Source organism: Clostridioides sp. ZZV15-6388, assembly GCF_020657755.1.
Taxonomy (GTDB): domain Bacteria; phylum Bacillota; class Clostridia; order Peptostreptococcales; family Peptostreptococcaceae; genus Clostridioides.
The window spans coordinates 173,015-230,685 of record NZ_JAGWCU010000001.1 but is presented as its reverse complement, the minus strand read 5'-3'; the positions used below and the strand labels follow the sequence as shown (position 1 = coordinate 230,685).

Annotated in this window: 56 protein-coding genes and 1 other annotated feature (2 of these 57 running past the window's edge); of the genes, 17 read left to right on the top strand and 39 right to left on the bottom strand. The window is 27.0% G+C overall.

The window, feature by feature from the left end:
• The 3 genes from KGF48_RS01060 to KGF48_RS01050 form a co-directional block, all read right to left on the bottom strand.
• On the bottom strand, positions 1 to 1,169 hold the 5' portion of the coding sequence (locus tag KGF48_RS01060) for a sensor histidine kinase (protein WP_227840148.1). Its footprint begins 82 nt before the window's first position; 1,169 of the gene's 1,251 nt are visible here — the first part of the coding sequence; its start codon is at positions 1,167 to 1,169; its stop codon lies off the left edge, out of view.
• Positions 1,156 to 1,860, bottom strand: a complete 705-nt coding sequence (locus tag KGF48_RS01055; protein ID WP_227840147.1) for a response regulator transcription factor — start codon at positions 1,858 to 1,860, stop codon at positions 1,156 to 1,158. Before KGF48_RS01055 ends, KGF48_RS01060 begins: the two co-directional genes overlap by 14 nt.
• A 268-nt stretch (positions 1,861 to 2,128) precedes the next feature.
• Entirely contained in the window at positions 2,129 to 2,584 is a 456-nt protein-coding gene (locus tag KGF48_RS01050) for a hypothetical protein (RefSeq protein ID WP_227432827.1), read from the bottom strand.
• A 205-nt stretch (positions 2,585 to 2,789) separates the two neighbouring features.
• On the opposite strand from KGF48_RS01050, the gene KGF48_RS01045 reads away from it, so the two are divergent.
• The 3 genes from KGF48_RS01045 (at position 2,790) to KGF48_RS01035 (ending at position 4,864) form a co-directional block, all read left to right on the top strand.
• Positions 2,790 to 3,179 carry a GntR family transcriptional regulator gene (locus KGF48_RS01045; RefSeq protein WP_227827326.1) on the top strand — a complete coding sequence of 130 codons (390 nt, stop codon included), beginning with the start codon at positions 2,790 to 2,792 and terminating at the stop codon, positions 3,177 to 3,179.
• Complete coding sequence (locus KGF48_RS01040) at positions 3,172 to 4,269, top strand: DUF5808 domain-containing protein (protein WP_227840146.1); 1,098 nt, start codon at positions 3,172 to 3,174, stop codon at positions 4,267 to 4,269. Before KGF48_RS01045 ends, KGF48_RS01040 begins: the two co-directional genes overlap by 8 nt.
• 118 nt (positions 4,270 to 4,387) lie before the next feature.
• Positions 4,388 to 4,864 carry an HD domain-containing protein gene (locus KGF48_RS01035; protein ID WP_227840145.1) on the top strand — a complete coding sequence of 159 codons (477 nt, stop codon included), beginning with the start codon at positions 4,388 to 4,390 and terminating at the stop codon, positions 4,862 to 4,864.
• Positions 4,865 to 4,982: 118 nt separating this feature from the next.
• On the opposite strand, the gene KGF48_RS01030 is transcribed toward KGF48_RS01035, so the two are convergent.
• A complete protein-coding gene (locus KGF48_RS01030; protein WP_227840144.1) occupies positions 4,983 to 5,534 on the bottom strand; it encodes a tryptophan transporter in 552 nt (183 codons plus the stop codon).
• A gap of 170 nt (positions 5,535 to 5,704) precedes the next feature.
• Positions 5,705 to 5,971: a binding site (T-box leader), on the bottom strand.
• 146 nt (positions 5,972 to 6,117) lie between these two features.
• On the opposite strand from KGF48_RS01030, the gene KGF48_RS01025 reads away from it, so the two are divergent.
• Positions 6,118 to 6,585, top strand: coding sequence for a pyridoxamine 5'-phosphate oxidase family protein (locus KGF48_RS01025; protein ID WP_227827322.1), 468 nt, complete (start codon positions 6,118 to 6,120; stop codon positions 6,583 to 6,585).
• Between the two features lie 152 nt (positions 6,586 to 6,737).
• On the top strand, positions 6,738 to 7,451 hold the full coding sequence (locus KGF48_RS01020; RefSeq protein ID WP_227840143.1) for a hypothetical protein: 714 nt from the start codon (positions 6,738 to 6,740) through the stop codon (positions 7,449 to 7,451).
• 101 nt (positions 7,452 to 7,552) lie between these two features.
• Here the strand turns inward: KGF48_RS01020 and KGF48_RS01015 are convergent, their stop codons facing one another.
• The 26 genes from KGF48_RS01015 to KGF48_RS00890 form a co-directional block, all read right to left on the bottom strand.
• Positions 7,553 to 8,074: a GNAT family N-acetyltransferase gene (locus KGF48_RS01015; RefSeq protein ID WP_227840142.1), complete on the bottom strand. Its 522-nt coding sequence runs from the start codon at positions 8,072 to 8,074 to the stop codon at positions 7,553 to 7,555.
• Positions 8,075 to 8,228: 154 nt separating this feature from the next.
• A complete protein-coding gene (locus KGF48_RS01010; RefSeq protein WP_227840141.1) occupies positions 8,229 to 8,810 on the bottom strand; it encodes an NAD(P)H-dependent oxidoreductase in 582 nt (193 codons plus the stop codon).
• A 62-nt stretch (positions 8,811 to 8,872) separates the two neighbouring features.
• Entirely contained in the window at positions 8,873 to 9,970 is a 1,098-nt protein-coding gene (locus KGF48_RS01005; RefSeq protein ID WP_227867665.1) for a Nif3-like dinuclear metal center hexameric protein, read from the bottom strand.
• A gap of 13 nt (positions 9,971 to 9,983) precedes the next feature.
• Positions 9,984 to 10,673: a tRNA (adenine(22)-N(1))-methyltransferase gene (locus KGF48_RS01000; protein ID WP_227827317.1), complete on the bottom strand. Its 690-nt coding sequence runs from the start codon at positions 10,671 to 10,673 to the stop codon at positions 9,984 to 9,986.
• 148 nt (positions 10,674 to 10,821) lie between these two features.
• Entirely contained in the window at positions 10,822 to 11,988 is a 1,167-nt protein-coding gene (rpoD, locus tag KGF48_RS00995; protein WP_227432810.1) for an RNA polymerase sigma factor RpoD, read from the bottom strand.
• Positions 11,989 to 12,005: 17 nt separating this feature from the next.
• On the bottom strand, positions 12,006 to 13,796 hold the full coding sequence (gene dnaG, locus KGF48_RS00990) for a DNA primase (RefSeq protein WP_227867664.1): 1,791 nt from the start codon (positions 13,794 to 13,796) through the stop codon (positions 12,006 to 12,008).
• Between the two features lie 264 nt (positions 13,797 to 14,060).
• Positions 14,061 to 14,846 carry a 3-deoxy-7-phosphoheptulonate synthase gene (gene aroF / locus KGF48_RS00985; protein ID WP_227840138.1) on the bottom strand — a complete coding sequence of 262 codons (786 nt, stop codon included), beginning with the start codon at positions 14,844 to 14,846 and terminating at the stop codon, positions 14,061 to 14,063.
• Complete coding sequence (folK, locus tag KGF48_RS00980; protein ID WP_227827314.1) at positions 14,827 to 15,333, bottom strand: 2-amino-4-hydroxy-6-hydroxymethyldihydropteridine diphosphokinase; 507 nt, start codon at positions 15,331 to 15,333, stop codon at positions 14,827 to 14,829. Before folK ends, aroF begins: the two co-directional genes overlap by 20 nt.
• Positions 15,326 to 15,691, bottom strand: a complete 366-nt coding sequence (gene folB, locus KGF48_RS00975) for a dihydroneopterin aldolase (protein ID WP_227432804.1) — start codon at positions 15,689 to 15,691, stop codon at positions 15,326 to 15,328. The genes folK and folB overlap by 8 nt, the downstream gene beginning before the upstream one ends.
• 10 nt (positions 15,692 to 15,701) lie before the next feature.
• Positions 15,702 to 16,493 (bottom strand): dihydropteroate synthase, encoded by a 792-nt coding sequence (gene folP / locus KGF48_RS00970; RefSeq protein ID WP_227867663.1) that lies wholly within the window; start codon positions 16,491 to 16,493, stop codon positions 15,702 to 15,704.
• 66 nt (positions 16,494 to 16,559) lie between these two features.
• Positions 16,560 to 17,132 (bottom strand): GTP cyclohydrolase I FolE, encoded by a 573-nt coding sequence (gene folE, locus KGF48_RS00965; protein ID WP_003429416.1) that lies wholly within the window; start codon positions 17,130 to 17,132, stop codon positions 16,560 to 16,562.
• Between the two features lie 25 nt (positions 17,133 to 17,157).
• On the bottom strand, positions 17,158 to 17,859 hold the full coding sequence (locus tag KGF48_RS00960) for a hypothetical protein (RefSeq protein ID WP_227840136.1): 702 nt from the start codon (positions 17,857 to 17,859) through the stop codon (positions 17,158 to 17,160).
• Positions 17,860 to 17,895: 36 nt separating this feature from the next.
• On the bottom strand, positions 17,896 to 18,636 hold the full coding sequence (locus tag KGF48_RS00955) for an aminotransferase class IV (protein ID WP_227867662.1): 741 nt from the start codon (positions 18,634 to 18,636) through the stop codon (positions 17,896 to 17,898).
• Positions 18,626 to 19,975: an aminodeoxychorismate synthase component I gene (gene pabB, locus KGF48_RS00950; protein WP_227867661.1), complete on the bottom strand. Its 1,350-nt coding sequence runs from the start codon at positions 19,973 to 19,975 to the stop codon at positions 18,626 to 18,628. Before pabB ends, KGF48_RS00955 begins: the two co-directional genes overlap by 11 nt.
• A 1-nt stretch (position 19,976) precedes the next feature.
• A complete protein-coding gene (locus KGF48_RS00945) occupies positions 19,977 to 20,561 on the bottom strand; it encodes an aminodeoxychorismate/anthranilate synthase component II (RefSeq protein ID WP_227840133.1) in 585 nt (194 codons plus the stop codon).
• 24 nt (positions 20,562 to 20,585) lie between these two features.
• Positions 20,586 to 21,305, bottom strand: coding sequence for a polysaccharide deacetylase family protein (locus KGF48_RS00940; RefSeq protein ID WP_227840132.1), 720 nt, complete (start codon positions 21,303 to 21,305; stop codon positions 20,586 to 20,588).
• A 27-nt stretch (positions 21,306 to 21,332) separates the two neighbouring features.
• Positions 21,333 to 22,397, bottom strand: coding sequence for a CAP-associated domain-containing protein (locus KGF48_RS00935; RefSeq protein ID WP_227840131.1), 1,065 nt, complete (start codon positions 22,395 to 22,397; stop codon positions 21,333 to 21,335).
• Between the two features lie 159 nt (positions 22,398 to 22,556).
• Entirely contained in the window at positions 22,557 to 23,366 is an 810-nt protein-coding gene (locus tag KGF48_RS00930; RefSeq protein WP_227827306.1) for an MORN repeat-containing protein, read from the bottom strand.
• A gap of 246 nt (positions 23,367 to 23,612) precedes the next feature.
• Positions 23,613 to 24,479 (bottom strand): YitT family protein, encoded by an 867-nt coding sequence (locus tag KGF48_RS00925; protein ID WP_227827305.1) that lies wholly within the window; start codon positions 24,477 to 24,479, stop codon positions 23,613 to 23,615.
• 511 nt (positions 24,480 to 24,990) lie between these two features.
• Complete coding sequence (locus tag KGF48_RS00920) at positions 24,991 to 25,680, bottom strand: LrgB family protein (RefSeq protein ID WP_227827304.1); 690 nt, start codon at positions 25,678 to 25,680, stop codon at positions 24,991 to 24,993.
• On the bottom strand, positions 25,673 to 26,044 hold the full coding sequence (locus tag KGF48_RS00915) for a CidA/LrgA family protein (protein WP_227841475.1): 372 nt from the start codon (positions 26,042 to 26,044) through the stop codon (positions 25,673 to 25,675). Before KGF48_RS00915 ends, KGF48_RS00920 begins: the two co-directional genes overlap by 8 nt.
• A 180-nt stretch (positions 26,045 to 26,224) precedes the next feature.
• Positions 26,225 to 27,574, bottom strand: a complete 1,350-nt coding sequence (locus KGF48_RS00910; RefSeq protein ID WP_255287774.1) for a tetratricopeptide repeat protein — start codon at positions 27,572 to 27,574, stop codon at positions 26,225 to 26,227.
• A gap of 178 nt (positions 27,575 to 27,752) precedes the next feature.
• Positions 27,753 to 28,349 (bottom strand): GAF domain-containing protein, encoded by a 597-nt coding sequence (locus KGF48_RS00905; protein WP_227841285.1) that lies wholly within the window; start codon positions 28,347 to 28,349, stop codon positions 27,753 to 27,755.
• Positions 28,350 to 28,413: 64 nt separating this feature from the next.
• Complete coding sequence (locus KGF48_RS00900; protein ID WP_227827301.1) at positions 28,414 to 29,883, bottom strand: VanW family protein; 1,470 nt, start codon at positions 29,881 to 29,883, stop codon at positions 28,414 to 28,416.
• A 123-nt stretch (positions 29,884 to 30,006) separates the two neighbouring features.
• The gene (locus KGF48_RS00895; protein ID WP_227841286.1) at positions 30,007 to 31,398 is read right to left on the bottom strand and encodes a UbiD family decarboxylase; all 1,392 of its coding nucleotides are present in this window, start codon (positions 31,396 to 31,398) and stop codon (positions 30,007 to 30,009) included.
• 164 nt (positions 31,399 to 31,562) lie between these two features.
• Positions 31,563 to 31,811 carry a hypothetical protein gene (locus KGF48_RS00890; protein WP_255612780.1) on the bottom strand — a complete coding sequence of 83 codons (249 nt, stop codon included), beginning with the start codon at positions 31,809 to 31,811 and terminating at the stop codon, positions 31,563 to 31,565.
• A gap of 264 nt (positions 31,812 to 32,075) precedes the next feature.
• On the opposite strand from KGF48_RS00890, the gene KGF48_RS00885 reads away from it, so the two are divergent.
• Positions 32,076 to 34,199, top strand: a complete 2,124-nt coding sequence (locus tag KGF48_RS00885) for a peroxiredoxin (RefSeq protein ID WP_227841287.1) — start codon at positions 32,076 to 32,078, stop codon at positions 34,197 to 34,199.
• Between the two features lie 181 nt (positions 34,200 to 34,380).
• Here the strand turns inward: KGF48_RS00885 and KGF48_RS00880 are convergent, their stop codons facing one another.
• Both KGF48_RS00880 and KGF48_RS00875 read right to left on the bottom strand, forming a co-directional pair.
• Positions 34,381 to 34,980, bottom strand: coding sequence for a ribonuclease H family protein (locus tag KGF48_RS00880; protein WP_227841288.1), 600 nt, complete (start codon positions 34,978 to 34,980; stop codon positions 34,381 to 34,383).
• A 17-nt stretch (positions 34,981 to 34,997) separates the two neighbouring features.
• Positions 34,998 to 38,117 (bottom strand): helicase C-terminal domain-containing protein, encoded by a 3,120-nt coding sequence (locus tag KGF48_RS00875; protein ID WP_227867660.1) that lies wholly within the window; start codon positions 38,115 to 38,117, stop codon positions 34,998 to 35,000.
• A 223-nt stretch (positions 38,118 to 38,340) separates the two neighbouring features.
• On the opposite strand from KGF48_RS00875, the gene pdaA reads away from it, so the two are divergent.
• Positions 38,341 to 39,165, top strand: coding sequence for a delta-lactam-biosynthetic de-N-acetylase (pdaA, locus tag KGF48_RS00870; RefSeq protein ID WP_227827295.1), 825 nt, complete (start codon positions 38,341 to 38,343; stop codon positions 39,163 to 39,165).
• A 95-nt stretch (positions 39,166 to 39,260) separates the two neighbouring features.
• On the opposite strand, the gene KGF48_RS00865 is transcribed toward pdaA, so the two are convergent.
• Both KGF48_RS00865 and KGF48_RS20215 read right to left on the bottom strand, forming a co-directional pair.
• Entirely contained in the window at positions 39,261 to 40,046 is a 786-nt protein-coding gene (locus KGF48_RS00865) for a GNAT family N-acetyltransferase (protein ID WP_227841447.1), read from the bottom strand.
• Positions 40,047 to 40,241: 195 nt separating this feature from the next.
• Positions 40,242 to 40,376 carry a hypothetical protein gene (locus tag KGF48_RS20215; protein WP_255611360.1) on the bottom strand — a complete coding sequence of 45 codons (135 nt, stop codon included), beginning with the start codon at positions 40,374 to 40,376 and terminating at the stop codon, positions 40,242 to 40,244.
• A gap of 225 nt (positions 40,377 to 40,601) precedes the next feature.
• On the opposite strand from KGF48_RS20215, the gene KGF48_RS00860 reads away from it, so the two are divergent.
• From KGF48_RS00860 to KGF48_RS00850, 3 genes are all read left to right on the top strand, one after another.
• Positions 40,602 to 40,967 carry a winged helix-turn-helix transcriptional regulator gene (locus KGF48_RS00860; protein ID WP_227839562.1) on the top strand — a complete coding sequence of 122 codons (366 nt, stop codon included), beginning with the start codon at positions 40,602 to 40,604 and terminating at the stop codon, positions 40,965 to 40,967.
• 78 nt (positions 40,968 to 41,045) lie between these two features.
• Positions 41,046 to 41,600 (top strand): cysteine hydrolase family protein, encoded by a 555-nt coding sequence (locus tag KGF48_RS00855; protein ID WP_227839561.1) that lies wholly within the window; start codon positions 41,046 to 41,048, stop codon positions 41,598 to 41,600.
• A gap of 220 nt (positions 41,601 to 41,820) precedes the next feature.
• Entirely contained in the window at positions 41,821 to 42,495 is a 675-nt protein-coding gene (locus KGF48_RS00850) for an MgtC/SapB family protein (protein WP_227432770.1), read from the top strand.
• 43 nt (positions 42,496 to 42,538) lie between these two features.
• Here the strand turns inward: KGF48_RS00850 and KGF48_RS00845 are convergent, their stop codons facing one another.
• Positions 42,539 to 43,225 (bottom strand): hypothetical protein, encoded by a 687-nt coding sequence (locus KGF48_RS00845; RefSeq protein WP_227839560.1) that lies wholly within the window; start codon positions 43,223 to 43,225, stop codon positions 42,539 to 42,541.
• A gap of 447 nt (positions 43,226 to 43,672) precedes the next feature.
• Entirely contained in the window at positions 43,673 to 44,482 is an 810-nt protein-coding gene (locus tag KGF48_RS00840) for a MerR family transcriptional regulator (RefSeq protein ID WP_227827291.1), read from the bottom strand.
• A 411-nt stretch (positions 44,483 to 44,893) separates the two neighbouring features.
• Here KGF48_RS00840 and KGF48_RS00835 point away from each other — a divergent pair, with 411 nt between their 5' ends.
• From KGF48_RS00835 to KGF48_RS00825, 3 genes are all read left to right on the top strand, one after another.
• Entirely contained in the window at positions 44,894 to 47,128 is a 2,235-nt protein-coding gene (locus KGF48_RS00835) for an EAL domain-containing protein (protein ID WP_227867659.1), read from the top strand.
• Positions 47,129 to 47,567: 439 nt separating this feature from the next.
• The gene (locus tag KGF48_RS00830) at positions 47,568 to 49,301 is read left to right on the top strand and encodes a sensor domain-containing diguanylate cyclase (RefSeq protein ID WP_227867658.1); all 1,734 of its coding nucleotides are present in this window, start codon (positions 47,568 to 47,570) and stop codon (positions 49,299 to 49,301) included.
• Positions 49,302 to 49,657: 356 nt separating this feature from the next.
• Complete coding sequence (locus tag KGF48_RS00825; protein ID WP_227839557.1) at positions 49,658 to 51,013, top strand: MATE family efflux transporter; 1,356 nt, start codon at positions 49,658 to 49,660, stop codon at positions 51,011 to 51,013.
• Positions 51,014 to 51,121: 108 nt separating this feature from the next.
• On the opposite strand, the gene KGF48_RS00820 is transcribed toward KGF48_RS00825, so the two are convergent.
• Both KGF48_RS00820 and KGF48_RS00815 read right to left on the bottom strand, forming a co-directional pair.
• Positions 51,122 to 51,772, bottom strand: a complete 651-nt coding sequence (locus KGF48_RS00820) for a diphthine--ammonia ligase (protein ID WP_227867657.1) — start codon at positions 51,770 to 51,772, stop codon at positions 51,122 to 51,124.
• A gap of 90 nt (positions 51,773 to 51,862) precedes the next feature.
• Positions 51,863 to 52,291: a DMT family transporter gene (locus KGF48_RS00815; protein ID WP_227827286.1), complete on the bottom strand. Its 429-nt coding sequence runs from the start codon at positions 52,289 to 52,291 to the stop codon at positions 51,863 to 51,865.
• Positions 52,292 to 52,443: 152 nt separating this feature from the next.
• Here KGF48_RS00815 and KGF48_RS00810 point away from each other — a divergent pair, with 152 nt between their 5' ends.
• Both KGF48_RS00810 and KGF48_RS00805 read left to right on the top strand, forming a co-directional pair.
• Complete coding sequence (locus tag KGF48_RS00810) at positions 52,444 to 52,992, top strand: DUF308 domain-containing protein (RefSeq protein ID WP_227827285.1); 549 nt, start codon at positions 52,444 to 52,446, stop codon at positions 52,990 to 52,992.
• Between the two features lie 118 nt (positions 52,993 to 53,110).
• Positions 53,111 to 54,052 carry a TIGR01212 family radical SAM protein gene (locus KGF48_RS00805; RefSeq protein ID WP_227827284.1) on the top strand — a complete coding sequence of 314 codons (942 nt, stop codon included), beginning with the start codon at positions 53,111 to 53,113 and terminating at the stop codon, positions 54,050 to 54,052.
• A gap of 188 nt (positions 54,053 to 54,240) precedes the next feature.
• Here KGF48_RS00805 and KGF48_RS00800 read toward each other — a convergent pair whose 3' ends face one another.
• Complete coding sequence (locus tag KGF48_RS00800) at positions 54,241 to 55,185, bottom strand: DMT family transporter (protein WP_227841936.1); 945 nt, start codon at positions 55,183 to 55,185, stop codon at positions 54,241 to 54,243.
• Between the two features lie 325 nt (positions 55,186 to 55,510).
• Between KGF48_RS00800 and KGF48_RS00795 the strand changes: the two genes are divergently transcribed.
• Positions 55,511 to 56,932 (top strand): sigma 54-interacting transcriptional regulator, encoded by a 1,422-nt coding sequence (locus KGF48_RS00795; RefSeq protein ID WP_227841937.1) that lies wholly within the window; start codon positions 55,511 to 55,513, stop codon positions 56,930 to 56,932.
• A gap of 199 nt (positions 56,933 to 57,131) precedes the next feature.
• Positions 57,132 to 57,671, top strand: partial view of a zinc dependent phospholipase C family protein gene (locus KGF48_RS00790; RefSeq protein ID WP_227827281.1) — the 5' portion only. 45 nt of this gene lie beyond the right edge of the window; 540 of the gene's 585 nt are visible here — the first part of the coding sequence; it begins with the start codon at positions 57,132 to 57,134; its stop codon lies beyond the right edge, outside the window.

The following is a 57,671-nucleotide window of genomic DNA, read 5'->3' as shown; positions in this document are numbered from 1 at the left end:
TCTCCATTTTGGCTTTCTATTATGGATTTTGCCATTGCAAGCCCTATGCCTACACTATCCTCTTTTGAACTACTTTTCCCTCTATAGAAACGTTTAAAAATATGTTGTATATCTTTTTTATCTATGCCTTCACCATCGTCTTTTATTATTAACTCTGAAAATAATGGATTTTCTTTGTAAATTATAATTATATTTCCAAAATCAGGAGTATGTTCTATACAGTTTTTTATTATATTTACTAAAGCCTCCACTGACCAATCAATATCACCAACATAAGATACATTATCATTTCCTTCTATACTTAACTTTTGTTTTTTAATCTCCATAGGTATTTTCATTGGTTGCATTGCTTTATGTATAAGTTCACTAAATTTTATTTTTTCTTTCTTAAACTTTATAACTTTAGCTTCCACTTTTGATAATTTAAGCATACTTTTAATCAACCAGTCCATACGATTCAGTTGATTTTTTATCTTGTCTAAAAAGTCTATTTTTACTTCATATGGTACATCATTATATAATAAATCGCTTAGTATAATTAAGGAAGTCATAGGAGTTTTCAACTGATGTGATATATCTGAAATTGTATTATTTAAAAATATTTTTTCTGATTTTAAAAGTTCAACTTTTTCATTAAGAATTGTTGTCATCTTCAATAACTCTGTTTTTAAAAGACCTATCTGCCCTTCTTGATTTCTATTTTTCATATCAAATTCTTTTCCCTCTGAACTGTAGTAAACATACTTAGTCATATCTGATAAATCATTATACATAGTTTTAAAGTATTTAAATATCAACATAAATATCAACATAAAAATTATACAAACCAAGATTATATTTATTTTTATAGTATTTGAAAGTAATTTAGAAGTAAGAGGCTCAGAATTTATTTTAATAGTTTCATCATAGTTATACTTACTTAATACTTTTTCACCAGATTCTACATTTTGCATGGACTTTCCTTGAGTTATTATATCTACGATATCACTTTCTAGTTTGGGATACTTGTTAACTAAGGTTCCTATTATTGCTTGATTATTTTTTACAATCATATTTTTAGTTGTATTTATATTGATTACACTAAATCCAGTTGATAAAAGAATTACCATCAGCATTAAAATAATGTATTTACTAAAAAAGTTCTTTACTTCAGGATTATATAGAAACATTATTTTCACTTCCTATCCATTTATAACCTAGTCCTCTTACAGTTTCTATGTAAATTGGTTTACATAAATCATCTCCTATTTTTTCTCTAAGTCTTTTTATATAAACAGTTAAAGTATTATCGCTAACAAAATCATAAGTTACATCCCAAAGCTTTTCTAATATTTGAGTTCTACTCAAAACTGTATTTTTATTCTGTATAAGAATTAAAAGAAGCTTATATTCAACAGATGTCAGAAATATTTCTTTGTCATTTTTATATACTCTAGCTTCTAATGTATATATATTTAAATCTCTAAATTTGAGTATCTTCTTATTTTCTTCTACAGCATCACCTTTTCTTCTTAAAACAGCTTTTATCCTCGATATTAATTCTCTAATTCTAAAAGGCTTTGTTATATAATCATCCCCACCTATATCAAGACCCATGACAATGTTTACTTCTTCATCACAAGCAGTTAAAAATATTATAGGAATCTGAGAAAACTTTCTTATATACTCACAAAATTCATATCCTGTTCCATCTGGTAACATTACGTCCAGCAGTACCATACTATATTCATTAGAAGATATCATTTCTCTCCCACTTGATAAATCCTTTGATATATCTACACTAAATCCCTCTTGCTCGAGTGCATACTTTATTCCAAAAGAGATAGTGCTGTCATCCTCAACTATCAATAACTTTAACATAACTAGTTCCCTTCTTCACATTTTAATTTAAAACTATTTATATATACCACTTTTATTATACACAATTGTTTTAGATACTAAAATATATTTAGAATTACAAAATAGTCACAAACAATTAATAAAAAACATAAAAATAAAAATGCAAGTTGACACTTAACTATTTTAGAAATAATATAGATTTTTCTCAAGTTAAGCTACAACTCACATTTTAGATATTTAATTTTATATAAACTAGCATTCTCATCTATTTCACTATTTAAAGCTTCCTTTATTCTTCCTCATATTTTTTATATTCTTCTTCTTTATAAATATTATTTTTTTTGTCATCTTCATGTAAATCAATGTCTTTTTTATCATTTTTAACACTATTTACATAATGCATCATTTCTTCTTGAGAAACATGTGGACAATTTTCACAATTTATTCTTCTTGAATTAAATTCTCTTACTTTTTTTTTTAGTTCTTCATATTCATAATCTTGTTTTTTATCACTACAATCACATTCATAACCAAATTCATCATATTTATAGTCATTGTATTGATTATTTCCATAATACTCTGTATCAATCATTTGAGACATTTGAGATTTAGACTTAATGTTTTTTATCATCCTATAAGTTGCATATGCACCCACTCCTGTAATCACGGCTCCTGCAAACATCATTGGCTTACTCATTCCATCATCTTTTTTATTCATTTGTCTTTTAATTAAATATGTTAACATATTTTTTCTCCTTTCTGATTTCTATTTATAGATAGTATCTGTATTATTTTGATAAAAATTATGTTATTTTTAAATTACAATTTTTACAAGTAATATATCTCATCTTGTAGAATATAAATTTATATTTTGTACTTGATAACGCTTTTTGTGTTATACTATATATATAACAAGTATTTTTATTTAAACAATATTATGGAGGTTTTTTATGATTTTAAATTTAGATTTTAATAGCGATAAGTCTATTTATGTACAAATTAAAGAAGAGATAACTAAAGCTATAGCTTCAGGAGAATTGAAAATAAATGAATCACTTCCATCTGTAAGAAGTATGGCTGAAAATATTGGTGTAAATCTACATACTGTAAATAAATCTTATAATGAACTAAAAGAAGAAGGATTTTTAAATATTGATAGAAGAAAAGGTGCAATCGTAGCTCAACTGCCAATAGAAACAGAAAACTCAACTCGCCAAAAAAATAGACTTGATTTAGAACTTTTAGTAGCAAAATCTTATTTATCAGGTATTAATAAAGAAGAGTTTTTGACATTAAGTAAAAATCTATTTGATAAGTATGAGGTGAAATACTATGAATAAGATTGAATGTCTATTTACAATATTTTCAGCCTTAATTTTGATGTATGCTACTTTTTATTTTATGCCACATCTTATTGGCAAAAATCATATTTATGGTGTTTCTATAAACCAAGAACATAGAGACTATCCTGATTTTATAATACTTGATAAAAAATTTAAAAGACTTTTATCTATAGGATTTATTGTAATTTTTATTTTGGTTTTAGCTCTAGTTTTTATATTTGATAAAATAGAATTTTCTTATTCTATTAGTATTATAGGTTTTTTACTATATGAAAGTATATTATATATCTATATTCATAAAAAAGTTAAAATGACTAAATCAAAGTTTTGCACTGAATTAAGCCAGATAAGTGTAGATTCAAAATTGGTAATAGACATGGATTTTATAAATGAAAAAAATAAAATAATAAAAAAATTTAAGATATTGTATTTAATACCAGTATTACTTACTTTTGGAATGAGCATTTTTATATTGCTTAACTATAATCAATTGCCAGATTTAATTACTACACACTCTACTATAACAGGAAAACCTGATGTATTTATGGAAAAATCCTATCTTGGTGTGTTTAAATTAATAGGTCTTGAGTTTTGTATAATGGTTTTATTATATATAACATCTATTGGAGCTATAAAAGCAAGAATTAAAGTAGATACAAATAAAATTGAAGAAAGTAAAACTAAAAACATTAAATATCTAAATAAAATTGGTTATTTATTTTTTATATTGATGATTATGATGATAGTACAATTTTTTATTGTTTTTTTATCATTAAAAATAAATCCAAATTTATTAACTGTTATAAATATAATAATGCTTTTAGTTATAATTTATTTAATGGTAACATATATTAATTCTCCAAATTTAAAATCTAATTCCTCTTATACTCCAGATAACGATGAAAAGTACTGGATAGGAGGTATTATATATAATAATCCAAACGACCCATCATTTATGGTTGATAAAAGATTTGGCATAGGCTGGACTATAAATTTAGGAAATCCTATTGGAAAGATATTATATATTCTTATAGCTGTATTTTTAATTTTTTCACTTTTTAGTGTTATAAAATCTCTTTTACTTTAAATACCATAAAAGGTATCTTACTTGTATTATTGGGTATTATATTTTGTAAGATAAGAAATATTTCATATTATCATTGAAATATAGTATTTATATATTACTAGGAATGGAGATTTGCATAATGTTGTCAAAAACTGAAATTAAATACTTTAATGATTGTGCTTCTGAGATACTTTCATCTGAAAAAGTACAACTTATGAGAACATTTCCTCATCATGGCAATGTTTCATGTCTTGAACATAGTTTATCAGTAGCATATTATAGTTATCTATTATGTAAAAAATTACATTTAAATGTTGATATTCAAAGCGTTATTAGAGGGGCTCTACTGCATGATTTTTTTCTTTATGACTGGCATTATAAGGGTGATAGAAAAGGATTACATGGTTTTACTCATCCTAAAGAAGCACTAAAAAACGCAACTTTATTCTTTCAAATAAATGAAAAAGAAACAGACATTATTTTAAAACATATGTGGCCACTTACTGTTAGACCTCCTAGATACAAAGAAGCATTAATTGTTTGCTTATTAGATAAATTTTGTTGTCTAGTTGAGACTCTGAAGATACACTCACTACTATCTCCTTACCACATATAAAATAGTTCTTTGATATTGTTATAATTTAATTTGAAAAGAGGTATTAAGATTACATTTAACTTAATACCTCTTTATTAATTTATTATTTATTTTTGTCATATGCTTATAAAACATAACCTTAGCCTTGATAACTTACTCTTCTTATAGACATACTTACAACTTTAAATAATAGCATACCAGCTATTAAGTTTATCAATATTGCTGGTGCCACTGCTACCATAAATAATGCTGTGAATGAAGCTCCAGGAAGACCTACTATAGCTTGAGCAATTAGTAAAAATAGAGTTCCACTTATAACTGTTCCTACTGGGAATATTATTGTTGCTGCTATTAAATCTTGTTTTTTACTACTTAATCTTTTCATAAATGGTAATTTATAAATTATATACATTATCATGAACATTATATTTATTGTAATAGTCTTGTCAAATATATTTGGAATCTGACCACCTGGAAATTTAGTTGTTAGTGCTGCAAATATTCCTGTTACAATTCCTGCTACCAAACAAATCTTATAATCATCCTTATTTAATATCATTATTATAAACATCATTGCTAGTGATATATCTGGTTGCATTGGAAGTCCTATGGCAGGTGTAAGTTGATGTATTAATAATCCCATAGCTAAAAGTATCGCATTTAAAGTTAATTTTTTTGTATTTGTTTTCATTGTAATATTTCCCCCTAATTTGTTTAATATTTATTTCATTTTCGTGCCAATTTTCCATATCATTCTCTTTAGCTTTAGAAGTTCATAACATCTCTTTCACCACCTTTTATTTTAAATTATATATTTTCTTTATTAATAGTTTTTGCAAAATAAAAAACTCCGTCCTAAATCAATAGGACGGAGATTATCCGCGTTGCCACCTAAATTATATAAAAAATAAGCTTAAAACTTAATTTTTATACATCTCATTATAAGGTACTTACATACCCTATTCGCTGTAACGTGCGACTGACGATAAAGTCTACTCTCATAAAAATATGATTTCAATTTATTCCTCTAAGGTCCATTCACTATATTCCTTCTTGCTAAGATTCCACCATCCTCAGCTCTCTATGTTGAAGCTAAACATAATTACTCTTCCTTGTCATAGGATTTTTAATTTGCTGTTGCTATTATAATATTCTAAATTTTTATAATTGTCAACTGTATTTTTTATTTTATTTAAAATTTACAAAAAGTGTAGAATAATTTTTATAAATGCTTTAAACTTTTATTTAAATATTAAATTAGAAAGGATGATATTATGTTTAGAGAAATGAGATTAAAAAAGAGAGAAATGACAAAAGAAGATACTATAGAAGTATTAAAAAATGGTGAATTTGGTACTTTTTCTACTATATGTGAAAATGGCTACCCTTATGGAGTTGCTGTAAATTATGTATACTTTAATGATTCTATATATTTTCATTGCGCAAGAAATGGACATAAATTAGATAATATCTCAGCAAACAACAAGGTTTCTTTCTTAGTAGTTGCTAATGAAAGTGTTATTCCAGACAAATTTAGTACTACATATGCTAGTGCTGTAGTGTTTGGAAAAGCGTCAACAGTAGACAATGAGGAAAAGAAAAATGCTCTTGTAGAAATAATAAAAAAATATTCTAAGGGCTTTATTGAAGAAGGTATGAAATACATAGAAAAAGATATAAATTTAACAACTGTAGTTAAAATAGAAATAGACCATATTTCTGGTAAAGCTTCTCGTTTATAATAATATATACAATATAACAAAGTGGCTATAGGTATGGCCATTTTGTTATATTTATTTCTCATTATTTTTATTAATTGAAAATTCTTAAAATATTTTAAAGAACTTCCTCAATACCTATATAAAAATTATTGAAGGAAAGGTTGAAAATAATTATGAAATCCAAGAAAAAACCAAAGTTTTTACTCATTAGTACACTTGTAATAATAACTATGTTATCAACAGGAGCAACAGCTTTAGAAATCCATACATCTTCACAAATACATAGTGATATCAGAAATAGAGGAAATTTCAATACCTCTGCTAATTCCAAGGTAGGTGCAGACTCACAAAAAAGCAGTAATAGTTTACCTCACAATGCACAAAGCCTGAATGTTTTTTTGGACATCTGCAACGGAGGTGTAGAAATACTACCAACCTCATCCAACAAAATAATAGCAAATTACAACAGCCAATACTACAATATTAAAATGACAAAACAAAATGGAAAATGGGTTATATCTATATCAGGAAAAACAGCTAAAATGGGCAATTCTAGCTATGTTCAACTCCATATTCCAAATATAAAATGCAATATGGATGTGAATGTGCTTGATGGTAGCTTTAGTTATGATTTCCCCGAAAATTGTATTGATGCAATAAATGTTACTGCCAAAGATTCAAGTATTGAATTTACTTCAAAAAATCAATACAAAAATAGCACTATTTCTCTATCCGCAACAGATAAAGAATTTCTTGAATATGGTCTAATTAATTATCCAGATTATTTTACTAAGACGCATAAAGGATTTGAGTATAAGAATGGTACAATAAAAAATCAAATTGACATTTCGCTAACAGGATTTACTAATGTTGATTTTAGAGATTAAAATATAAGAAATTGAGGGCTTTAGCCCTCTTTTTCTTTGCCTTCCTGTATCCATCTTTATATTTTATTGTTTATTTTTCCTTTTGGTCTACTGACTCTGAATCAGAACCCCATTACTGTTGTTCTTAAATACTGGTTGAAATTACCATACTCAACTTTTGTCAACATTTCTGGATAAGACATCACAATTAACTGATGTCCATTACATTCTTCATGGTATGGAGGGTGAATATGTTCAAAATCATTTGCCTCATATCCAACCCTCTCATAAAAACCTTGTCGCTTGATGGAAATTTTATTAATGGGAGGGTCGATTTCTAGAATAACAGTTTTCCCTCGCTGGTTTAGCAGCTCCAAAGCTCTTTTTCCGTACTTTTTATTGCGCATCTCAGGATTGATACAGAAATGTTCCACATAAATAAAATTCTCTGTTTCCCAACATAAAAGGATACCAACCATGTCGTTTTCATCATAAATCAGGTTAAATTGATATTCCTCATGACCCATAATTTCTGCTTGTAAAGACGGTTTTCTCTGTTCATGAAAAGGAAAACTTATGTTGTACAACTCTATTGCCTCTAAATACAATTTATCTTCATATGTTCTTAGCCTCTCAAAGCGCATTTTGCTATCCTCCTATTATAAAACAACCTTCGATTTACCACACTGCATCTTTTTAGCCTAATGCTAATGAAACTCTAGTTAGCTCTTATTGAGATTATAATATCTGTCCAAATATCAAATAAATTATAATGTTAAACCATGGCTAAATGTATATCTATTTTTTATATATATTAAGATTGTTTAGATAATCTCTTATACCAAACTTAACATTATCACTTGGTCTTATATCAGAGTTATCTCCTGCTATATGAAGTATTCCATATGCTGGATGACCTCCTCTTACCGTACATGGAACTGATAATAGAGTCATCCCCATATGTTGAGCAAATATATTCATTGATTGTAAAGCCAGTTCTCCTCCTCCACGTTGTGAGCCTGCTGTAGCAAAACAACCAAATATTTTTCCACTTAAAGGGGCTCCTACCCATACATCAGAAAAACTATCCATAAACATCTTCATTTGCCCAGATACATTTCCATAATATGTTGGTGAACCCATAAATATTACATCATAATCTAGTAATTCTTTTCCAGATTTAATTACATTTATACTTTCAAATTCATCTTTATATTCCTTTGAATTTATCAAATAATACTGAGGAAGTGTTTTTGCAACTTCATCACTTACTTTAAATATATCCACCTCTATATTCATTTCTTCAAATACCTTTTTATACTCCCTTGCTAATAAATATGTACTTCCACAAACGCTATGAAAAATTACTGCTACTTTCATTTTTATCCCCCTAATCAAAATCAAATTTATTTTTTATATAGTACTTTTATTATCAAATACCATTAAATGATGCTAAATGGATTTAAATATACATTGCTTTTTATTACTTCAATCTCTTCAAATTCATCCAAAAATCTCTTCATAACATGTTTAAATATATCTTCTGTATCAAAATGCCCACAATCAACTATACACATTCCCATATCAAGTGCATCTTGTGCCTCATGATATTTTACATCACCAGTTATTAGAACATCTGCTCCTTGTCTCTTAGCCTTTTTCACAAACTCAGAACCAGCTCCTGTTACAACAGCAACTTTTGTTATCTCTGTATTGAGGTTTCCAACTACCCTTATATGCTTCATATTTAATTTTTCTTTTATTTTATTAGAAAGATTCTCTAATGTCGTACTTTCATCAAGTTTACTTATTCTACCTAATCCAAATGTTTTTCCTTTATTTTCTAGCTTGTACAAATCATAAGCAACTTCTTCATAAGGATGTGCATCTAGCATAGAACTTATCACTCCACCTAAATGCTTCTGTGGTACTACAGTTTCAATTTTAACCTCATTTACACTTTCTATATCATTTATACTTCCAAGGAGCGGATTGGAACCTTCTAATGGCTTAAATTGACCTTCTCCTTCTATCGAAAATGTACAGTTACTATAATTTCCTATATGACCTGCTCCTGAATTACTTAGAGCCTTTCTCAATACTTCTGAATAATTACATGGAACATATACTGCAAGTTTGTATAAAGTCTCACTTTCAGTGACGTCTAAAACTTTTGAGTTATTAAACTCCATAATTTCCATAAAATAATCATTTAAACCATCAAATGCTATGTCAAAATTGGTATGCATAGAATAAAGGGCTATATCATTTTTAATAAGCTTTTGTATAAGTCTACCTTTTAAGTCTACACTATTAATCTTATTGATTTTTCCAAATATAAAAGGATGATGTGTAACAATTAAATCAATATTTTGAGATATAGCTTCATTGATTACATTTTCATTGGCTTCTAAGGATACCAGAATCTTCTTTACATCCATATCAAAATCTCCAACTATAAGACCTACATTATCCCAATCTTCAGCTAAGCTTAGAGGATACTTTTTTTCAATTTTTCTAGTAAGACTCTTCAGTAACATATTTACCTCCTATTTATTTTATTAAATTTTCAAGTTTTCTTATTGCCATTTTACTTTCTTCTCTCTTCTTATCTATTTCTTCTCCATTTTTACCTTCTAGTTGATTAACTATAGCACTATATGTTTTTATTTTTTTTTCTATAAAGTCATGAAAAAGAGAATCTTTATTTTCTAAAAGTTTTATTCCAACTTCAAATTGTATCTCATCTTCTATTATAGTATTTTTACCTGTATATTTGGCAACTATTATTTCATATATCCTAAAATCTTCTCTCACTAAAACCTCTTTTAAAATTTCATAACCATTATTCAGAAGATAGCGTCTAAGCTCTTCTTGTGCCTGCATAGGCTGTAATATCAATTTTTCTACACTATGTGCTACTTCTTTTTTAGCCTCTAGAAGTTCACTTATCAATATACCTCCCATACCAGCAATTATTACTTCTTCAATTTCACCTATTTCAAGTATCTCTATACCAGAACCCAATCGTAAATCAACTTTCTTTAAAAGATTGTTCTGTATGACCTCTTTTCGTGCATTGTCAAGAGGTCCTTTATTGACATCTGCTAACACTGCAAATGGGACTCTTCCCTCTTTTAGCAAATAAACTGGTATGTATCCATGGTCCGTTCCTATATCAGCTATCTTTTTACCCTCTGATACCAATGATGCTATTTTTAATAATCTATCTGTTAGTTTCAAAGATATATCTCCTTTCAATTCTTTTATTTGCTCTTGATTTTAGACTAAAACCAAGATAAAAAATAATATAAAATCTCTACCACAAAATAGCCATGAGATATCACTTATCCCATGGCCTTTATTACAAAAACATTAATGATGTATCTTTTTAATCTAAATAATCTCTAAGTTTTTTTGATCTACTTGGATGTCTTAATTTTCTTAGTGCTTTTGCTTCTATTTGTCTTATTCTTTCTCTAGTTACATCAAACTCTTTTCCAACCTCTTCAAGAGTTCTAGCTCTTCCATCTTCAAGACCAAATCTAAGTTTTAATACTTTTTGCTCTCTATCATTTAATGAGCCAAGGACATCTTCTATTTGTTCTTTAAGTAGAGAATATGCTGCTGCCTCAGCTGGAGCTGGTGCATCATCATCTGGAATAAAGTCTCCTAAATGACTATCCTCTTCTTCGCCTATTGGAGTTTCTAAAGACACTGGGTCTTGAGCTATTTTCATTATCTCTCTTACTTTATCTTCTGTCATTTCCATTTCTTTTGCAATTTCTTCTGGTTTTGGGTCTCTTCCAAGTTCTTGAAGCAGTTGTCTTGATACTCTTATTAATTTATTTATAGTCTCTACCATATGCACTGGTATTCTTATAGTTCTAGCTTGGTCTGCTATAGCACGTGTTATAGCTTGTCTTATCCACCATGTTGCATAAGTACTAAACTTGTAGCCCTTTGTATAATCAAATTTTTCAACAGCTTTTATAAGACCTAAATTTCCTTCTTGTATTAAGTCTAAGAAAAGCATACCTCTACCTACATATCTTTTTGCTATACTTACAACTAGTCTTAAGTTCGCTTCAACTAATCTTTGCTTTGCTATCTCATCGCCTTCATGCATTCTTCTAGCAAATTCTACCTCTTCATGTGGCTTAAGTAGAGGAATTTTTCCTATTTCTTTTAAGTACATTCTAACAGGGTCATCTATACTTATCCCTTTTGGTAATGATAAATCCACAGTTTCTATTTCTATTGCAGAAGAGTCCTCATGTGAAATTACTTCTGCATCTTCATCTATGTGGCTCATATTTAAATCGTCATCAGTAGCCGAAAAGTCTATATCAGCTTTATAGTTCTTTGTTTCTGTTATTTCTATTCCCAAATTACCTAAAGTTTCATAAAGATTTTCTACCTGATCCTTATCAAGTTCAGTTTCAGAAAAAGCTTCCATTATTTCTGCAAGCGTCAATGAACCTTGCTTTTTTCCTTTTTCTATTAATGTCTTAGCGGTAACTTTTTTTAACTCTTTTTTATTCGACTTATTTTCCACACTCAAACCTCCTTTCTCTACAAGCTTTTTAAAGTTTTATTTATCTCAACTATTTTTAAAGCAATTTCCATAACTTTACCATCTACCTCTTTCATATCATTATTATTTTCTAATTCTTGTTGTTCTTTCAACAAGTTATTAATTTGTTCTTCTAATGAGTTCTTTCTGATATTTGTTATTATTCCTTCTATTTCTTTTGTGCTCTCTAAGTTTATACTATTCAAAGAAATTGAATTTAATTCTTTTAAGTATTCTTCGGATATGTTTAAACTTTTCAATTTGTCAATAGTTATTTTGTCCAATTCTTGATTTTTAATCATGTAATTTAAAATTTCTTTACTTTCATCCAATAAAAAATCACTTTCTTCTACCTTAAGTAACGCTATTTCTCTAATTTTTTTGTCTTCTAACATTATTTTTATTAGAGTTTCTTCAACTAATTGTTTTCCATCTTGTCTAACTTCGACTTTTTCAATTACTTTTTCTTCTATCTTTTTCTGGTTTTTGTTATTATATGGTTTATTGTAGTTTTTACCATATACTTCCCTTTTTATAGACTCGACATTAATATCTATTTGATTGCTTAAATATTTTGTATAAAAATCAATTTCTACAGGACTTGTCAATTGTTTTATAATCTTAGAAGCTTCTTTTGCAAACTTCACTCGTTCTTCATCTTTTTGAATATTGAATTCTTTTTTAAGATGATCTATTTTATATTTTATGTAGTGAGTAGAAACATCCATTGCCTTTTTATAATCACTAAGTCCGTATTTTCTTACAAATTCATCTGGGTCTTTAGAATCTTTCAAATCCAAAACTTTTACAGTAATACCTAATTTAATAAGTATATCTATAGCTCTTAAAGTCGCTTTTATTCCAGCTTCATCAGAGTCATAAGATATAATAGCAGTATCCGCATATCTTTTTATTAAAATACCTTGTTGTTCAGTCAAGGCTGTTCCAAGGGTTGCTACTACATTTCTTATACCATACTGATAAAGTGAAATTAAATCCATATATCCTTCAACTAAGACTATAGTTTTATTATCTAAATTTTTTCTAGCAAAATTTAATCCATATAAATTTTGTTTTTTATTGAAAATTAATGTGTCTGGAGAATTTAAGTATTTTGGTAAAGAATCATCTAATACTCTTCCTCCAAATCCAATTATGTTTCCTCTATAATCAAATATAGGAAACATAACTCTATTTCTAAATTTATCATAGCAATTAGTTCCATCTCTATTTCTTGCAATTAGACCGCATTCCAGTAAATCTTGTTTTGTATACCCTTTATTAATAAGAGTATTCATAAGAGAATTCCATGAATCCAAAGAAAATCCTAGACCAAACTTTTTAATTATTTTATCATCTAGCCCTCTAATCCTTAAATATTCATACCCAAGATTTTTACTTCCTAATAAGTTTGAAAGATAAAATCTAGCAGCTTCTGTATGAATATCTTGAAACTTTTTAGATTTCTCTATTTTCATTCTAGTTTCTTCATTCATGTTGGTATTAATTTCTATACCGCATTTATTTGCTAAAATTTTTACAGCATCCATAAAATCTAAATTTTCCATTTTCATGACAAAATTTATCACATCTCCACCTTCACCACAACCAAAACACTTATAAATTTGTTTTGACGTATTTATATAAAAAGATGGAGTTTTTTCCCCATGAAATGGACATAATCCTTTATAATTAGCTCCAGATTGTTTTATACTCATATATTCAGATATTATACTTGCTATATCACATCTAGCTTTTATTTCTTCAATAATGTCTTTTATATCATTCATATTATCACCTTCTGGTGTAATTTTTTGTGTTAACATTTCTATTCTACACTATATTCTAAATTTGTCAATCACTCAATATACAGAATTCGACTTTTTTTATTGATATCCTTCTTATTAATCAAAAAATTTTTATTTTTTATGTTAATTCCATCAATATTAAATCTTTATTTATATCAAATAATCTAACTATTAAATTATATATCTATTATCTTATAAATTTACATCAAAAACTATCACGAATAAAAAAGAGGCTCTTGCCTCTTTTTAATAAACACTAATTGATTTCATCAAATCTTCAAATTCATCAAAGCAGAGAGATTGAATCCCATCTGATAGAGCATTTTCTGGGTCTGGATGAACTTCTACCATTATTCCATCTGCTCCACATGCAAGTGATGCCATTGACATAGGTTTTACTAAATATCTAACTCCAGTAGCATGACTTGGGTCTACTACAACAGGAAGTCCCGTTTCTTTTTGAATAATCGGTACAGCAGCTAGGTCTAATGTATTTCTAGTATAATCATTGTATGTTCTTATACCTCTCTCACACATTATAATATTACTATTTCCTTCTATTGCTATATATTCTGCTGCACCCATCCATTCAGTAATTGTTGATGCGATTCCTCTTTTTAACATAACAGGCTTATTCTGTTTTCCGACTTCACTTAAAAGAGTAAAGTTTTGCATATTTCTTGAGCCAATTTGAATTATATCACTGACACTATATAATTCATCCATATCTCTTATGTCCATAAGTTCTGTAATAACAGCTATACCAACCTCTTCTTTAACTGCTTTTAATATTTCAAGACCTTCTTTTTTTAATCCTTGAAATGAGTTTGGTGATGTTCTTGGCTTATATGCTCCTCCTCTTAAAATATTTGCACCATGACTTTTTACAAATTTAGCTGTCTTTAAAAGTTGCTCATAACTTTCTATTGCACATGGTCCAGCTATTACAAGTTTATCTTCTTTTACAGTTATTTTTTTATTATTTGTATTTATCACTATCTTTGAATTATCATTAAATAGGTTTTTTCTCATAACCTACAAGCTCCTTTACTTCTTCTATTTCTTTAGCAGATAGGAGGTTTAAATATTCTTTTATTGATTTTTTATTTATTAAAAGTTCCTCATTCAAATCCATAAGTGGTATCAAAACAAAAGCTCTATCTTGAATCCTTGGATGTGGTATTAGTAATCTTTCATCAGTTAAAACTACATCATTAAAAAATAGTATATCTACATCGATAGTTCTTGGACCCCAATGTACTATTCTCTCTCTATGCAATTCTTCCTCTATTTTTTGACAATATTCTAACAACTCATAAGGTTCAAACTCTGTTTCTATCTCTACACACATATTTAGAAAATCTGCTTGTTCTGTATATCCCCATGGCTTTGTTTCATATAATTTTGATTCTTTTACTTCATATATAGAATCACTATCTCTCAAAAGTTCACATGCTTTTGATAAATTATCAAATCTATTGCCCATATTAGTCCCTATTCCCAGATAAGCCTTATTCATCTCTTGTTCTCCTTATCTCAACACCAAAGTAGTCATAAATTCCATTTACAGGAGCTTCTGGCTTTCTAACTCTAACCATAACTCCATTTACAAGGTTAAATTTATTTAGGACTTCTTCAGCAATATTCTCTGCCAAAGCCTCCAAAAGATTAAATTGTTTATTTTCTGTAATATCCTTAACAACACTATAAACTTCAGCATAGTTTACAGATTTATTTATATCATCACTAAGTCCTGCTTCTCTTGAATCAACATAAAGTTCCATGTCGACAAAAAATTTCTGACCTAGAAAATTTTCTTCTTTAAGCACACCATGATATCCATAGAATCCTAGATTACTAAGTAATATTTTATCCATCATACTACACCTACTTTCTATATATTGCATCAGTCATTTTAGCTGCCATTAAATTTTCATAAACATCATGCACTCTAACTATATCTACACCATCTCTTATTCCAAGTACAGTAGTAGCTATTGTGCCTTCCAATCTCTTTTTAGGTTCAACTGGAAGTACTTTTCCTATTACTGATTTTCGAGATGTACCAAGTAAAATAGGATAGTCTAATTCTTTTAATTCTTTTAATCTTCTTAATACTTCTATATTTTGCTCAAATGTCTTCCCAAACCCTATCCCTGGATCAAGAACTATTTTTTCTTTTTTTACTCCACAGCCTATTGCCATTTTTATGCTCTCTTTAAAGAAGTCTTTTATTGACTCCATTATATCTTTGTCATAGTTTGTCCCATCTTGATTATGCATTATACATACTTCTGCATCATATTTTCCCACTACAGAAGCCATATTCTTATCTTTTCTAAGACCCCAAACATCATTTACCATAGTGACACCTAATTTTAGGGCTTCTTCTGCAACATCTGCCTTGTAAGTATCTATTGATATTGGTATATCTAATTCGTTTTTAAGTTTTTTTATCACAGGGATTACTCTTCTTAGTTCTTCCTCTGAATCCACATAGATATGACCTGGACGTGTAGATTCACCACCTAAGTCAATTATATCAGCACCTTGTTCAACCATTTCTTTTGCATGTTTTATTGCTATGTCTAAATTACTAAAGTCTCCTCCATCTGAAAAACTATCTGGAGTTACATTTAATATACCCATTATATAAGTTCTTTTACCATAATCAAACACAGTTAATGACACTCCTTTAAATTAAAATTTATATCTTATCAAGCGATTATTATCTACAATAATTCACTACTTCATAGTAATTAAACTCATAGCTTCAGCTCTTGATGCAATATCTTTTTCAAATATACCTCTAACCGCTGATGTAACAGTTTTTGAACCAGGTTTTTTTACACCTCTCATTGTCATACACATATGTTCAGCTTCTACTACTACTAAAACACCATATGGCTGCAATTCTTCCATTATTATGTCTGCTGCATTTTTAGTAATTCTTTCTTGTAGTTGAGGTCTTTTTGCTAATGTATCTATTACTCTAGCAAGCTTAGAAAGCCCTGTAAGTCTTCCACCTTTTGGTAAATAAGCGATATGTGCCTTTCCAAAAAAAGGAACTAAATGATGCTCACAGCATGAATAAAATGGAATATCTTTTACTAATACTAATTCTTCATGCTTTTCATCTGCAAAAAGAACTTTTAAGTGGTCTCTTGGTTCTTCACTAAGACCAGAGAATATCTCCTCATACATTCTAGCAACTCTATTTGGAGTCTCTATTAGACCTTCTCTATCTGGGTCTTCACCAATTGCTTCTAATATTTCTCTTACTGCATGTTGTATTTTTTCTTTATCTACTTTATTCATTTAAACTCCCCCCATTGACTCGTGACTAGAAGATTAATTTTATAATCTTTTTTGTCTCAATTTCTTTAAAAATATAATTATAAACATCTAAAAGTTTTTGATAGTCATAATTTTCACTTACCTTTGATACTAGGTTAAAAAGGTCATTATTTTCTTTTTTCAAAACTTTTAGCAATTTTTTATCTTTTGGTACCCATTTATCATTTATATTAAAGTACCCAATTATTATATCTTTTAAATATAAATTCGTCAAAAAATGATATTCAAAAACATCAAATTTTTCTTTATTTTTCAACTTTGATATCTTTGTTCCAATATCTTGTTTCAAAAAAGACTTTTCTTCTAAAGATAATTTACTAGGACCCTTTAAGTAAATATCTCTACTTATATCTTTTATGGTATCGGATATATTCTCCATATCAAATAGAACCTTAGCATCTTTCATCTCTTTCACAAAGAAGTACTCTCTATCTGATAATAATTTTTTTACACCATCTTTTGAAAAATAATTTATATCAAATTCTATTCCCTTTTGTTCAAACAGTACTCGCTCCTGTTTTTCCCCTTCTTTTACAAAAACAAATACATCAATATCATTAATTTCTAAATCATAAAAACTAAAATCTACATCTTTACTAGAACCCACTAGAAATACTGCTAACGTATTTGGATTGTCTATTATTTTTTTTATATTTTCACTATATACTTTATAAGTATGACTTACCATCTCTTATCTCCAATAAATTGTTAATATTTTAATTTATTACAAACACTCTATTATTTTATTAAAAATAACATTTTCTTTGTTAAATTCTGTCTTGTCAATTTCTGTAACTTTCATTGCTCCCATAAGACTATTTGTGACAAAAACAAAATCAAAACTACTAATTTCTGATATATTAATTTCATTTTCCACCAACTCTATATGTAATTCGTCACAAATCTTTATAATCCTTTTTTTTATTGTTCCATTTAAAATTGGTAATTTATTACTTGGTGTATATACTTTACTTCCTCTTATAAAGAATATATTGCTCATAGAACACTCTAAAATTACACCATCTGAATTTATAAATATCCCATCATTGTATCCATTCTTATTTGCAATATTTTTAGTATAAATATTTTCAAAATAATTAGTAGTCTTATGTCTATAGATTAGGCTATCACCCCTGACTATAGGCGATATAGTCAATTTCAAACCTTTATTATATGCTTCTTTATTGTATGGAATTTCTCTAATAGATATATTGTAACCTTCATCAAAAACGGTAATCCTAAGTGCTTTATTAATAATATTTTCTTTTTTTATGTATTTAACAATTTCATCTATTAGGAATCGCTTTTCATAATTTATATTCAAATCCAAACATGTTATCGAATTAAGCATCCTATCTATATGTGTATTTAAATCTATAGCTATACCATCTTTAACTTTAATAGTCTCAAATAACCCAATTCCAAATTTACTCAAGCTACTATTAAAGCTTAAATTATTCTTCATAATATCCCCTCAAGGCTTTCATTATAGATTTTGCTTTATCTAGTGTTTCTTGGTATTCTTCATCTGGGTCAGAATCCCAAGTCATACCTCCTCCAACTTGAAAATATACTTTTTTATCTTTTTTTATTATAGTTCTAATTGCTATATTAAAATCCATATCACCATTAAAACCTATATACCCAATTGAACCAGTATATACATTTCTCTGTGTTGGTTCCAGTTCATCTATAATTTCCATTGCTCTAATTTTAGGTGCTCCTGTTATAGAACCACCTGGAAAAGATGCTTTTATTATATCAGTAGCATCCTTATCATCTTTTAGTTCCCCTACAACTGTTGAAACCAGATGGTTTACATTTGCATAAGGTTCAATTACAAACAACTCTGGAACTTTGACACTTCCAGTTTTAGATATTCTACCAATATCATTTCTTTCTAAATCCACTATCATAAGTAGCTCTGCTCTATCTTTTTCACTATTTTTAAGCTCCTCTTGAAGCTTTAAATCTTCTTCCTTATTTTTACCTCTTGGTCGAGTGCCTTTTATTGGTCTTGCCTCTATTTTTTTATCAATACATCTTATAAATCTCTCTGGAGAATTTGATAAGATATGTGCTTCTTCAAAATTTAAAAATGCTCCAAATGGTGCTGGACTAAATCTTCTTAAATCTCGATATAACTCAAAACTTGTCAGTTCTGTTTCCCCACTAAACCTTTGTGTCAAGTTAGCTTGATATATGTCACCTTGTCTTATGTACTCTCTAACATTTTCAACTGCATTTTTAAATTCTTCCTTTGTAAAATTAGATTTAAGTTGAATAGGTTTTACATCTTTTTCCTGATAACATATACTATCTATTCCTTTTTTCTCTTCTCTTAATATTTTTTCTTCTATATCAGCTATTATTTTTTCTTCTACTTTTATATCTATATCTGGAGTAGCTATGTAAGTTTTTTCCTTTAAATGGTCTATTACTATAACATGGTTATAAAATCCAAAATACATATCAGGTATCTCAATATCATCTATAGCAGTTCTAGGTAATTTTTCTATATAATTTCCCAAATCATAAGACAAATATCCTACAGCTCCACCTATAAACGGCAAATTAGTTTTATTTATAACTTTATATTTATCTAATTCTTTTTTCAAATTTTCTAATGGATTTTCATCAGTATTTTTATATCTTAATACTTTAAATGGCTGGCTACTTATAAAAGAATATCTTCCTAATTTTTCTTTGTCCATAGCACTATCTAATATAAAACTATCATTTTCATTTCTAAAAATAGTAAATATCTCAAAAGAATTTAATTTAGTTTTTATTTCTCTTATCATCTTATATATCCATCCTTTCCCTAGCTTCTTTTATAAAGTTTTTCAGCATTTCATGACCATACTCTGATAAAATAGCTTCTGGATGAAATTGTACTCCTTCTATTAAATACTTCTTATGTCTAATTCCCATTACTTCACCTTTATTTGTTGTTGCGGTAACTTCAAGTTCTTCTGGAACTGTATCAGAATCAATTATAAGCGAATGATACCTAGTAACATTTAAAGGATTTTTAAGACCACTAAAAACTCCCTTGTTAATATGGTTTATACTGTATACTTTTCCATGAACAGGCTGTTGTGCTTTTATTATATTACCCCCAAAAACATATCCAATAGTTTGGTGCCCTAAACAAATTCCTAATATAGGCTTCTTACCTTTAAAATATTCAACAATATCTATACAAATCCCAGCTTCTTTTGGAGAACATGGACCTGGAGATAACACAATTACCTCTGGATTTAGTTCTTCAATACCTCTTAATGTTATTTCGTTGTTTCTTTTTACTATAACTGTTTCCCCCAATTCTTCTATATATTGTACTAAGTTATATACAAAAGAATCGTAATTGTCTATCATGAGAATCATACTATAAATCTCCCCCCAAAAAAATTATTTCATTAATTCAGAAACTGTAACAAACTTAAAGCCTTTTTCTATCATCTTTGGAATAAACATGTCCAAAGCTTTAACTGTATCATCAGTTGCATAGTCATGTAAAAGTATTATATCTCCATTTTGTACTTTATTAATTATTTTATCTGCGATACTATTAGCTCCAGGATTTTTCCAATCCTTCACATCTACTCCTGTCCATAAAACTACTTTATAATCATGCTTTTTTGCAATTTCTAATAAATCCTTTTCTCTGTAACTCCCAAATGGTGGTCTAAATAATGTAGGTTTCTTTCCAGTAACTTTCTTTAAAATTTCTTCACACTTAACAATCTCTTCTTCAATTTGACTAGAAGTTAAATTGCTTATATCAGGATGATTAAAAGTATGATTTCCTATTTCATGCCCTTCTTTACTTGCTCTTACCAATGGTTCTTTATACCACTGTGCATGTTTTCCAGCTATAAAAAAAGTAGCCTTTACATTATACTTCTTTAACACATCTAAGACTTGACCAGTTTCTTTAGGATGAGGTCCATCATCAAAGGTAATTGCTATTAGTTTCTTTTCCCTTGAACCATGTTTAATTAAAATATTTTCATTTGTGTCCGTCATTAAAGCAGAAACCTTACTAAAATTGGCTATTAGTATTATTCCACAAAACAAGACTACTGCTATTAAGCACTTAAATATTGTCTTTTTTTTCCCTGGTGTCATTTTTAAACTTCCTTTCAAATATTTTAGTTATTTATAAAAATTTTGAGTGTAATACGTTTTATAACTTCCTCCAAATATTACTCCAACTCCAATATTATTATAATTCCCCAAAATATTTTTTCTATGTCCTTCTGAATTCATCCAAGCTTCATGTGCATATATTGCATTAATCTGTCCTGCTGCTATGTTTTCTCCTGCTGAGGTATATATTATTCCTTCTCTTTTCATTCTATCAAATGGAGTTTCATCTTTTTTGTTTATATGGTCAAAAAAATTATTATCTCTCATATCTTCACTGTGTTTTCTTGAACTTAAAGTAGCTTGTTCACTATATCTTAGTGAATTCAATCCTCTTTGATTTCTAACACTGTTTACAAGGTCTATAATTTCAAATTCAAAGCATTTTTTAAGCTCTTCTTTATCAGTTGGATATAATTCTTTGAACTCATCTTCTGTAGTTTTATCAATTATTAAATATGAACAAACTCTATTTTTTTCATGAATATCGTAGAAAATTGTAATATATTTACCTCTCTTACTTATTATATCATATTGATTTTCTGAATTTATTATATATCTAGTATTTCCTTTTTTCTTATATTTTAATGGCGTAATCTTGTTTCTCACTGTCTGTCTATCTTGATTTATTTTTATATCTTGATTTTCACATGAGTCCATAGAGTTGCTGTAAAGTGCAACTACCTCATCACTTTCAATACCAACCATTGCAAAATCTTTTCCATATTGGTTGTATACATACCAGTCAAATCCATATTCACTAGTATCAATTCTGCCAGGCTTTCCAATATTAGCTAAAACTTGAGTTAAGTTTTCTCCTAAATTTAGTTTTTCAAAATTTTTTATATTAGTCTCGTTTAAATTATTCTCTCCATTATCATCTGGTTGTGAGTTTTGATTTTTCTCATCTTCCTTTTTCTTTGAATTATCACCTAAGTTTATTTTATCTAAAAACTCACTCCATATTTCGCTTTGAAAAAATTCTTCCTTCAAATCATCTACTTCTCTCAATAATTCAGGACTATAAAATAAAACAATAAGTATTACTAATACTAAAGCAATTAATTTTTTCAATATATTCCTCCTTTAAAAAACTTCACTAAAAATTTCTAATATATACATTATCATGTATTAATACTGATAATATATACTGATTAAATCCTATTAACATCTGTTTATATTTTTTTTATTTAATAAGTATTATAAAAAAGCTTTACCTATTAATAGATAAAGCTACAATCTTAATGAAAATATTTCATCTAAAGTTCTGTCAAAGATAGATGGCTTATCAAATTTCCAAGTTCCTTCATAAACTAATTCATTATTTAGATAAAAAGTACCTTGGCCATGCTTTTTACCATGCATAAATTCTCCTACATATTTCTTTCCTTTTGCCCATATGTATGTTCCTTTTCCATGAATCAAATTATTTTTCCATTCTCCTTCATAAAGTATTTCTCCTTCACTATTATAGCAAATACCATAGCCCTCCATCTTTCCACCTTTAAATTCTCCTGCATATATACATCCATCATTCCATTTATAGATACCTTTTCCATCTTTTTTGCCATTCTTCCAAGTTCCAATATATTCATCTTTACTGTTATAGAGCATATTCCCAATGCCATTCATCATGTCTTCCTCAAAATAACCTATATACTCATTACCGTTTGAAAATACAAAATTTCCTTTTCCATTTTTTTTATCTTGTTTAAACTCTCCTATGTACTCCATATCAGTTCCTTCATCGACAAAAAAAGTATATGAACCTTGACCTTCCATCTTTCCTTCTAAAAACTTTCCTACATATACATCTCCATTAGAAAATTTATATATTTTATTTTTTGGCTTTTTTGTGTCTACATCATCTATATCTCGAATTGTTTTTCCTTCTAATTCCAAGACTTCACTTTCTGATGCAAAATCACCTTTTTTTAAAACACGTTTTTTCATATTTTTTATGCTTCTAATCTCTTTGTTTACTTCATTTATATATTTTAAATAATTATCATACAAATCAACATATTCTTTAGATAAATTCATAATGCCATTCCTCCAACGTTATTCATAGATATTTTATTAAATCTATTAAATTTATTATATCCTAATATTGGTCATGTTTTCTACACATTGAGTAATTTTTTCAATTTTAATTTTAAAATAATCTCTTTGAAAGTGATACACAAATAGTAAATAAGCCATAGTTTATTATATTTTAAAATAAATGAAGCTGAGGACTATAATATATAAATTTACATATTACAGACCCTCAGCTTATATTTTTATATTTTATAAGTCTTTTGCTTTAAATCCTCTTCCTTTTACCTCTGTAACATCATTTACAGATATAAATGCTTTTTTATCATATTTTAAAGCTATATCCTTTATCTTTGGTATCTCATTTGATGAAACTATTGTATATATAATCTTCTTTTTTTGATGAGTGTATGCACCCTCTGCATCCAAGAAAGTTACACCTCTAACTAAACTTCTCATTATGTCTTCTGCTATCAAATCGACTTGAGTTGACATTACCATAACAGATTTTTGATAATTCATTGCATCTTTAATAAAATTCATTGAATATGCATTTAGAAATAATCCTATGAGAGTATATAATGCTAAATCTAAACCAAATAAAAAACTTCCTGTAAGTACTATTAAACCATTGATTGCTAAAGCAGTATCTTTCATTTCTATATTTTTCTTAATTTTCAGTATTGCAGCTATGATGTCTGTACCACCTTGAGAAGACCTAGTTCTAAATACAATACCAACTCCTAAACCAGATAATACACCTCCATACACACTTTGAAGTAATATATCATTGATAGGTATGATATTACTTACTTCCTGAGTTGCACCTAATAATAATGAAAATACAATCATATTGAATAAACTTGAAATACAAAATTCCTTTTCTAGGTATATAAAACCTAAAATAAATATTGGAATATTGATTAAAAATGTTAATAGACCCACATTGATATTTGTCAAATAGTTTATAGATGTTGCTATACCTGTAGCACCTCCACTTAATAGATGTGCTGGTCTTAAGAACCCATTTATTCCTATAGATGTCATCAACATCCCCAGTAGCATTGTTAAATATCTTAAAGCTGGATGTTTTTGTAGGGTATTCTTAACTTCACTCATTTCTTTCTCCCTTCAATTCTTCTAAATCCTTAGAATTTTAAAAACTTACTTATATATATAATATTACTGATGTAATAGATAATATTTCAAGCAAATTTTTTCATAGAATTTCTTGAACTGTCATCTATTACATCATCTATTATAGTATCTTTTTTATATATGTCTAGTGTATTTTTTTATATTCCAAAATTTCAAAGTACTTAAATTCTCTCATTTATGCTTCAAATTAAAATTCTTCTAGCACAATATGATACTATATATTATGTAACTTGCAATATAGTAAATTTATAGTATTTTTTCTTAAATATTTATTTTTATAGTATTTTAGTAAACTTAACCATATAATTCTTTATTCATAATTAATTTTTAAATGAAATTTTTGTTTTTATAATTTCAGCACATGATTTTTTTATTTCATTATTTGCATTTTTTTAATTTAGTTTTTATTTTAAAATTTTTTTATTTTATTTTTGTTTTAAGAATTCAAGATACCTATTGTTATTTTATATTTTTATATAAAATTCATTATAATCGGGATTAATATTACTGTAATTGTACCAGAAACCCCAATAGAAACTCCACTCATCGCTCCTTCCACTTCTCCAAGTTCAAAAGCTTTAGTTGTTCCCAAAGCATGTGCCGATGTACCAAGTGCAATTCCTTTAGCAATTGGATGATTTATATTTCCAAGTTTAAATACGGTAGAAGCAACCATCCCCCCAAAGATACCTGTAAAAATTATAGCTACTACTGTTATTGACTCTACACCATTTAAAGAATTTGCTAAAGATATTCCCATTGGTGTTGTTATAGATTTTGGAATAAGTGAATTTATTATACTTACATCTGAATTAGCTATTTTACCAATTATTAATACAGATACAAAGGAAATTATTATACCACAACCTATTCCTATAACAATCTCAAGCATATGCTTTTTAAATAATTCAAACTGTTTATAAAGTGGAACTGCAAGCACTACTGTAACAGGTCCTAAAAAGAAATTTATGCTATCTGCTCCTATCTTGTAGTTTTCATAAGGAATTTTTGTTATGCTTAGAAATAATATGATTCCTACAATAGCAATTAACATAGGGTTGCATATAGGATTATTTGTTTTTCTCTGAATGTATCTCCCTAAATTAAAAAACACGATTGTTACTATTATGCCAAATACTGGCGTTTGTAATACATTATACATTCTTTTGCCCTTCTTCCTTCTTTTTTATCATTTTTTCCACTATAATTCCAGTGGTATACATTACCACTAGTGTACTTAGACATATAACTAGCAAAAGTACTAATACATTTTCTTTTATTAGGTCTAATGATTTTATAAGTGATACTCCTGCTGGTATAAAAAATACAGCCATATTATCAAGGAAAAATCCACTTATATTTTCTATACTACTTAAATCCAACACTTTAAATTGTAGCAATAGGAATAATAATAGCATGCCAACTATACTCCCAGGAATAAGTATAGCACCTTGTATAAATGAGCTTATATACTCTCCTATTACCCATATACATAAAATTATTACTAATTGATTGAAAACTTTCATTTTCCACCTCCAAAAACTAAAGAGATTGTTTCAAACCATATATTTGTAGTTTTATCAACAAGCAAATATCTTTCTTCAAACAGAAAGTTATGATTTAATACAATCTCTCTTTAAATTTATTTTTATTTTAATTTAATAAAATACATACTTGGTTGTTTCAAAAAACTTAATTATATAAATCTATTTTTTGCTTAAAATTTCTTTTATTTTTGAATTGTTATACATACTATCTGGAACTTCACTTCTTAAACTATAAAAAGTTTTTTTTGCATTTTCTAAATCTCCATTATCATAATAAAGCATGCCTAACTCATAGTATGAATCATCATAGTATTGGTCATTTTTAGTATAAGTATTTATATACTTCTTATAATACTTTATGGCTTCATCCTTATTTCCCAATGCTTTATTTGTTATTGCTAATTGATATATTGATTCAGAAATATATTTTTTAGTTTTCCCTGAGGAAACTATACTTTTGAAACTATCTATCGCTTTTTCATATTCTTTATTTTTCTTTAAATCCAAAGCCTCATAGTATAAATCTTCCTCATTAGCTACAGTTATTTCTTTTTCTGGTTCTTTATTTTTAGCTTCATCTAACTCTTTATTTGTTTTTTCTAATTCTTTATTTGTTTCACCCAGTTTTTTATCAGTTTCAGTTAACTTCTCATCTTTCTTACTTATTTGATTATTCAAGGTTTCTATTCTCTTTTTACTTTGAATAAAATATACCCCCATTGCAATTACAATACAAGCAAGTACAATATATGGTAAGCTATTTTTCTTCTTCTTTTTAACTCGTTTTTCTTCTTCTTTTTTACTTGTATCTTCTTGTTTTTCTTCTTCTTTTTCAAATACTGGATTATCTTTATCTATCTCTTTGAGTCTGTCCAAATATCCTTCTCTCTTTTTTACATTACCTAGCTTATCATACAATAAAGATAAGATTACATATGGTTCTATTAGTTGTGGTTCTTCCTCTACTATATTCTCCAAAATATGTATTGACTCATAATTCATTTCTTCATTTATAAACCTTATAGAATGATTGTATCTGCCTAAAAATGTTTTGAAATCTTCAGATGAAATTAAATTAACATATTTTCTTGATATATGATTATTTTCATAACATAGAGCAGTATAAAAACTCTCAAATGCTTTAGCAAAGTCGCATTTTAATAACTTTAGAAGCCCTCTAAGATTTAATATATCAATATCTTTAGGATTTATTTCTAAAGCTTTATTTACCATATTGATAGCACTAGTTATATAGTCTTTATATGCTAAATCCAATGCATTATTGTATCTCTTATATGATTCTAATTTTAACTCCTTTGATGTTGTGTCTGACTTTGACTTCAAAGCTCCTTGTAAATTTAAAAGAGTCTCTTCTTTATAATTGGTAGTCACATAACTTTGCTTTAATGCTTTTAGTGTCTCATCACCATCTTCTTCTTCTATGTTAAAAAAAGTCAAATCGCTTTTATTTTCTTCTATCAAAGATATATCTAAAATTTTTCTAGGCATGTTTTCTATATCTTGTTTTATATCTTTCACTAAAATAATACTCACCTCCACTTCAAAATATATATTTAAGATAACATATTTAATATGTCAAGTCAAAACTATACATTTTTTACCATTATTCTCATAATAAAAAAGGTAACCCCATTCTTTTTATGAAAAGGTTACCTTTTTTACAATATTACGAACTTTTAATGTTGAATTTTTTTACTTTCCTATAAAGTGTAGCTATGCCTATATTCAATGCTTCTGCTACTTTTTTCATTCCTTCTGTATTACTTCCATATTTTTTGATAGCATTTTCTATAGCTTCTCTTTCAAGGTCATCCATAGTCTTAACCTCTTGTTTGTATAGTTCATCCAATTTAAAAGATATTAAATCAGACATACTCCTTACAAAAGCAGTTAACTCCTTATCTTTTGAAAGTATCTTTTCTTTTTGCTCTTCATTGAATGCAGCTATACCCAAGATTCCAAGTATATGTTCTCCCATTTTAACAGGAGTACATATATCCGCTAACTCTTTACAGTTTTCTCTATTTGCACATTTATTGCAGTTCTCTTCTATTTCCTTATTTATAACATAGGATTTTCCATCTTTTAAAACAAGAGAATACACAGATTTCTCTGATATTGTTTCTCCTATTTTACCTCTGAATATTCCTGTTCCTGCTATCCTAGTTAAATCTTTTGTAACTAAAGTAACATCTACATCTAACACATTAGAAATATTCTCGCAAATACTTTGAACGTAATTAGTTATATTATTTAAATTCAAAGTAATCCCTCCTATTTAGATTTATATTTTTTAATACTCTACATAAATCCTATTCTTGAGAACTTTAAGCTTGTGGTTGTGGTTGTGTCTCACTAGGTTTATTATCAGTTGGTGGTGTTTCTGGTTTTGGTTTATTATCTGTATTTTGGTTATTTGTATTTTGATTATCTTTATTTTCATCTGTCTTTGGCTTTTCTTCTGGTTTTGGTTCCATAGTTCCAACTAATATAATACCTTCCTTCTTAGGATAATATGAATTAGCTATTTTTTCAGTTTTAATTTTCTTGCCATTTGCATCATTAAATGTTCTATATGTTGATACAGAGTATGCATTTCTTCCACTCTTATCTACTTTTTCTTTTCCTTTAGGCATTGAAGAATCATTGACTCTCTTCATTGTAGTTTGTGAGACACCATCTAATTTTGTTGATATTGTTATATTCTGTTTATCCTCTGCACTTCCATATATATTGCAAACAAGTTGATTTCCTGAAACGTAATTTTTTATGTAAATTGGATGCTTAAGATTGTTTTTAAATAGGAAATCTATTCCACTGTCTGCAACAGTAGCATCTCTTCCTTTTGGAACATAACTTGATGGTATCGTATGATTTTTTACATTAGTAATTTCTAAGCCTGCATATAAAACAGAATTATATAGTGTCGATGAAACTTGGCAAACTCCTCCACCATAATCATCTTCCATTTCTCCCTCTACTATAACAGGAGCACTTTTATATCCATTTGCTTTGCTTCTTTTTCCTGTATGTTCATTAAACGAAAAAGTTTCTCCTGGCATAAGTAAAATATTACTTATACTATCTGTTGCTAATTTTATATTTATACTTCTATTTACCTGAGAAGTTTTAAATGTTGTTGCATATTTACCTAAATTTGTGTCTATATTAGCAAGTTGCTCTTTTTTTATTTTTGCTGAAGTAGCTTTTACTACTAACTTATTTGTATACTTTCCTTTTTTAACCTGACTATCAAAACTATTCATACTCTTAGAAATATCCATTTTAAGTCCATCAGAATCTGGTACAACTTTTACCTTTTCACTACTTATATCAATCGTTGCATCTTTTACCTCTACATCTATTTCTTTAGCTATCTTTTCCATTTCTGCTTTTAATTTATTTTTATCATAATTTGTTACTACTACTAAATCACTCTTTTTACCAAAATTTGCTGAAATAGTTTTTGATAAGTTGCTAAAGAAACCATTCTTTCTATTTAAATTATATGCATTTTCTACAGTTTTATCCAAATCAGCAGATAAATTTAAGTCTTGACTTTTAACTTTCCAATTTCTATTGTTGTAGTTAAATTCAACATTATCTAAATTGTATTTTTTAGCTAATTCCTGCTTAGCCTGCGATTTAGTTAATCCTCCAACACTTATGCCATTAACATATGTGTTTTTTGCTATTTTCTCCCCTTTGAACTGCATGCACATTATACCTACAAATATTACTAATAATAATGCTACAGCTCCAATAGCTATAACTAGCTTTTTGTTCACATTAATCATCCCTTACTTCTCCTTACAATAAAATTATTTATATACACCTACTATTATATTACTACATAATATGCCTTAAAAAACCAAAAACTTTTTAATTATATAATAATTTAACATTATTGATATAAATAACTAATATTCACTTAATCCTTTTTCTGATATGGAATATATTTTTTCATTGTATATGTTGATAGCATAAACTTCTTTTCCTCTAAATAATCCTTTGTTTACTACAGCATAATAATAAATATTTTTTTGTTTTCCAAATAATTCTTCTAAACTTTTTTTACTTTTCACATATTTATCAGCTTTTTCTATATCCAATATATCAACCTTTTTATATTTATTTTCTTTCTCATCAAGGGTATTAGTCAACACAAATTTAGCTTTATCTTTAGTAATACCAAATTGATAACTTCCATCTTCTAATATTCTAAAATATCCTTCTCCATAATCTACCTTATAATCTTTTTTACCATCTTTATATGAATATAAATCTTTAGTTTTTGCACTTATTAAAACTTCATTTATTAATTTATCGTACTCATATACCTCAGCATAATAGTATTTATCGTTTTTTACCATTTGTGTAAGTGAGTTTATAGATAGATTTGCCTTTTCTTTCCCACTTTTTTTAGAGATTATATTTATAATGTCATCAGATGTTAAAGTATACAATGATAAATTCTTTTTATACTTCTTCTCTAAACTTTGTACCTTTTCATCGTCTGAATAGTCTTCTTTTAGATAGTCTATATACTGTAATGCCTTCTCATAATCACCAGAAGTGTTTGCTTCTTCTGCTTTACTTATATAGTAATCATACATTTCTTCAACACATTGTTTTTTAGCGTTTTGAGCTAGATTGTAATATTTTTCGTCTTCTTTTAATACTTTATTATATTTTTCAATAGCATCATAATACTTATATACTTTTTGGTCTTTTATTGCAGAGTCATAAACATCTCTAGATTCTTTAATTGTTTCTACATTTTGCTTGTATACATCTAGGTTCCCACCTATACCATTTAAAATTGAAATAGTATTTATGTAAGCAATTGCCACATTGTAAGTAATATTTTCTTCTTTATACATTTCTCCAACTCTATCAGCTTGAGTTATTAAATCATCTACATTTATATTTATTTTATCTAATGATTTTACTGTATTTATTAGTCCAATAAAACTTTCTTGACTTATATCTCCATCTAAATATTTGTCACCACTATTTAATAATAATTTATTTATTTTTTTAGAAACGGATTTATTAAACCTTTCCATTTTTGAATCAGAAAATTTTTTATCTACACTTGCATAGTAATCCACAGCAATAGAGTATTGTCTTTTCTCTACAATTTTTAACAACTCATTTGCTTCATTTCCTACACTAAATTCATTACTACTTAAGAAAAATACTATGATTAAAACAAGTATGCCTAATGCTGATAATGAAACTGCTACTATAGATTTTCTTTTTTCATCAATAAAATCTACAGTTTTTTCAAATAAATCTCTAAAATTCATTATAGTTCCCTCTCTATTTAGCAATATTTATATTTATGATAAACTAAATTTCTTATTGGTTATTATATCATAATTCCTGAAAAAAAATAAAAACACAAGTTAAATCGTGTTTTTATTTTACCTACCAATCATTATTTTATACATAAATATTTCCTTTACATAAATTATGATATCTTTCTTTTTATATCCCTAGAATGACTTTTTTGTTTTTTATTAGCACTGACATTTTTCATTCTTGTTGTATGTATAGTTTTGTTAGCAAATATTTTTCTAGCATTGCATAAAACAACTCCTGTAGTCAAGCATACTGTAAGCACACTCGCCATTAAAAAGTAATAATCCAATCCTACATGTACTCCCATAACTGAATTTATTAATACTAATGCAAAAGTCATTGCAAAACATATCATCATGGAGATAACTAAAATTCTTAGAATTTTTTTCAATTCAATCACCTCGTATAATCACTAATATTGACACTACCCCTTATCCATTACTATACCAAATTAGTAAAAAAATAGCAATTATTATTGTCATTTATATTACGAAAATATTAAATATTTTTAATAAATATCTTTTTTTGACATTAGTATTCCTTCATTTTAATAAAATAGTAACACTAATCTGTGCTAATTAATAGAATGAAATAAATGATAATTTATTGAGGGGTGATTTACATGCCAAATTTGCCAAGTTTAGGATCCAAGGCTCCTGATTTTAAAGCCAATACAACAGATGGCCCTATTAGACTGTCTGATTACAAAGGTAATTGGGTTGTTTTATTTTCACATCCTGGTGATTTTACACCAGTTTGTACTACTGAATTTTTATGCTTTGCTAAATATTATGATGAATTTAAGAAAAGAAATACAGAATTAATCGGCCTAAGTGTTGATAGCAATAGCTCTCATTTAGCTTGGATGTACAATATGTTTTTACTTACAGGTGTAGAAATCCCATTCCCTATCATAGAAGATAGAGATATGAGAATTGCCAAATTATATGGCATGATATCAAAACCAATGAGTGATACATCTACTATCCGTTCTGTCTTTATTATAGATAATAATCAAATATTAAGAACTATTCTTTATTATCCATTGACTACAGGCAGAAATATACCAGAAATACTTAGAATAGTAGATGCTCTTCAAACTAGTGATAGAGATAATGTAGTTACTCCTGCAAACTGGTTCCCTGGAATGCCTGTTATTTTGCCATATCCTAAAAACTATAAAGAGTTAAAAAATAGAGTAAATAGTTGTAATAAAAAGTATTCATGTATGGATTGGTATCTATGCTTTGTGCCAGATAATTACACAGATGAAGAATATACTAAAAATATTGATGATACTTACAATTGTAAAAAAGAACATACTAAAAATATTGAAAATGATTACGAACAAGAAAATGTTAAGTGTATAAACAAATCTCATGACCACAAACAAGAATACAGTAAGGATGTTAAAGATAGTTGTGATTGCGGACAAAAACATACTAAAAATACTAACAAAATTCATAACTCCAAACAGGATAAACTTAAAGATAAATCCTGCGATGAAATAAAATACAAATATGATAAATGTAGTAAAGAGGATAATAGCTATGATAAATGCGATAAAGAAGATAGTAGCTATGAAGATTTCTATAAACAAAATTACAAAAATTATGATTATACAAGTGAAAAAAATTTTAAAAAAATAGCTATGAAAACATTAAAAGACTCAAAAAAGTTAGTTAGACCACAAATAAATGACCCATATAATCCAATAGTTGAAAATATAAATTGTCCAGATATAAATCCGATTGTAATGGAATATGTTCTTGGTAATCCAACTAATGTAGATGCCCAGCTATTAGATGCAGTTATTTTCGCATTTGCTGAAATAGACCAATATGGTAATTTATTTATTCCTTATCCTAGATTTTTAAACCAATTACTTGCACTTAAAGCTGAAAAACCTAGCTTACAAGTAATTGTAGCTATTGGTGGTTGGGGAGCTGAGGGATTTTCCGATGCAGCTTTGACTCCTACATCTAGATATAACTTTGCAAGACAAGTCAATCAAATGATAAATGAATATGCTTTAGATGGAGTGGATATAGACTGGGAATATCCTGGAAGTAGTGCAGCTGGTATAAAATCAAGACCTCAAGATAGAGAGAATTTCACACTTTTACTAACAGCTATAAGAGATGTTATAGGAGATGAGAAATGGCTTAGTGTAGCTGGAACAGGAGATATGGGATATATAAACTCAAGTGCTGAAATAGATAAAATAGCTCCAATAATAGATTATTTTAATCTTATGAGTTATGATTTCACAGCAGGTGAAACAGGTCCAAATGGTAGAAAACATCAAGCAAACCTTTTTGATTCAGACTTATCCTTACCAGGATATAGTGTTGATGCAATGGTCAGAAACCTTGAAAATGCTGGAATGCCTTCTGAAAAAATACTTCTTGGTCTACCATTTTATGGAAGATTAGGTGCTACTATAACAAGAACTTACGATGAACTTAGAAGAGACTATATAAATAAAAATGGATATGAATATAGATTTGATAGGGTTGCTCAGGTTCCATATTTAGTTAAAGATGGAGAATTTGCAATGTCATATGATGATTCATTATCCATATTCCTAAAAACTCAATATGTGCTTAGAAACTGTTTAGGTGGTGTATTCTCTTGGACATCAACTTATGACCAGGCAAATATATTAGCTAGAACTATGTCTATTGGTATAAATGACCCTGAATTGTTAAAAGAAGAACTTGAAGGTCTTTATGGTCAATTCTAATTAGACATAATATAAAATTTTATAATTTTACCATATAAAAAAGCAGATTGCATTATATTAAATGAGCTTTACTTAATTGATAATATCAATTATTTTGAAATCAGAAACTTATCTTATTATAATACAATCCTGCTTTTTTGGTTATAAGTCAATAATTTTTTAACGGTATGCTAATTTCTAATTATATACCAATAGCTTTTTTAGCTAACTTATCAGCTTCTTCATTGTATTTATTTCCAGAATGAGCTTTAACTTTCATAAATTTGACATTTAACTTAGTTTTGATACTATCATAAAAGTTTTTATATGCTATAGTTCCTTCTTTGTTTGTTTTCCAAACTCCAGTACACCACTTTTCAATACCTTCATAGTCAAAATATAAAATCAGGTTTTGAATATTATTATCAATACAGTACTGCATTGCAATTTTAGAAGCTTCTATCTCACCAGCCACATTTCTCATACCTACTAGAGTTTGCTCCTTTCCCTTTTTACTATAAGTTTTTATGACTTCATTACTCTTTAGAATTACAACACCTGAACCATACATCTTTATTGAATGCTCATAACTACCATCAACATATGCCTCTATAAATTCTTCATCTTCTTTAAATATTGGCTTTGTTGCTCCATAAACATATTCTTTTGCTTCCTGTAATGTAGCAAAACTCTTGTATTCAGCTCCTGAAAATCCATTTACTTGTTTTTTACACTCATCCCATGTATCATATATTCCAATTTTTTTGCCCTTTTTCACAGCATAAAACTTTTGTTTTGCCAAATATATCACTCCCACCATTAGTTTTTATGTTTTTCTCTCATAAATACATCTAGATTTATCAAATAATTTTTATCGAAATATTTTACTTTCATATCTTTATTTTCAATATCTATATGATATACCTCTCCTTTTACAGCTCTTTGCCTTATATTTTCATTGATATCTTTTTTTATAGCATTTTTATCAACGTCATCATTATCTATTTTAGTATTGACCTGTAATGCTTTTATAGTATCAAATATAACAGATTTTAGTATTAGGCTTCTAGATTTATTTAAGTGTTGTTTTGCATAAGTATAGAAGTCATTACTATTCATTTTTAAAATTTTACAACCATGCAAATCTTGCTCTAGCCTTTTTAATGTGCTTATATTAGTGCCAATATCAAAAATCACAAAGCATCCATAATCATATTTACTTCTTAAAAGTCTTCCCATAGCTTGCTTTACTTTTATAGTCATCTGCGGATAATTTATACTATAATAATCTATATTATACTTCTTCATTATAGTATAATACAAAGGGTCTTTAGGGTTTAAATTAGGAAGTTTGTCCAAAGTTACACATACCAAACCATCGCCTGGAATATCAACTCCTTCAAAACAGCCTTTTGAACCAAGTACTACACACTTTCTATTTAAATCATTAAGATGTCTAACGCCTTTTTTATTAGCATAAATTTCTAAATTTAAACCATGCAAATATTTTTTTAATATCTCATAAGTTTTTTCTTGTCTATTTTTACTATTAAACAGAGCTAATGTATGCCCTTCTGTAATTCGTGATATATTCGATATAATTTTACTTATCTCATTTGGAAATTCAGTATTCTTATACTCACAAATATCAGAAAATGCGACTACAGAAACCATATTCTTATAATCAAAAATTGGTTCTATAATTTTTTCTATATTCTTAACCCTATCTATTCCCAATGTATTTTTAAAATAAGACATATTTTCAGATAAACTTAAGGTTGCTGATAAAAATATTCCTTTCTCTAACTGAGATAAAATATTTTCTTCAAACAAATCTGCTATTTTTAATGGAACTACTCTAAATTCAAAATCATTATAATTCTTTTCAATTTCAACTATTCTTGCATAGTCATCATTCTCATCATATTCCAAGAAAATTTCAAAAACAATTTTTATATCCTCTAAATCTCTTGTCTTTGCTTTTCCAAACTTATATATATCTGCTTCTTTATCTATACTATCATCATCAATATTCCTATAAATTACAATTATTATTGAAACTAAATTTTTTATTATTTTTTCACAACTTAGTTTTATCTTTTCACTATATAATCTATAGCTAACTTCAGTATCTATATCATCTTTTTTTATTTTTCCTGCAATTTCATCTATTTGTAAATTTAATTCCCATCTTAGGTTATAATTGCTTACATTATTATATTCACTACAGTTACCAAATGATAATATTGAATCTATTTCTTCAATAATAAGATTTATACTCCTAGCAATTTTTTGTTTATCTTTTCTTTCAATTTTTAATATATGATAGAATTTATCAAAAGCCTTTATTTTCTTCATGTTTCTATTAGTTTTTTTATACATAAAACTGCTATCTTGTATAAATTCATAAGGATAAATTTCTTGTAATAAGTATCTTAAAGACTTTGAATTTATGATACTTGAAAAAAAATCATATCCTTTTTCAGTTAAATTATGTGCCTCATCTACTATTATATTTTCTAAAGGCTTTTCATCTTTATATGGCCATTTAGCTAATAAGGAGTGGTTTATTACTGTTATATGTTCATCTTTTAACTCTTCTGTCCTATTTTTATATAGACAATCTTTTTTACATTTTTTAGGTTTACACATGTTTGGGTCACAACTTATATTTCTTAAGTGAGTATTTATTTCCTTGAAGTTATCCAATACCCAATAGTTTATTTCTTCTATATCTCCATATTTGCCACCTTCAACTAATCTTTCTAAAAATATTAAAGATAATATTTCTTCTTTAGTAGGTTCTTGAGACTCATAATCTACTATATATGCTTCTAATCTGTCTATACATATATAGTTGTTTTTTCCCTTTATATATCCATAACTTACTTTACCATTTAACCCTAAAGAATTTAACACATTTGGAATATCTTTATTTATCAATTGTATCTGCAATTCTTTTGTATCAGTAGAAATTAGTAATCTTTTTTTATTAATTCTGGCTTCTAATATAGCTGGCAATAAGTATCCAACACTTTTTCCTATCCCTGTTGGTGCCTCTATGCACGCAATTTTTTCGTCATCTTCATTATTTCTAAACAATTCTCGTATTGCCTTAGTAAGCTCATACTGACCTGGTCTATATTCATATGTAAATCCTTCTTTACTTTCCCAGATATGCTTATATTTTAATAATTCTTCATATTTCTTTTCTTGCTCACGTAAAATTTTTAAAGTTTCTTTTTCCTTTACATTTTCTCCTTTTGGATTAAACTCTTCATGTTCTTTTATAATACTTACATCATGAAATAAATCATATTTTGCTTCTTCTAAGAATTTACTCCATTCCCATTTTCCAAGATTAAACTTATTTAGATAGGAATTTATTTTAAAACTTAATGGCTCTAGACTAGTTTTCTCATGATTATTAAATCTTATTAAAAGAGAATTTACAATATTTATAGTATCAATAGCATCTGATAAAGCTCTATTCTTGGTCTCAGATTTATCGCTAGTTAAAGTACTTTTTAAATACCCCAAACTATAATCCTTATGATATGGCTCTAAAATAACTGCTAACTCAATTGAATCAATCAATTTATTTTTTAGCTTTGGCATATAGTACTCAAAAAACTTTCTTTTAAAACTTAAATCATGACATATAATCAGACTATCTCCTACAAAATTTCTTAACTCCTCTTCTACCCTTTCTAGATTAAAAGCGTCTTCTAAATCAATTTTCTTAAGATTATCACATAGAGAGAATACTTCTATAGGCACTTCAGCTTTATTTTTTATTAACGATTGATATGTCTCAGCTTTCCAATCTTTAATTTTAACAGCTCCAACTTCTAAAATTTCTGAATTTAAATAGTCTATTCCACTAACTTCTATATCTAAAAAAACAACATCATTCAATATACTTATTATATTATCCATTTTTATATCCCTTCAAGTTAAACCAATTTAACTTCTACACAATAATTGCTCCTTATATTTTATCATTTATATGTATTTTGTTTAAGATAATTAATATTATTTTATATATCTTAAAAGAAACTTCTTTAATTTATTATTTGTATATATGAATATTTTTAACTATAAATATTCAAACTATATTGTAAGAAAGATTTACTTGAAATTTTAAATAAGAGGTGACATTGTGAAAAAAGATAGCCTAAAAAAATACATTATGATAGGGGCATTTGCTCTAATACTTTTTGGAATTGCTAGTATGAACTTTAAATCGCTAGATAAAACAAAAACTCAAATTTCTAGTCCAACACTTGATACACATGAATACGATTGGTATTTTAACCCTCGAGAGGATGGTAAACAACCCTCCCCTATAAAAGAAGCCAATTTTTTTAAGAAATATGACTCATATTATGTAGGAAACCCTAATGAAAAAGTTATATACTTATCATTTGATGCTGGATATGAAAGTGGGAACACTCCAAAGTTACTAGATACACTAAAAAAACACAATGCAAAGGCACAGTTTTTCGTAGTTGAAAGTTATATAAAAAGTAATCCAGATTTAATAAAACGTATGGAAAAAGAAGGTCATTTGGTTTGTAATCATTCAAAAAGTCATCCATCAATGGCTGGAATTACAGATTTTGAAAAATTCAAAGAAGAAATTGTAAGTGTAGAAAAAGCATATAAAGATGTTACTGGAAAAGAAATGCCTAAATATTTTAGACCACCAATGGGTAAATTTAGTGAACAATCTCTAAAATACACACAAGACTTGGGTTATAAATCTATATTTTGGAGTTTTGCTTATGTAGATTGGTATGAAAAGAAACAACCTACTCATGAGTTTGCTAAAAACAAAATTTACTCTAGAACACATCCTGGTGCAATAGTTCTATTACATCCAAATTCTTCAACTAATACTGAGATATTGGATGAAGTACTTACACATTGGGAAAAAGAAGGTTACAAACTTAAAACACTTGACTATTTAAGCAGTAAAAAATAACATTTTAATTAAAATAAAACTCCCTCATGAATTATAGTAAAAATAAATCTATTTATAAATACTTTAATTCTTGATGGAGTTTTGTGTTTTTAGAATTATTTAAAAAGTATTGTCCATTCATTTGTCTCTTCATATCCTATATTATGATATATTTTTCCTGCTATTTCATTATTATAAAAAAGACATGGTATTTTCCCTTCTGACAATAGTTCTTTACTTAAATTGTACACCATATAACTAGCAAGCCCTTTTTTTCTATGCTCTTTGTCTGTACTTACAGAAACTATCATTGCCAAAAAACTAGTTTCCATACCAGTTGATACAGTACTAATCATAGTATTATTATCTTTTATGAAATATCCTCTTACATTACCTTCTTTTAAGTATTCTTTTCTTGCTTCTATGTATTTTGGACTTACCTTATATCCTGATTCATTTAAAAGTTTTCCTATTTCATCAATGTCTTTTTCATACGCCTTTTCTATCCTATATTCATTTATAGTAGAAAAATCCAACTCTTTTATTTTCTTTAATATACAAAATTTATTATCCAATTTTTCATAAAAATCTTTGTATATACTCACTAGTCTATCTATTACACACTTTTTTCCACTTATACTTTCTATATCTAATCCTTTTATATGGCTTTCCATTTCTTCTACATCAAAATTATTTTCTAAACTATAGATTATAAGTGTTGATTTATTTTTTAATATTATAGAAGTTATACTTCCTTTTTTTGTCTGAGACCACACTTCTTGAGAATCAGAACTAAATCCATAGTTTTCAACATATCCAATTATAAATAAGTTTAAACTTTCTTCATGTGATACATATTGCCAAAATTTTTTTTCTAAAGTATTATCTATTTTTACAATCAAGTGTACATCCTCCTTTTGTGTTAATAATGATATACCTTATAATTTATAGTATCATTTAAAGTTATTAACTTCTACTAAATATTCTAAATTTTTTAAAATAATTTAAATTTGTAAATTTATAATTTTTTCAGAAAAATCAATTATTGATTATATGATATTTTCTACTTTACAAAATTGAACTATATTTTTAAATTTCTATGCAATATGTTGGTATTTCTGTTTATATTCTTTTAATGCCTCATCCCAAGCTTCCTCTACTGAGATACCTTTTTTAGTTGCAATCCTTTGTGCTAATTCTATTATTCTCATAGCTTTTCTTGATATATTCATATATTTTCCTCCTCTAAATTATCATAAATTATTTTAAAATTATTTAATTTATATCAAATATATTACTTACTTATATATTACTAACTATTTATGTACTAAGTGTGAACTATATTAGAAGAAATTTAGAACTTAATAAAACACAAATTTTATATATACTTCATATAGATTTGTCATATTATAAAAGCAGTGATATAATTTATTATCATTTTATGGAGGTGATATATTATGAAAATAAGAGATGAATATACATGCCCTCTTGAAATTGTACATGATATCATTAAAGGAAAATGGAAGACTATAATTGTATTTAAATTGAGACAATGTAATAAAACATTCTCTGACTTAGAGCATAGTATAGATGGAATAAGTCAAAAAATGTTAATCCAACAGTTAAAAGAACTTCGAGAATTTGGTATTGTTGATAAAATCAGTTCAACTGGATATCCATTACATACTGAATATTTTCTTACTAATCGTGGCAAAAAAATGTTACAAGCTGTAGAGATAATGCAAGAAATAGGTATAGAATATATGCTTGAACATGGACAACAAGAATTTTTAGACAATAAAGGAATCTATTATAATAAATAGTTCTATACATACCAAAAAGTAAGTAATTTACATTTCATTTAACAGTATTATAATAAAAATATAAAAGGAGGTATAAATATGTCTATAGCTTTAATTTTAATTGATATTCAAAATGATTATTTTAAAAATGGGAAATGTGAATTATTTAATACAGAAAAAACTGCTGAAAATGCTAAAAAAATACTGACACTCTTTAGAAAAAATAACTTACCAATTATTCATGTACAGCATATATCAATGAGTTCAACTACATCATTCTTTCTACCTGACACTTATGGTTCAAAGATAAATAAAATTGTTTTTCCACTTAAGAATGAAGAAATTATCATTAAACATACACCAGATAGTTTTTTTAAAACGTGTTTACAAAGTTGTCTTGAAGAAAAAAACATAGATAAATTAGTGATTTGTGGAATGATGAGTCATATGTGTATTGATACAAGTGTAAGGACAGCAAAGAAACTTGGATACGATATTACTCTTATAAGCGATGCTTGCACAACAAAAAATTTATTTTGGGATGACAAAGAGATTTCTGCTGAAACTGTACATCAAGTATTTATGGCATCTTTACAACATAGTTTTGCAGATATAAAAAATACAGACATTTTTTTGTCTAATTATTGTAAATAAAAATATTTACCATTATAAAGAGTAATCTTAATTAATTTAAGTTTGCTCTTTAATTATATAATCTTATATATCCCTTATACCATTTTTATATACATAAAATACTTTTTCATATTTTAGATTTAGATGCAACAATCATATAATTTTCAAATGTTACTATATCCACATAAAAAATGTAGTGTTATAGTATATATAATATTACATAAAAGGGGGTGCTAGATAGATGAATAATCATATACTTATTCAATTTGAATATATAGCAAGAATCATTATTGCTGGTTTATGTGGAGCTTTGATTGGATATGAAAGAAAGAATAGGCTAAAAGAAGCTGGAATCCGAACTCATTTTATAGTAGCACTAGGATCAGCACTTATAATCATTGTTTCCAAATATGGATTTGATGATGTAGTAGGTACTCCAGGTATTGGTTTAGACCCTGCCCGTGTTGCAGCACAGGTTGTCAGTGGAATAGGTTTTTTAGGAGCAGGATTAATATTTATCAGAAATCAATCAGTAAGCGGACTTACTACAGCTGCTGGTATATGGGCGACAGCAGGTACAGGACTTGCAATTGGTTGTGGATTATACTTACTTGGTATTGTTTCAAGCATTATTATCGTTATCACTCAAATACTACTTCATAGAGATAGGAAATGGATGAAACTCCCTACAGCAGAACAGGTTTCTCTTAAAATTTCTAACAGCACGGATTCAATCTCATATATTGAAGAAAAATTTAAACAGTCTAAAATTGAAATTATAAATATGAATATTAAACGCATTGATGGAGATTGGCTAGAAGTAATTATCTATACTAAATTACCTAAAGGATATAAAAAGACGAATCTGTTAAAGTTGTTTAGTGATAATCCTCTTATAGAATCTTTAGAGATATAATATAAGAAATAGACTAGCTAAACACTAGTCTATTTCTTTGTTACTAATAACATGTTTTACAAGCTACATATCCATTTGCTTCTGCTTCTTCTCTACTCATTGAAATTGCACCTTCCATATTATGTGCAGTAGGAGAAGAATGATATTTATTTGATTTAGATTTTCCTCCATTTGCATATACAGTTTCAGATGTTTTTTGGTTGGTTGGATTTGATTCTTCAGTCTTAGGATTTGGAGCTTGAGCGTTTTCTGTTGACTTGTCAGCATTTTCTTTAGCAAGTTTTTCTGCTTTTTCCTTTTCTTCCTTTTTATTCTGAGCTAACTCTAAATCCTCTTGTTTTTTCTTTTCTTCTAACTCTTTTTTCTTTTGTTGCTCTAATTTATCTTTTTCTTCTTTTGCTTTTAATTCTTGTTTTTCTTTTACTTCATTGTCTTTTATATCCTGTTCTTCTTCTTTTCTTTTTATTTCTTGTTGCTCATTCAAATTAGGTTCTGTTGCTACTTTGAGCGTTGCTCCCCACCATACCCAATTGAACATTAAGAGTATAAATACCACAAATAAGCTTATAACAACTTTTAATGTTTTTACTAATTTATTACTATTTTTATTTATACTTTTTACTAAAAATAAAATAGAAAATAATAATAATGTTAATGGTAATAATAAAATTCCTATAATAACAATTAATATCTTTTGCCAACTTTTTAATACTTTAAACTTCTCAAACATAAATTCCCCTCCAAAACATTAAGTTAACTACTTTATCATCCATAACTATTAATCTAATAAGATTTATGTCTGATAAATGTTGATATTAATTTTTAATAATTCCTTAATTTTCATCCTATATCCCCCTCTTTATACATTACTAATTAAATTATATAGTAAACAAATAATAAATGTTGTCGAAAATCAAAATTATATATTCTTAACTGGATATAAATATAAAGATAATTATTACTAATTTTCAATCTAAGCACTATATACTTATACTTTAACTAATATAAAATATAATTAAGACTTACTCTTATGTCACACATAAAATGAAAAATGAAACAGTAAATATTTTAGAAGGTCTTAAAATATAATTTGCCACCGATTTTATAATACGGTGGCAAATTAGTGGTAAATTTACATTTTTTTATATTATTTATTGTCTAATCCATTAAAATTTAGCTATTTAGTTATAGGAACTTGAATTTCAGTTACAAATTCATCTACAATTCCAGTTTCATGTATATCTATTTTATATATCTCTATTGGTGCCGCATTTATTTTATAATTATTTTCTTCTATAAATCTAAATACTTTTTCCATATATATTTTATTATTGGAGTTACTTCCAGTATAATTTAATGTTACATAATATCCTTCATCAAAAACTATATTATATATCTCCTCATTATCTTCCAAAAAACAAAATACCGACTTAAACTCATTAAAGATACCATTATTGATTGCTTCAATAGAAAAAGCAGAACCAATATTATTATTTCCAAGTATATTAAATCTGTCTTCATATTCTTTTTGAAGCTTTTGAATTAAGAAATCAAAATCTTCATCTCTTTCTATATCAGCATTTAATTCTAAGGCTTTCCTTTTTTCTATATATACAACTTCTATCTCGTCTATTTTAGTATTTTGAATCACACTTTCAATTGAACTTAATCTTGTTATGATATTTTCCTTGTGACTTACAAGCTCAAGCATCTTTTTGTCAATTAAATCAAGTTCTTCATTTAATATAGTTTTTGTAGATTCTATACTTCTATCATCTAAATATTCTTTTATCTTTTTCATTGGAAAATTCAAACTTCTAAATTCTTTTATCAAATTCAATTTCCATATATCAGATATATTATACATTCTATATCCATTAGTATCTCTAAATGGTTTTAGAATTCCTATTTCTTCATAGTACATTAAAGAATCTCTACCTATACCATATATTTTAGATATTTCTCCTATTTTATAATAATCTTTCATTTATATAATAAAGTCCTCCATAATTATATTTTTTCTTAAAAATAAATAACTCGTCTATTTTCCTAAGTCTATTTTAGAATATACTAAAAAATTTTCTAAAACAAGGTTTCAAAAATAAATTGTATTTAGTTAACTATCTAAATATATCTATACTTTGTTCATTATTCTATTATAATATTGATTATGACATTTCTGACTTTAAGCTTTTTAAAAGATATATTTGACTTTATATTTACACCTATGCCATTATATTTTTATACACTATTTTTTATTTCCGAAATATCGCTTTATAAATTTAATGATATTAATATATTATTTCAGTATATTGTTCAAATATTAATTAACATTTAAATATTTTTAGTATAAACACAGTTATTATCAAAAAATCAAAGTATCTTATGGGGGAATACTATGCCAAATTATGATTATATAAAAATGTTAAATAAAAAAGTAGAACTATTGTCTAAAGATTTAGAGAAAAGAAATTGTAAATTAAAAATCTCAAACGAAATAGATTTTTTTACTAAAATACCAAATAGAAAATTTATATATCAATATATTGATAATTGTATTTCAAAAAATACTTCTATTGGAATTATGTTATTAAATATTGATAACTTTAAATTATTCAATGATATATATGGATACCTAGTTGGAGAAAATTTATTAATTAATCTTACTCAAAAACTATTGTATTATGTTCCAGAATCTAAAGGAATAGTTGGCCATTTAAAAGGAGAAGGATTTTTAATTGCTATCCCAAATGTATCGAAGGAAGAATTAGATGACATGGGAACATCTATTATAAAATGCGCTAGGGAATTAAAAATACAACTTCCTAATGAAAAAGAAATCTATTCTAATGTTACATTTAGCATTGGTAGTGCAATTTGGGATGGTAAATCAGATATAAGTACTTTAATACTTTTAAATCAAGTATATAGCGGTTTAAAAAAAGCTAAAAGTGAAGGTAAGAATAGATACATTTCATTTGATTTTAAGGATAATAATTTTTATAATAAATTAGAAAATGATAAAGAATTTTTATCAGAAATATCATACGCTTTATTGGATAAACAAATTGAGGTATTTTACCAACCACTTTATAATATAAAAAGTAATACTATAGTTGGATGTGAAGCACTTGCACGCTGGAGACATCCTCTTAAAGGGCTTCTCACTCCAGATAAATTTATACCTTTATTTGAACAATCTGGATTGATAATAGAATTAGATTTATATTTATTCGAACAGAACTGTAGAAATATAAGAAGATGGATTGATAGCAATGATGTGTTTGTTCCAATTTGTTGTAATTTTTCTCGTCTTCATTTTTTTAGCCCTAATTTTCCAAGCACTTTAAAAAGTATTGCTGAGAAATATAATGTAGCTACATCAAATTTTAGCATTGAAATTACAGAAAATATATTGATAGAAAATACAAATACAATTATTCAACAACTAAATGAATTACGTTCTTTTGGTTTTTCTGTATCAATGGATGATTTTGGCTCTGGATATTCATCTTTTGGTATGTTACAAAACCTTCCTTTTGATGTAATAAAAATTGATAAAATATTTTTATCTCATAACTTAAACGATTTTAAAAATACAACAATTTTGTATTCTATAATAAATATTTCAAGAGCTCTTGGTATACTTACAGTGTGTGAAGGTGTTGAAACAAAACAACAAGTAGAGTTTATCAAAAGCATAAACTGTGACATTGCTCAAGGTTTTTATTATGCAAAGCCTATGGAATGTAAGCAATTTGAAAAGTTACTATCTAAAAAAAATACTTCAGGCAAAATGTCTATTGAATATTCTGATATAGGAAAATCTTTAATAGAAAAAATCTTTGATGCATTTTTTATTATGCAAGATATGCAAAAACTAAGAGCAAATGTTATTGAAAATATTAAATGGTTTGACTTTTATAACAAAAAAGAACTTACATCTTTTCCTGAGGTAATAGAATACTTTGAAAAACATATCAAAGGTAAAAAATTTTCTATTCTTTATAAAAGTATAACTCCACATGATGTTAGTTCAGATTCATTACTAATTAGTGGAGAAGCTGTTTTATCTGATGAAACTACAGGTTGTCAAAATTATAGTAATTTCTATTTTAGTGCAAATTGTATTATTTCAGAAAATAAATTAATCTTAACAAAAATACATTTAGATTTAATTAAAACTGCTGGCTATATAAATGAATTTGAATCATATTCAATACCTAAAATGACAAATACTCATCTAGATGAAAGTAGTACTTTATCACAATTTTATTCAATGCTACCTGTAGGTATCATTCGCTATGATTTATTTGGTGATATGATTATTACATATATGAACGAAGAAATGTTTGATATTATAGGTTATACAAAAGAACAATTTTTTGGTGAAATGAGTGGCAACTTAAGAGCAATTGTTCATCCAGATGATTTAGACTTCGTTTATAAAAAAAGCTTAGAAATGATTGATACAAATAAGATTGAATCTTTTTTATACAGATTTATAAAGCGTAATGGTCAGATTGTTACAGTTATGTATAAACAATGTAATCTTTCTGCAATTGATGGAAGGTCTATTGCACAAGGTATGTATATAGATGTTGATAAAATAAAAAATTTAATAGATATTTAATTTAAAATGTCTCAACTATAAATAAATTATAAGTACCTTTATAGATTTATTAAATTAAAACTCCAGTTTATGTATAATTAATAACAAGCATTCTACTATATAATTAATCACAATCGTTCGACAAATTAATGATAAAATTCCCACTATGTGCTATAAGTTAATATATAATGCAATAAAATTAATTTAATTTTAGGGCACTAAGCTATTTAGAGTAACTACTTTTAATTTATTTGTGTTTTTATAATAAAATCATTTGATTCTATAAATCAGAGTTAACACAGATAAATTAAGTTTTTATATAAAAAACCTACTTTTACTTAAAATATTGCATAAAATTTTCTTATTTCATAAAAAGGTCATAGTTCAACAAAGTTTTCTAATTTAAAAGTATTAATGTATAATATAATTAATTTATATAATAGTAAGAAAGGAGAATATCATGAGCACACTCTCAAAAAAAGCACCAGAATTGGTAAGACATATTTTAATGAGTTTTTATGTAAATCGAGATATTAATGAGGTATTAAAATATATGTCAAAAGATATTACTTGGATTGGTCCAGGAGAACAAGAATTTCTCACTTCTTTTAATGAAATAAAAGACTATTTTTATGCTGGTCAAAACGAAGTTCCTTCTTGTGATATGAATAATGAAATATTTGAAGTTGTAAGTGAAGATAAATATAGATGTATCGTAGTAGGAAAATATACTATTCGTACTAAAGAAAATGACCAAATGATTTTAGAGGTATGTCAGCGTTGTACATTTGAAATAATTGAAAACAATGGACAATTATTGGTGAGACATATGCACATATCAAACCCATACAGTGAAATGCAAGTTGATGAATTCTTCCCTAATAAAATAGGAACACAAAGTTATGATTATTTGCAAAGATTACTAAAGGAAAAGACAGAAGTAATCGAAATGATTACCAATAATATCAATGGTGGATTAAAAGGAAGCAATGATGATGATACATATTCATTTTTCTATGTCAATGAGGGATTACCTAAAATATTAGGATATACATATGATGAGTTTATGGAAATGAGTGGTGGCTCTGCAGTAGGTGCTGTATACCCACCAGATTTACCTAAAGCACTAGAAGATTGTGAACGATGTTTTGCAAAAGGCTCTACCTATTCATCTGAATATAGAATACGTAAAAAAGATGGAACATTAATGTGGGTATTAGATTCTGGAATGAAATCATTAAATAGTGATGGTATTGTAAAAATCAATAGCATTATTACAGATATCACTCAACTAAAAAATATAGAATCTGAATTAAAGTTAGAGAGAGAACGATATCGTATTGCTTTACAAAATATTACAGATATTATGTTTGAATATGATATTGAAAATGATAATTTTGTAATATATCAACGAGTTGAAATAGACCGAAAAATTGAACTAGAAAATTTTGAAACAAGAAATTATTCCAACATATTAAAATATGGGCAAAGTATTCATCTTGATGATATTGGTAAATTATTAGAAGTACTTCGTGGAAACCTTCATGAAACAATTGAAATACGAAAGTTAGAATCATTAATTAGAGATGAGTGGAGATGGATTCGTGTTCAATGTTCAGTTATTTATGATGGTGATCATAATCCAATCAAAACAATTGGTGTTTTGAAAGATATAACTGAAGATAAATCTAAATTAGAAAAATTAATTGCTCAAACTCAACGAGATCCATTAACACAGCTTTATAATCAAAAAGCATCAGAAAATTTTATAGATGAGTATCTCATCAATACTGAACAAAAAAATAGTGAAGCTTTAATGGTTATTGACATTGATGACTTTAAAACTGTAAATGATACTTTTGGACATTTAGAAGGAAATGAAGTTTTAGTTGCTGTTTCAAAAATATTAATGCAAAATACAGATGATAAGGATATAGTTGCTCGTATCGGCGGAGATGAGTTTATGATATTTATGAAATCGCTATCAAATGATTCTGTAATAAAAAGCATTAATGATATTTTAACTGATGTAAGTAAAATAAAGGCAAAAAACAATCATCAAATAACATTGAGTATTGGCATTGCTTTTGCTACAGATTCAAGTAAATCATATAAAAGCTTATTTTCTAAAGCAGATGAAGCTTTGTACTTAGCTAAAGCAAGTGGTAAAAATTGTTACAGAATATGTGAATAATATATTTATTTAGTATATTCCATATTAATATAAACCTAACTATTTTTATTACAATATTACATTATAAACTATTCTATTATAATTATATTTTTTTATTATTTTTTTGAAAATGATAATATAATTATAATAATCTCAAATAACAAAAAGGGGTTATCTCAAAATGAAAATTTGAATCATCTCCTTTTACTTTTATAAAACCTTTGAAATTACTATTATTTAATAAAATTTATAATTATTTACTATTTGCTGTTGACATTGGTACTATACCATAGTTTATCATCTATATTAGTAATAAATAAAATTATTAATTAATAGTTTCATAATTTTTATAATAGCTTTACAAGGAGTGATAATAAATGGATACAAAAATATCTATAGACGAAAACATAAGTTTGGGCAAAAGGTTTTTTAAATACTTAGCTCCATCTGTAGTTGCAATGTGGGTTTTCTCATTGTATACAATGGTTGATGGAATATTTGTAAGTAAAGGAGTTGGAGAATTAGCCTTAGCTGCTGTTAATATATCTATGCCTTTTATTAATTTTATATTTGCAGTTTCTTTGTTATTTTCAACTGGTGCCTCTACTATAATTGCAATTTATCTGGGCAAAAAAGATATCAAATCTGCAAATGAAGTTTTTTCATTTAACTTAGTATCAATAATTATACTATCATTAATTATATTGGCAGTAACCTTTTTTAACTTAGATAGATTGGCACTATTTTTAGGTGCCACAGAATCTACAATCGGTATGGTTAAAGACTACCTAGGAATAATAATATTTTTTAATGGTTTCTTTATAGTTTCCTATTCTTTAGAAGTTATAATAAAAACTGATGGATTCCCAATATTGGCTACTGTTGGTGTTATAATATCAGCCCTTACAAACATCATACTAGATTATTTATTTGTAATAGAGTTTGGATGGGGCGTAAAGGGTGCTGGGATTGCGACTGGTTTGTCTCAAGTTTTTTCTACTGTTTTTTTCTTAATACACTTTTTGAGAAAAAACTCAACTTTGAATTTTTCTAAATTTAAGGTTAATTTTAAGACACTTAGAAAAATTCTATTTATAGGTTTCCCTGATTCAACTACTGAATTAAGTTGTGGTATAGTTGTTTTACTTTTTAACTTGAGCCTTACTAAATATATAGGAGAAAATGCTCTTATTTATTATAGTGTTATAAACTATATAAACACATTGGTTCTTATGACTATGATGGGTATAACTCAGGGTATGCAACCACTTACTAGTTTTTATTATGGTGCAGGCAACATCGATAATGTAAAGAAATTATTGAAGATGGGAGTAAAAGCTACAATAATAGCTTCAATAGCTGTATTTGCAATCTGTATGACTTTTTCAGAATCAATAGTTTCTCTGTTTATTCACCCAGAAGAGACTCTATTATTCAATGAAGGAGTTCGTGTATTTAAAATATTCTCCATATCATTCTTATTAGTTGGATTTAATGTAATAATTTCAGGATTCTTTGTTTCAGTAGAAAAACCATCAATTTCTACAGTTATATCTCTTGGTAGAGGACTTGTAATTGTCTCTCTAAGTTTAATTGTAATGATACTAATGTTTGGTGGTCAAGGAATATGGATGACTACTATTGTTTCTGAATTTATATGTCTTATTGCATCAATGATTTTCCTAAAAAAGAATTTTTCTACACTAGATTCTAGTCTAAAAAAAATAGCTTAAACAAAAGTAATAATAATATATAAAATAAAGAATACCTATTATACAATCTTGCAAATATCGATACTTTGCATACATTAAAATTGTATAATAGGTATTTTATTTATGTACTTATTTTATTTCTAAATAGCCATAACCATCTTTTATTACATTTCCTTTTACTTCATATTCTACAGGAGTTCTAAATACTGGTCCATCTACTACAAATGTATGATATTCTCCATGCTCTCCACATGGGTCTGACCCTGTTTCTTTTATCTTTTTCACAAGTTCTCTAGTTAATTTTTTTCCTAAAAATTCCTCTCCTAAATGCTTTAAGTTTACTTTTGTTATGACACTACAAAATCCACTATCTATAAATTCATATACCAATTCCTCTCTGCTTTCTTGCCACAATGGTAGTTCTACCTTCATACCAACTGCATCACATCTGTCAGAGTCCCATTTTTTGTGACTTTCTATATCTATATCTCCATATGCACATATTGTTGCTCCCATGTTTTTAGCTTTTATTAAAGCTCTCTCAAAACTCTCTTCATACCCTTCTACTCCACATTCAGAAACTAACAGAGGTAGTCCGATACTATCACTTACTTGTTTAAGCATCTTATGCTCTAAGTTATGAGTCCATGATTTTCCATGTTCTTCACTTATAGTTGTCAAGAGTGCCACAGGCTTATATCCTTTTTCCAACATTCTATTTAATGCTAATATACTATCTTTACCACCACTAAATGACATTACAAATTTTTCATCAGCCATTCCTAACACCTCTTTCTTTTAACTTTACTTGCTATCCTAATTATACCAAATTTTTAAGTTATATAGCAAATTATATGGTATTTTAAATCATTAGTTTACTATAAAGAATGTACCTAAAATTAAAAGTATAACCCCTATGTATTTGTATAAATGCATTGTTTCTTGTCCCAAAATCACGCTATCAATAAAAAAGCCGATTAGAACCTGAGACACAAGTGTTAATATAAGTGTATTTGATACCCCTAAGTTTGGAATTGCTTTTACTGTAAAATATATTATTAGCCCTCCAAATACTCCTCCTAACAATAACTTATAATTAAAATCATTTAAAGATACTAAACATTTTAAATCCCCAGCAACTATTATGCTTGCTAAAAAAAATATTGCTCCTACAGTCAAACTTATAAAGGTGGCAACCAATGCTGTTGTACTCTTACCTAGTTCTCCATTTATAAAAGCTTCAAGAGCAGTAGACCCACCTGCCAATAATGCAAATATTATTGCCCATAATTTTGTCATGGACAAACCTCCTCCTGTATAATTCTATTAATAAGAGTTTATGATACAACCTATTAATTAATTACTAAGTAGAGTTTTATTTTTATACTATGTGGCTTTATTTGAATATAAATTTCTGTTATAATTGTTCTATTGATTTTGGAGGTGATTTTATGTATACAAATTTTAATATCAATTTTGATAACTTTAATAAAAAAGAAAATGCTACTAAATTTATGATAATGGGAGTGTTACTTGTTATATTGGGATTCTTGTGCCTTACGTTTAAGACTCTAGGTATAAAATTAATCTCTTGGACTTTTGGGGTTGCACTTTTATTCTTTGCATATTTAAATCTTAAAAACATCAATGAGTTAAAAAGATATGCTACTAAAGAAGAGATTAAACCATCTACCAATGTTCAATGGATTCTAATAGTTACATGTATACTACTTTTTGTATTTCCTCAAAAAATACAAAGTATTTTCTCATTACTTTTGGGATTTTATTTAATTTTTAATCAGCTTGTAGTATTTGTAAATAGTAAAAATAATCCATATTCTAAGTTTACAACTTGGAATATAGTTAAAACTTTATTTGGTATATGCCTTATATTGTCACCACTATTTTTATCTAGATTTATAGTCTCAATAATGTCATTTTTCATAATATTATTTGGACTTGCTCTATTTTTTTCTGGAAACAAATCTAGAAAATATTAATTATTTTATTGCTTTATTTTGCCTTACTTAAAATAGAATTTGTTTAAGTCACCTATTTGTGGTAATATGTTTTTTGTACAAATTTAATGTACAATTTTATTAGAAATAGGTGATTACTTTGGATAAATTTAAATATGCTTTTGATAATAAAAGATATCATACTTGGAATTACTACCTTAGAAATACATTTGGAGAAAAAGTCTTTAAAGTATCAATAAATGCAGGATTTACTTGCCCAAATATTGACGGAAGTATTGGCTATGGTGGTTGTACTTATTGCAGTAAAGAAGGTTCAGGCGACTTTGCTGGAAATCCTAAGGATAATCTTATTAATCAATTTTATAATATAAGAGAAATGATGTTAAAAAAATGGCCTCATGCTAAATATATTGGCTATTTTCAAGCTTATACAAATACTTATGCACCTCTTGAGATTTTAAAAGAGAAATATGAAACTATACTATCTCTTGATGATGTTATAGGTCTTTCAATCTCAACAAGGCCTGACTGTTTGCCAGATGATGTAGTCGATTATCTATCTGAACTTAATGAAAGAACTAATCTATGGGTTGAACTTGGACTTCAGACAATTCATGATTCTACATCTAAAATTATAAATAGAGGACATGATTATAAAGCATTTGTTGAAGGTGTGGAAAAATTAAAGGCTAAAAATATAAAAGTAGTTGTACACATTATAAATGGTCTACCTGGTGAAGATTATAATATGATGATGGAAACTGCTAAGGCAGTCGGAAAAATGAATGTAGATGGTATAAAAATACATCTATTACATGTTATAAAAGATACTCCGATGGAGAAAATGCTTCAAAATGGGATGTTAACTCTTATGAGCCAAGATGAATACATTAATCTTGTTTGTGACCAACTAGAAATATTACCTGAAACTATGATAATTCATAGACTTACTGGTGACGGTAAAAGAGATGAACTTGTTGGACCTTTATGGAGTTTAAAAAAATGGGAGATTTTAAATCAAATTGATGATACATTAAAATCTCGAAAGTCCTATCAGGGATGTAAATTTATTCAAGATTAAATAATGATTAACATATTAAATAGTGATTAAAGATAACATAATAACTATAGATATATTTATAGAAAATATAAATCTATCTATAGTTATTTTATTCTATAGTTATTTTATTGTTCACAAATCAAATTTCATGTTAAAAATTACAATAAAAAATACCCCTATACAAATGTACAAGGGCAAAATATATAGTCTTAAATACTTTCTGTTTTTTCAGTTTGTTTTAATTTATTAGACTTATAAAACATTTTTATTCCATCATAAGAAAGATTAAGTGCTGTTACAGCTGATATCAACATTAGCATCACTCCAAACAGCTTTCCTATAGAAAAACTTTCTCCTAACATAGTGCATCCAATTATAACAGAACCAACTAATTCTACTGATGCTACAACACCTGCAACAGATAGCTCTACACCTTTAGATATGCCTGCTGCATAAAAAATATATGCAAGTGCTGCTGGAACAACTCCTAACATCAACATACAAGATAAAATATTTAAATCTTTAGCATAATTTAATATTTCCCATGGTCTAGCAGAAGGAATCATAAATATCGCTCCAAATAAAAAGCTGTAAACTAATATTGTTGAACTTGAAAATTCCTTTAAAGCATTCTTACTAATAGTTGGCATAAGTGCATACGCTATTGCAGATAATATTCCAAGTAACAAGCCCATAGTACTTAAGTTTTGAAAATTCAAACTTCCACCAGTTACTGCCATAATAGCACCAATAAAGCAAAAAATCAGCGAAAATATTTTACTTTTAGTAATACTCTCTTTATAAAAAAATTTTGAAAATACAGCTAAAAACAATGGCGATGTATACAATAAAACTGCTGATACAGATACACCTACAGTATCAATAGCTTTAAAGTAACATAAATTAAACATAGCTTGACATATAATTCCTATTATTACTGAATAAATAATTCCTTTTTTGTTTATTTTTAAAATATGTGGTGTTCTTATAGCTGAATAAACACCTAAAACTATAAATCCAAAAAATAATCTTGTAAATGCTACTTGTTCTGATGTCAGTCCATTTCCCATCAAAAACTTTCCAAACAACCCAAGTGTAGCCCATAAGATTCCTGCTGTTGCTATAAATACATACCCTTTACTTTTTTCTCCCATCTTAAATACCCCTCTACTATTATTTAGTCAATACACATCATTTTTATCAAGCAAAAAACATGCCAATTTTATTTTATTTATATCGACACTAAAAACTTAGAATTTGCAACAATATTACTAGTTTTTCAACTTTTCTATAGTAATTTCAAGTATATTTTAAGTTGATTTAGACTCGTTTTAACTGTAAAATAAGTTATATATAACTTATTTAAAGTTAAAATAGACTGAAATTTATGTATTATATAAAGATTATACTTTTAATTATATTTAATAAATTAAACCTATTTTAATATATCAGTAAAAGTTTAGGGGGTAAATAGGGAAAATGGATTTAGATTTAGAGTTTTATAAAAAAATATTAGAGGCTTCTCATGATGAAATATGTGCATCTGATGATAAAGGTATAATAATATATTGTAATAAGGCATTTGAAGAAAATTATGGTCTAAAAAAAGAAGATATTTTAGGAAAAAATGTTTCTTTCTTAGAAGAATCTGGATATTCAACAAAAAGCCCCATACCAGTGGTATTGAGAACAAAGTCTAAATTTTCACTTGAACAGGATACTCAAACAGGAAAAAAACTTATTATAACTGCAAGCCCTGTATTTGATGAAAATGGCGAGCTAGAATTCACTGTTGAAAATTGTAGAGATATAACCGAGCTTAATAATATAAAAAATAAACTTGAAGACACAAAAAAACAAGTAAAAAGATACAAATCTGAGGTGGAAACACTATATAGAACAGCTCTTAGGATTGAAGATACAGTAATTATGGATGGTGTAGTTATGAGACCTATTATGAATACAGTTAACCATGTTTCTAAAACTGATGTAAGCGTACTATTATTAGGAGAATCTGGAACAGGAAAGAGTTCACTTGCTAGATATATACATCACAACAGCAACAGGGCAAGTGGTTCATTTATAACTATAAACTGTGCAACCATATCTCCACAACTACTTGAATCTGAACTTTTTGGATATACTTCAGGTGCTTTTACAGGTGCAAGTACCAAAGGTAAAGTTGGTCTTGTGGAATTGGCTAATGGAGGAACTCTTTTTTTAGATGAAATAGGTGATATACCACAAAATCTACAGGCAAAATTTTTACAATTGATACAAGATAGGACTTTTACTCCTGTTGGAAGTTTAAAAAATAAAAAAGTTGACATAAGAATTATATCTGCTACAAATGCTGACTTAATTTCTAAAGTAAAAGAAAAAAAATTTAGAGAAGATTTATATTATAGATTAAATGTTATAGAAATAAAACTCCCTCCACTTAGAGAAAGAAAAGATAATTTAGTAGAGATTATAAAATATTATTTTAATAGATATTCAAGTGACTTTAATCTAAACAAGACAATTTCAAAAGAAGCTATAAGTATTATTGCAAACTACAGATTTCCAGGTAATATAAGAGAGTTACAGAATATAATTCAAAAAATCTTACTTACTTGTAGAGATAATCATATAACAACAGACGATTTACCAAGTATACTCACTAAAAATGTAAACACTGTCAATAGTGGAAATAATTCTCCAACATATACAACTGATGTAGATAATTCTCTACCTATTGATTATAAAAACAAAAACTTTAACACTTTAATTATGGAGTATGAAAAAAATGTAATTTTGGATGCTTATGAAAAATTGGGCAGTTCTTATAAAGTAGCTAGACTCCTTGAAATTTCTCAATCTAAAGCTAATAGACTAATTAGAAAGTATACTAATACTTAATTTTAAATTTGATAAATAAAAACTTAACATTATTTACATATTGTAAATTTCGCCAATTACTGGTATTATGAATATGGTTGAAATTATTTAAATAAATGTGATTGACTTAATTTCATATATTTACCATTAAACTTTTATCATAAATATCATATCATAATAATATATTTAATAAGTCTAATAAACTATACGAGGTGTAAATATGTTAATGAATACCCATTTTATTATGGCAAAATCGATACTTAATAATATAGATGAAAATAAAACATTCTTTATAAGCGAAAAAAATTTTATATATGGCAATATAAAACCAGATGCTTTTTCTAAATACAAATTAAAAAAACATTACATGGATGAATCATTTAATATGGTTGCTTCTAAAATAAAATATCTGTGCAGTCTTACTATAGACAGCGTTTCTAAATATTTTTCAGTAAGTAGACTTAGTCAAGAACTTGGTGTTATCTGCCACTTTTTATGCGATTTTTTCTGCTTAGCTCATAGTGAGCGCTGGGAATTTAAGCATAGTTTGAACAAACATGTCACTTATGAAAGAGAACTTGGAGCATTTGCAAAGGATGTTGATTTATCTAAAATTAAAGGTAGTACTATAAATAACGGATTTGAAAAATTTTTTGTTAAACTTTACAATGAATACAAAAATAAAAGCGACTATATGAATGATTTAAAATTTTCAGCATATACTTGCAATAGTGTTATAAATTATATATTAGATTCTATT

What these genes read in the sequence shown, in the direction of transcription:
- KGF48_RS00820 (WP_227867657.1), bottom strand. Translation starts at nt 51,772, where the DNA reads ATGGCTGATGAAAAATTTGTAATGTCATTTAGTGGTGGTAAAGATAGT.
- KGF48_RS01005 (WP_227867665.1), bottom strand. Translation starts at nt 9,970, where the DNA reads ATGTTACTGAAGAGTCTTACTAGAAAAATTGAAAAAAAGTATCCTCTA.
- KGF48_RS00810 (WP_227827285.1), top strand. Translation starts at nt 52,444, where the DNA reads ATGTATACAAATTTTAATATCAATTTTGATAACTTTAATAAAAAAGAA.
- KGF48_RS00860 (WP_227839562.1), top strand. Translation starts at nt 40,602, where the DNA reads ATGAAAATAAGAGATGAATATACATGCCCTCTTGAAATTGTACATGAT.
- KGF48_RS00845 (WP_227839560.1), bottom strand. Translation starts at nt 43,225, where the DNA reads ATGTTTGAGAAGTTTAAAGTATTAAAAAGTTGGCAAAAGATATTAATT.
- KGF48_RS00955 (WP_227867662.1), bottom strand. Translation starts at nt 18,636, where the DNA reads ATGAAGAATAATTTAAGCTTTAATAGTAGCTTGAGTAAATTTGGAATT.
- KGF48_RS00830 (WP_227867658.1), top strand. Translation starts at nt 47,568, where the DNA reads ATGAGCACACTCTCAAAAAAAGCACCAGAATTGGTAAGACATATTTTA.
- KGF48_RS01040 (WP_227840146.1), top strand. Translation starts at nt 3,172, where the DNA reads ATGAATAAGATTGAATGTCTATTTACAATATTTTCAGCCTTAATTTTG.
- KGF48_RS00850 (WP_227432770.1), top strand. Translation starts at nt 41,821, where the DNA reads ATGAATAATCATATACTTATTCAATTTGAATATATAGCAAGAATCATT.
- KGF48_RS00910 (WP_255287774.1), bottom strand. Translation starts at nt 27,574, where the DNA reads ATGCCTAGAAAAATTTTAGATATATCTTTGATAGAAGAAAATAAAAGC.
- folB (WP_227432804.1), bottom strand. Translation starts at nt 15,691, where the DNA reads ATGGATAAAATATTACTTAGTAATCTAGGATTCTATGGATATCATGGT.
- KGF48_RS00795 (WP_227841937.1), top strand. Translation starts at nt 55,511, where the DNA reads ATGGATTTAGATTTAGAGTTTTATAAAAAAATATTAGAGGCTTCTCAT.
- KGF48_RS01025 (WP_227827322.1), top strand. Translation starts at nt 6,118, where the DNA reads ATGTTTAGAGAAATGAGATTAAAAAAGAGAGAAATGACAAAAGAAGAT.
- KGF48_RS01050 (WP_227432827.1), bottom strand. Translation starts at nt 2,584, where the DNA reads ATGTTAACATATTTAATTAAAAGACAAATGAATAAAAAAGATGATGGA.
- KGF48_RS00945 (WP_227840133.1), bottom strand. Translation starts at nt 20,561, where the DNA reads ATGATTCTCATGATAGACAATTACGATTCTTTTGTATATAACTTAGTA.
- KGF48_RS00890 (WP_255612780.1), bottom strand. Translation starts at nt 31,811, where the DNA reads ATGATGATATGTTTTGCAATGACTTTTGCATTAGTATTAATAAATTCA.
- KGF48_RS00800 (WP_227841936.1), bottom strand. Translation starts at nt 55,185, where the DNA reads ATGGGAGAAAAAAGTAAAGGGTATGTATTTATAGCAACAGCAGGAATC.
- KGF48_RS01020 (WP_227840143.1), top strand. Translation starts at nt 6,738, where the DNA reads ATGAAATCCAAGAAAAAACCAAAGTTTTTACTCATTAGTACACTTGTA.
- KGF48_RS00885 (WP_227841287.1), top strand. Translation starts at nt 32,076, where the DNA reads ATGCCAAATTTGCCAAGTTTAGGATCCAAGGCTCCTGATTTTAAAGCC.
- KGF48_RS00840 (WP_227827291.1), bottom strand. Translation starts at nt 44,482, where the DNA reads ATGAAAGATTATTATAAAATAGGAGAAATATCTAAAATATATGGTATA.
- KGF48_RS01015 (WP_227840142.1), bottom strand. Translation starts at nt 8,074, where the DNA reads ATGCGCTTTGAGAGGCTAAGAACATATGAAGATAAATTGTATTTAGAG.
- KGF48_RS00825 (WP_227839557.1), top strand. Translation starts at nt 49,658, where the DNA reads ATGGATACAAAAATATCTATAGACGAAAACATAAGTTTGGGCAAAAGG.
- KGF48_RS00940 (WP_227840132.1), bottom strand. Translation starts at nt 21,305, where the DNA reads ATGACACCAGGGAAAAAAAAGACAATATTTAAGTGCTTAATAGCAGTA.
- KGF48_RS01055 (WP_227840147.1), bottom strand. Translation starts at nt 1,860, where the DNA reads ATGTTAAAGTTATTGATAGTTGAGGATGACAGCACTATCTCTTTTGGA.
- aroF (WP_227840138.1), bottom strand. Translation starts at nt 14,846, where the DNA reads ATGAGAAAAAACCTATTTAATGATAATTCAAAGATAGTGATAAATACA.
- KGF48_RS01010 (WP_227840141.1), bottom strand. Translation starts at nt 8,810, where the DNA reads ATGAAAGTAGCAGTAATTTTTCATAGCGTTTGTGGAAGTACATATTTA.
- KGF48_RS00925 (WP_227827305.1), bottom strand. Translation starts at nt 24,479, where the DNA reads ATGAGTGAAGTTAAGAATACCCTACAAAAACATCCAGCTTTAAGATAT.
- KGF48_RS00900 (WP_227827301.1), bottom strand. Translation starts at nt 29,883, where the DNA reads ATGATTAATGTGAACAAAAAGCTAGTTATAGCTATTGGAGCTGTAGCA.
- KGF48_RS00960 (WP_227840136.1), bottom strand. Translation starts at nt 17,859, where the DNA reads ATGGTAAGTCATACTTATAAAGTATATAGTGAAAATATAAAAAAAATA.
- KGF48_RS01030 (WP_227840144.1), bottom strand. Translation starts at nt 5,534, where the DNA reads ATGAAAACAAATACAAAAAAATTAACTTTAAATGCGATACTTTTAGCT.
- folE (WP_003429416.1), bottom strand. Translation starts at nt 17,132, where the DNA reads ATGAATAAAGTAGATAAAGAAAAAATACAACATGCAGTAAGAGAAATA.
- pabB (WP_227867661.1), bottom strand. Translation starts at nt 19,975, where the DNA reads ATGATAAGAGAAATAAAAACTAAATTAAATTCTTTTGAGATATTTACT.
- KGF48_RS01045 (WP_227827326.1), top strand. Translation starts at nt 2,790, where the DNA reads ATGATTTTAAATTTAGATTTTAATAGCGATAAGTCTATTTATGTACAA.
- KGF48_RS00915 (WP_227841475.1), bottom strand. Translation starts at nt 26,044, where the DNA reads ATGAAAGTTTTCAATCAATTAGTAATAATTTTATGTATATGGGTAATA.
- dnaG (WP_227867664.1), bottom strand. Translation starts at nt 13,796, where the DNA reads ATGAATGATATAAAAGACATTATTGAAGAAATAAAAGCTAGATGTGAT.
- KGF48_RS00855 (WP_227839561.1), top strand. Translation starts at nt 41,046, where the DNA reads ATGTCTATAGCTTTAATTTTAATTGATATTCAAAATGATTATTTTAAA.
- KGF48_RS00875 (WP_227867660.1), bottom strand. Translation starts at nt 38,117, where the DNA reads ATGGATAATATAATAAGTATATTGAATGATGTTGTTTTTTTAGATATA.
- KGF48_RS00895 (WP_227841286.1), bottom strand. Translation starts at nt 31,398, where the DNA reads ATGAATTTTAGAGATTTATTTGAAAAAACTGTAGATTTTATTGATGAA.
- KGF48_RS20215 (WP_255611360.1), bottom strand. Translation starts at nt 40,376, where the DNA reads ATGAATATATCAAGAAAAGCTATGAGAATAATAGAATTAGCACAAAGG.
- folK (WP_227827314.1), bottom strand. Translation starts at nt 15,333, where the DNA reads ATGAATAAGGCTTATCTGGGAATAGGGACTAATATGGGCAATAGATTT.
- KGF48_RS00815 (WP_227827286.1), bottom strand. Translation starts at nt 52,291, where the DNA reads ATGACAAAATTATGGGCAATAATATTTGCATTATTGGCAGGTGGGTCT.
- KGF48_RS00930 (WP_227827306.1), bottom strand. Translation starts at nt 23,366, where the DNA reads ATGAATTTATCTAAAGAATATGTTGATTTGTATGATAATTATTTAAAA.
- KGF48_RS01035 (WP_227840145.1), top strand. Translation starts at nt 4,388, where the DNA reads ATGTTGTCAAAAACTGAAATTAAATACTTTAATGATTGTGCTTCTGAG.
- KGF48_RS00835 (WP_227867659.1), top strand. Translation starts at nt 44,894, where the DNA reads ATGCCAAATTATGATTATATAAAAATGTTAAATAAAAAAGTAGAACTA.
- KGF48_RS00920 (WP_227827304.1), bottom strand. Translation starts at nt 25,680, where the DNA reads ATGTATAATGTATTACAAACGCCAGTATTTGGCATAATAGTAACAATC.